We start from the raw sequence: 56,847 nt of genomic DNA on the forward strand, positions 1-56,847 counted from the left end.
CGCGGGATGGAGCAGCCCGGTAGCTCGTCAGGCTCATAACCTGAAGGTCGTAGGTTCAAATCCTACTCCCGCAACCAAAAATACTATAATAAATCAATACGTTACACACCGCCTAAGAGCGATGTTTTGCGTTGTCGCGATGGCGATGGAAGCACTACGGAAGCATCAGGACGGATGCGGAAAATCCCTGTGGTGAATGCGCAACCCGAGGCAGGAGCAGAAAAATCTTGCAAAAGACTTTTTGAGTTAAACTTGTGCATATTTTCAATTAATTTGGTTTTTGAAGACTCAAACTCAAAACCCGTGCTAGGTTCACCTTTGAAGTAGGGGGACTTCAGAGGGGCGACATGTCTCAGGACCTGAGCAAGTGGCTAAGCGCAATAGGATTGTCTGACTACGCGCAAGCCTTCTTAGACAACAAGATCGATTTTTCCATTCTGCCAGATTTGACGGCTGAAGATCTTATTGAAATCGGAGTAACTGCAGTCGGGGATCGTCGGCGGTTGCTGCGCGCTATTGAAAAACTGGATGTAACGGAAACATCCGAGGCGTCTGAAACCTCTGAACAAATTGAACCCGCGCGACGACAGGTCACTGTGATGTTTGTCGACCTCACGGGGTTTACAAAAATGTCCAGCGAGTTGGATGCCGAGGACTTGCACGCATTGCTCAATCAGTTCTTTGGCAAAGTGGACAACGTGGTTGAGAAATTTGGTGGGCGTATCGACAAACATATTGGCGACGCGGTCATGGCGGTCTTTGGCGCACCAATCTCGCATACCAACGATACAGAACGGGCGGCCAGGGCGGCGGCCGAGATACATGCGGTATTGCCAACACTGACACCTCCACTTTCCTGTCACATCGGTATTGCGTCTGGTCAGGTCATTGCCAGCTCAACCGGAAGCGAAACGCACACGGAATACACCGTCACCGGAGATGGGGTGAATTTGGCCTCGCGCTTGACCGATATCTCCAAGGGCAGTGAAACGCTGGTTTCTCACGATATTCAGCGCGCTTTGGGACCCCTATTCGTGGGGGAGTCAATCGGAGTACAGGCTATCAAGGGTTTGAACGAACCTGTCGAAGTCTGGCGCCTGGACCGTTTGGCCCGGAACATTCGGACAAGACGTCACAAGTTCATCGGGCGCGATCGTGAGATTTCGTTGTTTTCGGCAACGTTTGATCGGTGCAAACGACACGGAGAAGGCGAGGTTCATGTGGTTCTGGGCGAGCCCGGGATCGGCAAGACGCATTTGTCCGAACAGGTGGCTGAACTGGCTAAAAGCTTGTCCTATTCGATCCATAATGGCGTGGTCATGGATTTCGGAGCACGCGAGGGGCACTCTGCCATTCAGTCCTTGGCCCGCAGCATTCTGGGCCTTGACCCATCGGATGGAGCGGAAACAGGTGCAGCCGTGGCGCAAGATGCGATAGCCAACGGGTGGATCAGCCCGTCGAACGCGGCGCATCTTAATGCATTGCTTGAGCTTGAGCAGGATCCTGGCTTGGCTGAGGTCTATGCCGTTATGGACAACAAGACCCGGCTGCGTGGACGCAGGCAGGTCATTGATGAGTTGCTGTTGGCGCGCAGTCAGGACACGCCTCTGCTGATTCAGATTGAAGATATCCACTGGGCGTCACCCGACATTCTCTCGGCCTGCGCACATATGGCAGCGGCAACGCGGCAAATCCCTTGTGTCTTGATGATGACCAGTCGGGTCGAAGGGGACCCGATCGACCGAGACTGGCAAATGGCCACGGATGGCGCGCTTGTGTCCAAGTTGGAATTGGCCCCGATGGGGGAAGACCAGGCGCGGCAATTGGTCGAGGAATTTACGGCCATTGATCCCGAGCTGTTGGACACATGCGTCAAACGTGCGGGCGGTAACCCGTTGTTTCTGGAACAGTTGTTGCGCAACATCGATGTACTCAAGCAGGAAACCGTGCCCGGAAGCATTCAAGGCATAGTTCAGTCGCGTTTGGATGCGCTGGACCGCACCAGTCGGACCGCTATTCAGGCGGCGTCAGTGCTGGGGCAGAGATTCTCGGCCGAGGTTCTGAACTTCCTTCTCGGCGAGGGCCATCTGGACACGACAAATTTGATTCGCTCGGCCCTGATCCGAGAAGCCGGGGCCGACCTGATGTTTGCCCACGCGCTGATCCGGGACGGGTCTTATGCCACTCTGGTCAAATCCGAACGCGCGCGCCTGCATCGCCAGGCGGCCAAATGGTTCGAAGATCGTGATGCAACCCTGCGCGCACAACATTTGGACCGGGCGGGGGCCAACAATGCAGCACAAGCCTATCTGGCTGCGGCCGATAAGCTGATCCACGCGTTTCGGTTTGACGATGCAAGCCCCTTGATCGAACGTGCTCTGGAACTGCCCTCGCCTGCTGGCGTGCGGTTTGACCTGCTTTGCGCACGGGGTGAGACACATCGGTTGCAGGGCTTGTCCAACGCAGCCTTGCAGGAATTCAGGGACGCGGCACACCTTGCAGAAACGGATGAGCAAATCAGCCGGGCACATATTGGCCTTGCGCAGGCTGCGCGGCAGGCCAGCCTGTATCAGGACGCGCTCAAGGCGCTGGATACGGCTGAAGCTGCGGCTGAGCGTGCTGGGTCCGAACGGGATGTGGCCCAGATCAACTATGTACGCGGCAATGTGTATTTCCCCTTGGGCCGTGACAAGGAAGCCTTGAGTGCGAATGAGCGCGCGCTTACTCTGGCCCGCAAACTGGATTCTGTACGCCTCGAAGTGGGTGCGCTCAGCGGGTTTGGTGATGCCAATTTCATGAAGGCCACCATGAGGACTGCGACCGGTTTTTACACGCAAGCTGTTGATCGGGCGCGTGAAAAAGGACTGGTTCGGGATCTGGCGGCCAATTTGCACAACCTGAGTGTTGCGCGCAGTTACACGGGGGATGTCGGGCAAGGGCGCGCAGACGCAACTGAAGCCATCGAAGTTTCGCAGAAGTATTTTGCTTTCGTGCCCGAATGTGTGGCTCAGACCTGCCTGGGTGTGGCCGAAACCTTTCTAGGCGATCTTGATCGGGCGCTTGAGGCGTTCCGGGTTTCGTCCGAGATTGCAGAGCGTGTGGGCGCAAAACGGCTTGAGGCGCAGGCGCTGGAACATCTGGCCCGCACGCAGGTTTATGCCGGGCAAATGGACCAAGCTTTGGAAACGGGTCGTCAGGCAGTTGAGATTGCGTTGGAACATGGGCGGAACTTTGTAGGGCCCAAGGCGTTGTCGGCGCTGGCGATGGCCGAAACCGACCCGGATGAGCAAATGCGCCTGTTGAATTTGGGGGCCGAGATCATCGCGGAAGGGTGTGTCGGCCATAGCCATTTGCATTTTTATACCGATGCCAGTGCAGTCATGTTGGGGCGAGGTGATTGGCAAGCGGCAAATGATTATGCGGATGGGCTGGCGGCATTTACGGCAGGGGAGCCTTTGCCAATGGTCGACCTGTCCATCCGGCAAACGCGTTTTCTGGCTAAATGCGGACAAATGGGTATCGCGCCGACCCAAAGCGAGAGCTTTGCCAACCTTCAAGCCGAGTTTGCCGAAATGGGCATCACCCAGTCCCTGCTGGGACGCGTTGATTTTCTGACCGAACAGGCGGGAGGTTGAATGAGCGTCGAGAAGAAGGTCTGGCTTATCTCTGGCCTGCTGACCTTTGGGCTGGCGGGTCTTTTGCTGAAACTCTGGATCGAATTGAACCATTTCGAGGGCGATCCGACACAATTGCCGGATCAAGCCGCGGTGGACTCATACCTGGGTAAGCTGGATGTGGCCCCGGACTATTTTGTGCGGACCGGAATTTTCTTAAAGTCGTTCAGCTTTCTGGGCGCCAGTGATGTTCAGGTCACGGGCTATATCTGGCAGCACTATGAGACGGGCGTGCATGACAAGATTACCCCGGCCGAGGGTGAGGTTGGATTTCTTTTGCCCGAAGCGGTGGACACTGCAAATGGTCTGTTTGCCGAGGCGTATCGGCTGCCGCAATCTGACGGTGTTTTGATTGGGTGGTATTTCGAACAAACCCTGCGCCAGAGCTTTGATTACACAAGTTACCCTTTTGATCACAAAACGGTCTGGGTGCGGTTCTGGCCGTCCTCATTTGAAGACGCCGTCGCGTTGGTTCCCGATTTCGAGTCATATCCAGCGACCGGGCCAGACGATATTTTTGGGATCGACAATCAAATCGTGATGGGCACCTGGGAACGGGAAAACACCTATTTCGACTATAAGCTGTCAAATCTGGATACGACGCTGGGCATCGGCCAGAATGCGTATCAAACCAACGCGCCCGAGCTGCATTATAACTTCGTCATCAAACGCAATTTTAGCAATGCATTTATCGTGCATATGGTTCCTCTGATCGTTGTGATGATGTTGCTGTTTGGGGCAGTCATGACCGTCACCCGCCGTGAGGGCTTGATCGAGCGGCATGATTTCAGCACGTCCAGTGTGATCGGCACCTGTTCGGTTTTGTTCTTTGTGATCCTGCTGGCGCATGTGCAACTGCGCGAAGGGTTTGCGGGCTCACCCGTGATCTACATGGAGTCGTTCTTTTTCCTGATGTATTTCATGCTGCTGGTGGTATCGATCAACACCTACCTCTTCGCATCCGAAGCGGTGCCGTCGCTTCGGTTCATCCATTACCGGGACAACCTGTTTCCCAAGGCCAGCTTCTGGCCGTTTGTGTTGCTGTGCATGGTGGCGATCACGGCGTATAATCTTAGCCTGAAGGAAAGCCACGAACCGCCACCGATCAGCACACAAGACAGTTAGGCCACGGGTTCAAACCCCGGTTTGGGCTCGCCCTGCGCCATGTCCAACGTGTAGTTGTTGACCATCTCTGACGTGCCATCGCGCAAGTTCTTCAGATATTTTTCCGAATCCGCGATCACATAGGCGTATGCGGGCTTCATCACGCCGTTCACAACAACGTTGATTTTCTTGCGGAAATACACGTTTTCGGTCGAGTTGGGGCCGTGATACCCCTCTAGCTTGTCAAGTTCGCGCAGGCCGGATTGTGTCACCCGATAGACCTCTCCACTCACCTGTTTGCCCATTCCCTGCTGATCCACAAGCGTGGCCATGCGGTGCAAGTATCCACAGTTCGGATTGTCGCAGAACGGCTCTTTCGGGACAATCAGGGGCATCGGTTGCCGGGTGCGCGCCGTTCCTACGAAGTCGTTCAAAACTTTGCTGTGGGCGTCATGATTGGGAAACCCCTGCTTCAGTGATCCGTAGGTGAAGTACAGGTACGTGGGTTCGTTGACAGCCACAAAGCTTTCGTCGCGCCCTTGTTCGGCACCTGTCATATTCAGGTTGTGATCGTGTGCCCAGGTATCCAGCATGGTTCGGATTTCGGGTTCGATCTTCATGCCCTGAACAAATTCGATGCACGAGGTCGCATCCATGCCTTCAGCCCCAAGCAGGATTTCCACCATCTTGGGTGCTTTGTTCATCACCGCCACATGCAACGCCGTGAACCCGTGATCGTTGACAATGTTGACGTCGATATCACGATCGATCAGGTCCTGAGCAGCTTCATAATCCGGCTTGCCCAGATCATGGCCGCTTTCGTTCAGCTCACCTTCACCACCGGCTGCATAGTGCAGCAGGGAATCGCCATGGGCTTCGTCCACGATGTTGACGCCGACGATCTCTTCGTCGATGGCGCGGAACACGCGTTTCCATTCGTTGATGTCATCGGCGGCGGCAGCTTCGCGCGCCCATTTGCAGACGCGATATTTTTGATCGTCCAACTCCTCGAAGGCGTCCGCCAAAGCTTCCATGACCTGGTCCGGAGTTGCCATCATGCCGATACCCATCCGGCCGTTTGACAGGCGACCTTCGCGCGGCCCGATGAAATCAACACCCAGTGTTTTCAGCTTGTCGACATTGTTCTGGGTCGTGATGTTGTTCCACATGTTCGTGTTGCAGGCGGGGCAAAGGATCACCGGTTTCTTCTGATACTGCCACGCCACAAAGACCGAGGTCAGAAGGTTGTCGGCGATACCGTTGGCTACTTTGCCCATCGTGTTGCAGGTGATGGGGGCCACGATGACGCAATCGGCCCAGTCGCACAGCGCCAGATGCGATGCCCGCACCGGCATGTCAAATTTCAGGTAGCGGAAATTCCACTCATCATCGTCGCGATAATAGTCATGATGGGTGATCTTGGCGTCGATCCGCTCGGCCCCGAAATCGCGAAAAAACTTCTCGGCCGAGACGGAGGGGATCAGTTTCACGTTATGCCCTGCATCGACGATGCGTTCGACGAGTTCCGGGATTTTGTCTGCCGCCGACGACCCGCAAGCGCAGAGCAATACGTTTCGCTTGCCGGCGTTGACCTGATTCATAACTCCTTTGGGATAGCCGAACGGGTTCTTTTCAAGGCTTGGGGTCTCATTCAGCTCTGATACAGGCAGCCCTTCCTTGCGCATCTTAGCCTGCAATTCACCGGCCCTGATCATGTCCACAATGTCTTCCAGCTCATCGCTTTTGCTGATGCACCCGCCTTTGAAAAACAAATATGGCGGATCTGGTCTTTCGCCGAGTGTCACCAATTGCCGCCGCATCCTGATCATATTGGGATCGCGTCCACCCACATCGATCTGCTTGACGGTTGTTGCCCCGATATTCGAAAGAACGCTGCGCAGCATGTAGGACCAGGGGTCCTCATCTTCGTAGAACAGAACCATCTTATTGTGCTTGATGATACTGGCAACATCGCTTGGGTCTTCGGGTGGGTCGATCTCTTCGATCATCACCAATGCGGGGTCTTCCAGATCGCGCAGACCGCGGAAAATGTTGCCGCGCGGTGCCTGCCAGACCTGCGATGTCGCGGGGCTCATGTCGACTATGGTGACAACGTCTTTGTCCTCGTCGTAAGCAATGCAGAGACACCAGAACTCTTCCAGCAGTGCAGTTTCCCGATAAACGTTGTCCGGCGGACAGATCGCATCGATCCCGGTGACGCGATTGAAGTCGATATTAATCATCAGGTGACGATCTTTTTTGGCGTTCAGGCTTTTGAGCTGTGCCTTGAACCAATCCTGCGGGGTTTGGATCGATGTATCCTTGCGCGTCGCAAAGCTTTGGAACGTACTGCCAAGATGCACGTTCTCGGACTGGCTGAGGTATTTTTCCGCCATCTCGTGCATGTCTTTTGCGGTGGCGACTCGGCTGACAGCCTCCGTGAACGACGCCTCGGTCGCCCTTAGCAGCTCGTCCTCGTCCACGCGGTTGTCGCCGTGAATGGCCAAGCTTTCTGCCAACACGCCAAGTGAGTTCATGTTGGGCGTGGCCCGGCGGAACAGGTTGCGGCGTTTCTTTGGGTCTTTCGCCAGATAGAGTGTGCTGTCGACGTAGTTGCACCGCTGCTTGAATGTCTTCAGATGGGTTTTGACCGCAGCACGTGCCGAAAACCGCAATATGCCGCGCGACCGCATCGAGGTTCCGTCCCGATCCGACATCGCTTTCCAAAGCCGCTCGACAGTTGTCACCCAAAGCTTGCCGTATTTTTCGGGGTGCACATCCATCATGTGGACCAGACCGGTGCTTGGGTTGCATTTGGCGATGACGGCAAAATGCCCGCCCGGCATGTTTTCTTTGCCATGGGCAACACCAACCTGAAAATTCGCCACCAGAATGTCGTTGTCTCCACCCAGCCGATTGGATTCGTCGATCGCCTCAAGCAAAAGCGGCACACTGGTCGTGTCTCCATCCATGAAATAGGCCTGAACCTGAACTCGGTCTCGAAGCCCTTGCGAGTGAATGTAGGTGCAGGCGACATCAAACAACTCACCCAGCGAGATTCCGTCATTCACCACAAAGGACGAAGGCAGCGCGCATTCGCGGAAGATGTCATTCACCTCGCAACTGAACCCCAGAGCCGACATGCTGAGTGCCGCTGCCGTCACGCTGCAGCAGTTGATTGGCTGTTGGAAGTTCTGCAACTGGACACTGACCAGGTCCCCGAACATCGTGGCGAAACAGGGTTTGCGCACCTCTTCCGGTATCTTCCGCCAATTCTTGCTGGATAGATAGGCCAGACAGGTACCGTCCAGTGCAAGCGCTTCCAGGCTGACGGGGATATCCGAAATCTGAAGATGTTCTTCGTAGAAGTAATCGCCTACATCTGCGCTGGCCAGAGGGTCCCCATCCTGACGCAATTGAACCACGCCGCGCAGCACAACATACATGCCTTTCGCGGGCAACACAGTGTTACCAGTCGCTTCGAAAAACTCGAAATGAGGATTGATGACAGCAGGGTCTGCTACTGCGGCGTCGCCTGGCAAAACCTTGTAAATCAGGCTCCAGTCTGCGTCATTTGGGATGTATGATCTGGCATTGGCAATTTGATCTATGGTCACAACTGTGTCCCCCCGGAGTTGCGTTTCAAATTTCGACCAGAAAAATGACCGTGTTTCCCCAAGCGGGTATTGATCTTCACGATACAAAAATCGCCCGGCTCGGCGCCTTTTCACTGGTCGAGACTGATCTGTTGATCGAAAAAGTATAAACAAATCGGCCTAATTGGCGGCACAATATCCGACTTTTGGGCAAAAATCACGAATACAGTGAGGTCGATCGGTGAGGTGCCAATGATTGGGGCAGAAACGGGTCGAGCCAGAGCGCGTTGCGCATAGCAAAGAGGGTCCATGCGCTGCCGGCATGGCGCCAGTTTCCCGTTTAATCGAGGAACAGGTAATCCAGGCGCATCACGGCGCTGGCCTTTTCCTGACTCACGCCAAGAAATCTGGCGATGACGGCCTCGTTTTCGCTGAGCTGGGCCGTTTCCCTCAGGCGTACGTAGTTCTTAAGCTCCGCAGCCCGGATTTGTTGCGATTCAAAGCTCAGATCATTGCGCAGCGTCGGCACCAGCTGTGCCACGGTTTCCGCCGGGCTGTTTTCCCCGGCCAGCCCAACGCGACGGGCATGGCCAATCAGATATTCGTCCGAGTATTCGCATTCGATTTCCAGCACATGTGTCTTGGCCTGATCGCCGCAAAAGTCCTCGAGGACATCAAGATTGGCGGGGTCGAGACACAGAACCAGCTGATCCGACCCGAAACTGTCAAACAGCAATCGCACGACGGCCCGTCTGTGACGCGAACGTTTGGCCAAACTCGTTTCTATCCCGCCCAGATCGGGCATCCGCGTATCTTCTTCGTTAAACAGGTATTCAACACAAGGGATATCGGTTTCGGCCGCGATCTGATCGACCAGCCGTTTGGCAACGTGCCACTTCTTGCAGACAATGACGAAAAGCTCCTGCTGGGGGCCTAGTGTGCACCCGGCCTCCCAGAACCGTTGCCCGAAGCGGCGGCCAATGCGTCCGCGCCCGGCAAGAAACGCATACAGGTTAGGCCCTTCATTCGAGACCGGAAATTCGATGCCCTCACTGGCATAAAGCGATCCCAGGCGTTCCTTCAACTCATGCGCTTCGGGGCTGATCTTTCGGGCAAACAGGTAATCCTGCCCCAAAAGCATGTCATAGTGATCGTTGTAGAATGTGACCGGCATTCCATAGTCTGAAAACATCAGGAAAGTCGGTGTACGGTTTTCGATCTCATCTTTCGGAATCAGGTGGCGCACCAGTGTCTGAAAAAAGGTTTCATCTGGAATCCATGTGGTTGAGAAAAATCGGACTACATCCCGTCGCTGGCGCAGAAACTCCAGGATCATCTCAACGGTGCGGCGGCGCAGACACCACCATTGGCTGCCGATCATGATCTGCAGATCTTCGGGAATATCCCGCGTCAGGCCAAACCGCCTCTGCATCTCATAGGCGGTGTAAAATAATTTGGGCTGCGTGCGTTCGTTGAAATGGTGGCGATAGATCAGCCGGTCTTCTTTCATACCGGTCTTGATCCAGTTGCTTTCAAAGAAATCGTGGCTTTCTACAAAATCCTTGTCGCGATCATCCAGAAAACGGTGAGTATATTCTGCCGTTTTGATGGCCATGCAGTCACCAGACAGCATGTAGAAATGCGTGGCGCGGGGGAACGCCTCGACCGCGGCATTCAGGGCGTTCAGCGTAGCCTGCACCAGCGACCACTCTCCCCACCCGCATTTGATGCGCTTGTTGGCAAAAACCACGTTGGGATTGTCGCGCAACGCGCTGCGGATCTGGTCATAGGCGTCAGAGTTTGCGCGCGCGTCGAAATGGATCGCCATGCAATCGCCCGCTGCGGTCAGCTGTTCAGCCTGTGCGACGATGGCCTTGGGATCCTTATGGCACAGCAATATGTAGGCAATCTTTGCCATTGAGTTTACGTAATTTCCGTTTCTGCCCGGTTTCAACCGTGATACTGAGGATGCGCGATTGAATAAACAGAATAATTTTGGTTCTTTGTTACCAAACGCTGGCGTATCGGATCGATACCTGATCAGCGAAGGAGGCGCAGCAGATGGGTTTTCCCGGTACCTGGATGACCGAGAGTGAAAGCATGGTGTACCGTGTGGTGCCCAAATGCGCGTGCTCGACCATTGGTCAGATCATGTATTACTCGGATCACGGTCAGTTTTTTGAAGGTGACATCCACGATGCCAAGGATGGAATGCACAAATGGGCTTTTGACCAGAGTCAGGGTCTGATTACCAACAACGTGCGCAGTCATGCCTCGTACTCTTTCACCTGTGTGCGCAATCCCTACACACGCATCCTAAGTTCGTTTTTTGACAAAATCTGCGGCATCCAGCGCAACGGTAAGCGGTATCGGGGTAATCTGGTGCCGACGCTGATCTACAACTATGGAATCGAAGTGGGCGGTGATGACGGCAAAGGAGAGTTTGACCAGATCGCCAGCTTCCGCCGGTTCCTGCTGTTTGCGCGTGACACGATCCGGTGGCGGCGCCCGATGGATCCGGACATTCACTGGTCTGCAATGTCAGGCCATGTGTCTACTTTCATCGTGAACGGCGGTCACTATGATCGGATTTTCTGGACCGAAGCGTTCAATGACGGGATGCAGGATGTTCTGGACAATATCGAACTGAAGCATTCAGTTTCCTTGTCAGAAATCCCACGTTTCAATGAGTCCGAAGGCCATGGACCAAAGCGTGCGCACCCGGTCGCGGATTACTTCGACGATCTGTCAATGCATCTGGTCTATGAGATCTACAAGCAGGATTTCGAGCTGTTCAAATACGATTTCGAAAACCCAGCCAACAAGATGCCGATCGGCGAAATCGATCTGGATGAGATTCACGCCAAACTCGGTGACTGACTGCGGTGCAGGATACTCCCGCCCATCGTCAATATTTTTTGCGAAACATTTCCTCTGGTTGGGCCCGGCGCCGCGCTTTTGCGCAGCGCCGGGCCCAAGGCCAAACGTGACATCGGCGAAGCTGATGGTGCGATTTGGATGCGGAGGCGTCTGTGCGCGGTCGACTTACCGGTCCGCTGCATCAGCAGACCGGTCACGTATCGGGTCAGACTTGGCGTACAGCCCCTTTTGCTGCGCTGGTGGTCAGCTTGGCATAGGCTTTGAGCGCAGTGGACACCTTGCGTTTGCGCGGCGCGGCAGGCACCCAGCCTTTTGCGTCCTGTACTTCGCGCCGGGCGGCAAGCTCTTCATCTGAGACGGCTAGATGTATGGTGCGGCTCGGGATATCGATCTCGATTTTATCGCCGTTCTGTACCAGACCGATCTCACCACCTTCGGCTGCTTCGGGTGAAACGTGGCCAATCGAAAGCCCGGATGTGCCGCCCGAGAACCGACCATCGGTCAGCAGGGCGCAGGCTTTGCCAAGCCCTTTGGACTTCAAATAAGAGGTTGGATACAGCATTTCCTGCATCCCCGGACCGCCACGCGGGCCTTCATAGCGGATCACCACCACGTCACCCTCTTTCACCTTGCCGGTGAGAATGTCGTTGACCGCCTGATCCTGGCTTTCGCACACATAAGCTGAGCCGGTGAATTGCAGGATATTGGCATCCACGCCAGCGGTTTTCACGATACAACCATCACGAGCGATATTGCCAAACAGAACTGCCAGACCGCCATCTTGGCTGAAAGCGTGCTCTTTTGACCGGATTACACCGCCTTCGCGGTCGGTATCCAATTCTTTGAACCGGTTTGACTGGCTGAACGCCTGCGTGGTGCGGACGCCGCCGGGGGCGGCCTTGAACAACTCTTGCGCCTTCGGGTTATTGGCGACCTTGATGTCCCAGTTAGCAATCGCTTCACCCATTGTGGCGGAATGCACCGTACTGCAGTCTTCATGCAACAGACCCGCACGGCTGAGTTCACCCAGGATCGAGAAGATGCCGCCCGCGCGGTGGACATCTTCCATATGCACATTCTCGGTGTTTGGCGCAACTTTACACAGGCAAGGCACGCGACGGCTAAGGTGGTCCATGTCGGACATGGTGAAATCCACTTCGCCCTCATGCGCGATGGCCAGCAGATGAAGCACAGTGTTGGTCGACCCGCCCATGGCGATGTCCAGGCTCATGGCGTTCTGGAACGCGTCGAATGTTGCGATCTCACGCGGCAGGAAGCCTTTTTCGTCCAGATCGTAATGCCGTTTGGTGATCTCTACGATGCGGCGACCCGCTTCCAGGAACAGCTCTTTGCGGTCGGCATGTGTTGCCAGTGTCGAGCCATTGCCCGGCAGTGCCAGACCCAGCGCTTCGGCCAGACAGTTCATCGAGTTGGCAGTGAACATGCCCGAGCATGACCCGCAGGTCGGGCAGGCATTTTCTTCGATGTGTTGAACCTGCTCGTCGGTGAACTTGTCGTCTGCAGCGGCAACCATAGCGTCCACAAGGTCGATCTTCTTGGCATCCAGATCGGCAATATCGATCTTGCCGGCCTCCATCGGTCCACCGGACACAAAGATCGCCGGGATGTTCAGGCGCATGGCAGCCATCAACATCCCCGGGGTGATCTTGTCACAGTTCGAGATACAGACCATCGCATCCGCACAGTGCGCGTTGACCATATATTCAACCGAATCCGCGATCACCTCACGCGAAGGCAGCGAATACAGCATTCCGTCATGGCCCATGGCGATACCGTCATCCACCGCGATGGTGTTGAATTCTTTTGCAACACCACCAGCGGCCTCAACCTCGCGCGCCACCATCTGGCCCAGATCCTTTAGGTGGACATGGCCCGGCACGAATTGCGTGAACGAGTTGACGATGGCAATGATCGGCTTGCCGAAATCGTCATCTCCCATGCCTGTGGCACGCCACAATCCGCGTGCACCGGCCATGTTGCGGCCATGAGTAGAGGTTCTTGATCGGTACAATGGCATGATGCTGTTTCCCTATTGCCTCGGGTTGCATGTCTTGGGGTGTGTACGTTATAGCGCACGTACCACATGTGCGCTATAACGCACAAGAGGATTCGAAAGATGATGATATGGCACCGGATGAAATTACACTGAAACTTCGGGACGTGCGAGCCGCATCGGGGTTGAGTCTGTCCAAGGTGGCCGAGCTGACAGGCGTCAGCAAAGCCATGCTGGGTCAGATTGAGCGGGGCGAATCCAGCCCGACGATTGCAACGCTCTGGAAAATCGCCAAAGGGTTTCAGGTGCCGCTGAGCGCGCTGATCGACACTATGCAAGGCGATCCGTCGGTCTTTCAAACCGTGACCTTCCCCGGAAGTATCGAAGTCAAGATCGTCTTCCCTTTTGACCCTGCACTGGGGGCCGAAACTTTCCACGTCAGCCTTACCCCAAACCAGAGCCATGAGTCGCCGGCACATGCGGCAGGCGTGACAGAAGAGGTTTTTGTTCTCAGTGGTACATTGGAAATCCTTCGCGATGAGGAATGGGTTTCTTTAAAGGCCGGGCAAGGATTGCGGTTTGCTGCGGATATCCCACATGGCTATCGCGCGGGCTCGCAAGGGGCGGCTTTTCTGAACATGCACCACTACGCGCAGCACACTGAGTTTTTTGAGAACGGCAGGGACATTTCATGACCGCGTTTTTCAACAGTTTGACCATCGTGGACGCCATTGGCTCGTTTGGGGCCCTGATCGTGGTTGCCGCGTATTTTGCAACGCAGATGCGGATGATGAATTCTGACGACCTCGCTTTTCCAGTGGTCAACCTGCTGGGCTCGGTCCTTATCGTCTTTTCCCTGCTGCAAAACTTCAATCTGGCCTCGATGCTGATCGAAGGGTTCTGGATCCTGATCAGTATTGTAGGGATCATTCAGCATTTCCGCCTGCGCCGGGCGGGATAAATCCAGCGGTTAACCGACGCTAGCGCTATCCAGTCTTGAACCCCTATGCTGCCGGGTATAGGGAAAAATCAAGCTCGCTTAGGGGAGGCTTTGATGCAGGACGATCCGAAAACCCTCGTATCTACCGAATGGCTGGCCGCGCATATGAAGGACCCGGATCTGCGGATTCTGGACGGGTCTTGGTATTTGCCCGCGCAAAACCGTGATGCCAAGGCCGAATATGACGCCGGGCACATCCCCGGAGCGCGTTTCTTCGATATCGATGAAATATCAGACCACCGCTCGGACCTGCCGCATATGGCGCCACCGGTCGAGAAATTCATGTCGCGCTTGCGGGCCATGGGTGTGGGTGATGGCCATCAAGTGGTCGTCTATGACGGCGCTGGGTTGATGTCGGCAGCACGCGTCTGGTGGCTGTTCCGTCTGATGGGGCAGGAGAATGTCGCCGTTCTGGATGGTGGTTTGCCAAAATGGCAAGCCGAGGAACGTGAAATCGAAGATCTGCCTCCGGTCATCCGCGATCGCCACATGACCGTGCGGGTGCAAAATCAGCTTGTGCGCGACGTCACGCAAGTTTCTGCCGCAGCCAAGCTGGCCGATCATGAAATTATCGACGCCCGTTCGGCTGCGCGTTTCGCCGGGACACAGGCCGAGCCGCGCGAGGGTCTGCGTTCAGGCCATATCCCGGGGTCACGCAACGTGCCGTTCGGGCAGTTGTTAAACGCCAATGGCACCATGAAATCGCCTGAGGACTGTCGCGCGATTTTTGAAGCCGCTGGCGTTGATCTGTCGAAACCGGCGATCACCTCATGCGGGTCTGGTGTGACCGCCGCGATCCTCAGCCTTGCGCTTGAACGCATGGGCAAGAACGACCACTCGCTTTATGACGGCTCCTGGGCTGAATGGGGTGCCTTCCCGACCCTGCCCGTCGCAACCGGAGAGAACTGATGTTCGAGAACCTCAAACCGCAGCCTGCCGACAAAATCCTGGCGCTGATGCAGATGTACCGCGAAGACCCGCGTGATCAGAAGATCGATCTGGGTGTGGGTGTCTACAAGAATGCCGAAGGCGTGACGCCAGTCATGCGTGCCGTCAAAGCCGCCGAACAGCGCATCTGGGAAGAGCAGGAATCCAAGGCCTATACCGGTCTGGCGGGCGATCCTGCGTTTGCGGATGTAATGATCGGTCTGATTCTCGGTACTTCGGTTTCTCGCGGAAACATCGCTGCCGTGGCGACACCGGGCGGCACCGGTGCCTGCCGACAAGCTTTCGAGATGATCCGGATGGCCAACCCTTCGGCGCGCGTGTTCGTGTCGAACCCGACCTGGCCGAACCACTTGTCGATCCTGAACTATCTGGGGATGGAGACGGTTCAGTACCGCTATTTCGACGGTGAGACTCGTGGCGTTGACTTTGACGGCATGATGGCCGACCTGAAGACCGCCAAAGCAGGCGACGTGGTTCTGCTGCATGGCTGTTGCCACAACCCTACCGGCGCCAACCTGAACATGGTGCAATGGCAAGAAGTTGTGAAGGTGATCAATGATCTGGGCCTCGTTGCCATGATCGACATCGCCTATCAGGGGTTTGGCGACGGTCTGGAAGAAGACGCGCAGGCGGCGCGTTTGGTCGCGTCCTCGGTCAAGGAATGCTTGATTGCTGCGTCTTGCTCGAAGAATTTCGGTATCTACCGTGAGCGCACTGGTTTGTTGATGGCGATCAGCGCCGATGCGGGTCAAACCGCTCTGAATCAGGGAACACTGGCGTTCCTGAACCGCCAGAACTACTCCTTCCCGCCGGATCATGGCGCGCGCGTCGTGACGACCATCCTAATGGATGAGGCCCTGCGCGCGGATTGGGCAGCAGAGCTGGAGGAGGTCCGCCTGTCCATGCTGGGTCTGCGCCAGAAATTGGCCGACGAATTGCAGCGTCTGAGCGGCTCGGACCGTTTTGGTTTCATCGCCCAGCACCGCGGTATGTTCTCACGTCTGGGTGCGACACCTGAACTGGTTGAGAAACTGCGCGTCGAACACGGCATCTACATGGTCGGCGACAGCCGCCTGAACATCGCCGGACTGAACGCGACGACAGTGCCGATTCTAGCCAAGGCGATCGTCGACGTCGGGGTTTGAAGCCAAATTATGAAATCCACCGCCCGCAGTTGTGGGCGGTGAGTTCACTGGGCAATTGATGTCTTAGATATCTGGTTTTCTAAATCCGATGTTCTGAGAACTTGTCGCTTCTCGCAGTTCTAAACTGAACGCTTTCTCGACGGCGTCGTAAATTGCATCGAACAACATACTTAAATCCGTTTCTGGGTTGTTCGTAACAACTACTTTTTTGCCAGTGTCCTCAATCTCCACGATTAATTCTGATCCCTGAATCCAAATCGACAACACAGATCTGACCCATGTGGCACCACGATCTTTCAAGTTACCGATCATCAAGCAGAGTCCGAATTTTACGGGCTCTAAAAGGGAAACTTCCTCGTAGTATGTACTCCTGCACATATTTCGGCAGTTTGATTTCGGGTCGAACTCACCAAATGGAGGTACACCCTTTACCTTGGAAGCATCACAACCAAGATACGAAGGCAGTTCAGCGATTACTCTGTAAGATAGCTTTTTGGCGGCATCCAAAAGTACCCCGGTTTGTTCACCGTATTCAAAGGTGAGCTTTTGCAAGTCATCGTATTTTGTCATTTGAATCTCCTTTCGAAGATGGCATCGAATCACCTTCCTGGAGAAATCATATTGATGAGTGTAGTCACTTGAAATTGCTAATTTTTTTAGATCAGGGTAATCTACCCGCTTTTGAGTGTAGGTAGCAATAAAAAACCTCGGGCAGAGTCGCCCGAGGTGAAATTCGCGAGGGCTACACTTAGCCCTTGGAGAACTCGGGGTAGGCTTCCATACCCAACTCACCCATATCCAGGCCATTGATCTCTTCTTCCTCGCCAACCCGCAGGCCAACCGTTGCCTTGAGGATCGAGAAGAGGATGAAGCTGACCGCGAAGACGAAGATACCGATGGCCGCGAAGCCGATGATCTGCGTCACAAAGTTAGCGTCACTGTTGGTCCATGCCACGATGAAGGTACCCCAGAAGCCTGCGATCAGGTGAACCGGGATCGCACCGACGACGTCGTCAATCTTCATGCGGTCCAACATCGGGACGGTGAGGACAACGATAACACCACCGATTGCACCGATGATCAGGGCCTGGAACAGCGACGGGGCCAGTGGTTCAGCGGTGATCGACACCAGACCAGCCAGTGCGCCGTTCAGCACCATGGTCAGGTCGACCTTGCCATACATCACCTGCGTCAGGATCAGCGCTGCAACAGCACCAGCAGCAGCGGCCATGTTGGTGTTGGCGAAGATGCGGCTGATATCGGCCATGTCACCGATGGTACCCATTGCCAGCTGCGAACCGCCGTTGAAACCGAACCAGCCCAGCCACAGGATGAACGTACCCAGGGTTGCCAGTGCCAGGTTCGAACCGGGGATCGGCACAACCTTGCCTTCCTTGTTGTACTTGCCGATCCGCGGGCCCAGTACGATGGCACCGGCCAGCGCTGCGAAACCACCTGCGGCGTGTACCAGAGTCGAGCCAGCGAAATCGCTAAAGCCCATCTCGGACAACCAGCCGCCGCCCCACTGCCAGGACGCTTCAATCGGGTAGATGACGCCGGTCAGGACGATCACGAAAAAGAAGAAGGGCCACAGTTTGACGCGCTCGGCCATGGTGCCCGATACGATGGACGCGGTGGTGGCGCAGAACATCAGCTGGAAAAAGAAGTCCGAGCCGACGGATGCATAGGACAGGTCGGTTTCGACACCGTCCAGGCCGACCGGCTCGAGCGACGTTGGCGAGAACGCACCCAGAATGCCTGTGATGGTCCAGCCATCACCCGGATACATCAGGTTAAAGCCCACCAGCCAGTACATGATGGCCGCAAACGAAAACAGGCCCATATTCTTGACCAGCTGCATGGCCACGTTTTTTGACCGCACCAGGCCGGCCTCGAGCATGGCAAAGCCCGCGGCCATCCAGAACACCAGAAAACCGCCGACCAGAAACAGCAGCGACGTCAGGATATATTGCGTGTGCTGCGCAGTCTCGCCGGTTGCAGCGGCCTCTTGCGCAAGACCCATCTGCGGCAGCGCGACAATCGCGGCGGCAGGGATGAGAGATTTCATCAGGTTCATTTTCAGTCCTCGAATGAGTGTGAGTGGCCGCGCTTACAGCGCTTCCTCGTTGGTTTCCCCGGTTCGCACGCGCAGGGCCTGCTCGACATCGAGGACAAAAATCTTGCCGTCGCCGATCTTGCCGGTCTTGGCTGTTTTGGTGATGGTCTCGACGATCTGGTCGGCCATTGCCGCAGGCACCACGATCTCGAGCTTGATCTTGGGGACGAAGTTCACGGCGTATTCGGCCCCGCGATAGATTTCGGTGTGACCGGATTGCGAGCCGAAGCCCTTGATTTCGGTCACCATCATGCCGCGCACACCAGCTTCGGTCAGTGCCACGCGCACCTCCTCCAGCTTGAACGGCTTGATTGTCGCAATGATCAGTTTCACATCTTTCCCCTCTGATTGTCCGGTGGGACCGGTTTGTTTGCACCTGCAGAAAAAGAGCGTGACAGAGCGTGGTAAGAAACGGTTAGGGGTCGTTATTGCGCACCAAAATGGCGCAATGTTGCACATTTTTTGCACAAATGGTGCGATATGACTAAAAAACAGGCAGACTAATGAGGGGAATTTACGGAAAATCGGACCTCTACATACTCAGGTCGCCGGGGTATGGTGGCGCAAAAGCATAACCGGGCAGAGTTTGAGCATGACTGAGTCCAATCGCCGTAAGCCGAAACTGGTCGCGGACAAAAGATACCCATCGAAAGCGCGCAAACCTGCAGCGTCGAAGCGGGCTGCGAAACCCGCCGGCAAGAAATCGACGGCACGCAAAACCGCCACGCGCAAAACCACACGCAAGACTAAGCGCAAACGTTCGGGCGGGAACGGAGGCGGGATTTTTCGCCGTCTGTTCCGATGGATCTGGGGGCTGATCTGGGGTTTGACCTGGCGTGTGGGGGCTATTGTCGCCGCACTCATCGCGTTGGCAATCGGCGTTGTCTACACCACTTTGCCTGACGTTGATGCGTTGCTGGATGGGCGGGCGCGCGGCTCGGTCACATTGCTGGATCGCGATGGCAAGGTTTTTGCGTGGCGTGGCGATCAGTTCGGAGGGGTGATCACGGCGGATACGGTGTCGCCGCATCTTAGAAACGCGGTCATCGCGACCGAGGATAAACGATTCTATCGACATTTCGGCGTCAGCCCGCGCGGCGTCGCCAGCGCTGTGCGTATCAACCTGAGCGAAGGGCGTGGACCTTTGTCCGGGCATGGTGGGTCAACCATCACGCAGCAGACCGCGAAACTTTTGTGTCTGGGCGAACCTTATGATCCGACCGAGTGGGAATCAGAGGCGGCGTACGAGGCGGATTGCCGTCAGGGCTCACTTTGGCGCAAGGGCAAGGAAGCCGTCTATGCCATGGCGATGGAGGTCAAATACTCCAAGAATGAGGTTCTGACGATCTACCTGAACCGTGCCTTTCTTGGTGCTGGTGCGCGCGGGTTCGAGGCGGCCAGCCAGCGCTATTTTGGAAAGTCCGCAGCCGAAGTCTCTCCGGCCGAGGCCGCGATGCTGGCCGGTCTGCTGGTCGCGCCCACACGCTATGCACCGACAAACAACCTGCAACGCTCTCAGGACCGGGCGCGGCTTGTGATTGGGCTGATGGAGGATCAAGGTTATCTGACCGCTGCACAAGCCAGCGAGGCGCGTGCAAGACCTGCTGAACTTTCAGACGCTGCCGCTGCGCGAGCGGGCGGCTATTTCGCAGATTGGGTCATGGCCAGTGGGCCCGAGTTCTTTACCCGCAATACGACCGAGGATGTGGTTATCCGCACTACTCTGGATCAGCGCATTCAGACCTCTGCCGAAGAAGCGCTAAAGTACATCTTTCAGGAAAAAGTGCGCGAAGGGTCCAAAGCTCAGGCTGCAATCGTTGTGATGTCTGCGGACGGTGCAGTGCGCGGCATGGTTGGCGGGCGCAAGACGCGTGTGTCGGGTGCGTTCAATCGGGCGACGCAGGCCCTGCGCCAGACCGGATCGTCGTTCAAGCCGTTTGTCTACGCCACCGCGCTGGAACTTGGGTATTCTCCGCTGGATACGGTGATGGATGAGCCCTATTGCGTGGACATCCCCGGATCGGGCCAATGGTGCCCCAAGAACTACACCAATAAGTTCTATGGACAGGTGACGCTGGCGGATGCGCTGAAAAACTCTCTGAACATTCCGGCAGTCAAAGTGGCCGAGATCTCGGGTTTGGATAACGTCCGCACCATAGCCAGCGGCTTTGGGATCGCCAGTGATCTGGCGCAGGGACCTGCATTGGCACTGGGTGCATCCGAAAGCACGCTGATTGAGATGACAGGGGCTTACGCGGGTATCCTGAACGGTGGATCGGCGGTTGAGCCCTATGGTCTGACCGAGTTGAAACTGTTGGGCGACGAAACGCCCGTCATGGTCACGACGACCGGTATTGGTGAGCGGGTGATCAATGACTCCGCCGCCAAGCAACTGACCTGGATGATGGAGCGTGTGGTGTCCGAAGGCACCGGCGGGCGCGCCAAGCTGCCGGGTTGGCAGGTGGCGGGCAAAACCGGGACAACTCAGGCCGCGCGGGATGCGTGGTTTATCGGGTTTACGGCAGATTATGTGACCGGCGTCTGGATGGGTTATGACGACAACACGCCATTGTCTGGCGTAACCGGGGGCGGGCTGCCTGCCGAAATCTGGCAAGAGACCATGCTGCGTGTCACCGAAGGGATGACGCCCACACCTTTGCCGATGATGGCTCCTACACCGCCAGTACAGGTCGCGCAGCCGCAACCGCGCCGCAAGCAAGGCGGTTTCGCCAAGGATATCAATAATCTGCTGAAGAATATCTTTGGCGGTAATTGACTAAAAAGGCGGTGCACTGGGCACCGCCTTTTGTCATTCGTTTCTTGCTTAACTTAGACGCTGGAATCCAAAGCCGCCAGGATTGCATCACCCATTTCGGTGGTCGAAACCGGTGTAACGCCTTCATCCGCCAGCAGGTCGGCGGTGCGGACACCATCAGCCAGAACTTTCTCGATCGCGGCTTCCAGGCGGTTTGCCTCTTCGCCTTGATCAAAGCTGTAGCGCAGCGCCATGGCAAAGCTGAGGATACAGGCGATCGGGTTGGCTTTGCCCTGACCCGTGATATCAGGCGCGGAACCGTGGACCGGTTCGTACATCGCCTTGGGTCGGCCATTGGCCATCGGTGCACCCAGCGAAGCCGACGGCAGCATCCCCAGCGAGCCGGTCAGCATCGCGGCGCAGTCGGATAGGATGTCGCCGAACAGGTTGTCGGTCAGGATGACGTCGAATTGCTTAGGTGCCCGCACCAGCTGCATGGCACCGTTATCGGCGTACATATGGCTCAGCTCGACTTCGGGGTAATCGGCAGCAACGCGGTTAACCACCTCGCGCCAAAGGATGCCCGATTCCATAACGTTGGCTTTTTCCATCGAGCACAGTTTTTTGTTCCGGCGCATCGCCAGTTCAAAGGCCGAGCGCGCGGCGCGTTCGATTTCGGATTCGGTGTAACGCTGGGTGTTGATGCCGACGCGTTCGTTGCCTTCTTCAAAGATGCCGCGCGGCTCGCCGAAATAGACGCCCGAGGTCAGCTCGCGCACGATCATGATATCCAGACCGGCGACAATGTCTTTCTTCAGCGACGAGAAATCGGCCAGCGCGTCAAAGCACTGGGCCGGGCGCAGGTTTGAATACAGGTCCATTTCCTTGCGCAGGCGCAGCAGGCCGCGCTCGGGCTTCAGGCTGAAATCCAGATCGTCGTATTTCGGACCGCCAACAGCACCCAGCAGCACCGCGTCAACCTCTTGCGCTTTGGCCATCGTCTCATCGGACAGGGGCTTGCCGTGGGCGTCATAGGCCGCACCGCCGACCAGATCCTCGCTCACGTCAAATTGAAGACCGCGATTAGCGCCGAACCAATCGATGATTCTGCGCACTTCGGCCATAACTTCCGGGCCAATTCCGTCTCCGGGCAGGATGAGGAGCGAGGGGTTGGACATGAAGGGTCTCCTTGCGTTTTGTTGCACAGGGCCTAGCGTCTGCGTTGCATCGGGTCAATGAGACGAACCCGTCAAAACACGAGGAAAATACATGCTGACACCTGGAAATCCGGTTCCTGCGTTGAAAATCGAAACCGTGGCGCATGGCAGCTTCGATCTTGAGGCGGACAAGGGCAAAAACGGGACGCTGGTGTTTCAATATCGCGGGCTGCATTGTCCGATCTGCATCAAACAGATGACCGAGGTCGAAGCGGCGCTGGATGATTTTGCGGCGTTGGGTGTCGAGGTCATCATGATCACGACAGATACCGCCGAACGTGCCGCCGAAACCGCTGAGAAAGCCGGGGCGACCCGACTTCGTGTGGGTCACAGCCTGCCGTTGGCAGAAGCGCGTGAGGATTGGGGGCTGAATATCTCGACCAAGCGCGAAGGCAGTGCAGAACCCGATCTTTTCGCAGAGCCCGGTCATTTCTATATCGCGCCCGACCAAACGCTTTATTACGCGTGGCAGCAGACCACGCCGTTTGGACGCCCGTCCATGTCGGATATTGCCGGTGGCCTGAAGTTCACGCTGGGCAACAACTACCCTGCGCGCGGGACCTATACAGGGCCGCTTTGAGTTTCAAAGACTGGCTTTGAGACCCTCAACCAGAAGATCCCAGACCCTGCGAATGCGCGGGGTCTGGCGCATGGCCTGTGGAGCGGCCAACCAGACCGGTAGAACCGGAATGTCCACATCAAGTGGCAGAATCTCAACCACCGGATCAGTCGCGGCCACCTGTATCTGGCTGAACCCGATGCCGCAACCAGCTCGGATCAGTTCCCAATAGGCGCTTTGCAAATCGCAGCGGGTGGTGAAACTGTCACGGCTGGCGGGCCATCCCTTTTCGCGCATGGCTTTGATGATGTCTTGGTTGGCATCAAAGCCAACCAGGTCATGTGCGAAGAGTTCCTCGGGGGTTTTGGGGCGTCCTTTTCGGTCCAGATAGGATTTGGCCGCACAAAAACACAGGGGCACCTCTCCCAGATGGCGGGAAATGATGTCCATCTGGGCCGGGCGATACATGCGCACGGCAATGTCCGCCTCGCGGTACAGAAGGTTCTCGGTTGTGTCGGTGGCGACCAGCTCAAGCTGAATGGACGGTTCTTTTCTGCGGATGTCCGCAAGGATTGCGGGCAGCAGGTGATGCGACGCAAAGACGGATGCAGTGATCCGGACAGAGCCTTCCAATTGCTGGGATTGCCCGGCAGCGGCCAGGCTGAACGCGGTCATGGCGCTGTGCATTTGTTGCGCCATGGGCAAAAGCTGCGCGCCCGCCGCGCTGAGTTTCAGCCCGCGCGCATGTCGATCGAACAGGGATACGCCCAACGCGTCTTCAAGGCTTTGGACCTGTCGTCCCAATGTGGGCTGGCTGCGATCCAGGTGTCGGGCCGCTGCAGACAGTGAACCTGTTTCGGCTACAGCCAGAAAGCTTTGGATCAGGGACCAGTCCGCATGTGTCAGTGCTTTGTCCATTCATAAATGAATACATATTCTGCGCCCAGCGGCAATTCATTATGTAAAATGAATGGGTAGATTGCCTCTGAACAGGAGGTCGCCATGACACAATCAGCATTGATACTGGGTGCATCGGGCCGTTTCGGGCGCAATGCCAGGCTGGCTTTTCAGGCCGCAGGATGGGAGGTGCGGGTGTTCAGCCGTGGCTCTGACACACTTGCGCAGGCGGCACGTGGGGTGAACGTCATCGTGAACGGGTGGAATCCGGCCTATCCAAACTGGGCCAAAGATGTACCAAGCTTGACGCGACTCGTGATTGATGCCGCGACACGCACGCGGGCAACCGTGCTGCTTCCGGGCAATGTCTATGTGTTCGGAAACGACACTCCAAGCCCGTGGTCAGGTGAAACGCCGCATCTGGCCACCAATCCGCTTGGGCGTATCCGAATTGAGATGGAAGAGGCGTATCGTGCCTCAAGTGTTCGCACCATCATCCTGCGTGCAGGGGATTTCATTGATACAAAGGCGTCAGGCAACTGGTTCGATCAGGTCATTATCAAACGCCTGGCGCGCAACCAGTTGACCTATCCCGGCAACCCCGAGGTACTGCATGCCTGGGCCTACTTGCCCGATCTGGCCCGCGCCGCCGTCGCGCTGGCCGAGATGCGCAGAGAGTTGCCCCGGTTTTGTGATGTTCCGTTTGAAGGGTACACCCTGACCGGAACGCAGATCGCACAATCGCTGTCGCGCGTTATCGGGCGGCCTATTGCCGTGATGCCGATGCAATGGTGGCCGTTGCAATTGGCCCGCCCGTTCTGGTCCATGGCCCCGCATCTGATCGAGATGCGATACCTGTGGCAGATGCCGCATCAATTGGATGGTGCCCATTTGGCAGACCTGCTTGATCCGGTGGTTCAGACCGATTTGGATGATGCCATGCGCACTGCGATCCCAACTGAAACTGTTGCATCTCTGTCTGCGATCGCAAATGCGGGCGATGCTTTAGGGTAACGTGATATCAACCCAGACCAGACGGTGTCTGCTGGCGCGCTGGGCGCTGTCAAACAGCGCACTGCTTTCGTCGGGCCACACAACCCCGGAGCCAAGAACGCGCAGATCCCTGGACGGCAAGACATAATCAACGCGCATCTCTCCTGTAGCTTTCCATTCGACGGTTGCGGAGGAACCTGACGGGTCTGTCGGGCGCGGATCCTGCACATTGGGATGTGAGAGCAGAGCGTGGATGGCCTGCTTGTGCCCCTCACCGCGCGAAGGGTCGAGATTGGCGTCCCCGGCGATAGCGAAAGGCCCTGCGGGCGCTGACCCCAGATCACCGTTCAGAAGGACGGACCAGAACCGGATCTCATCGCTGTTGCGCAGACCATTGCGGTCCTCGGGCCCGTCGAAAACTGGCGGGGCGGCGTGAAAGGTCATCAGGTTGATCCGCCCCCATGGGGTTTCGACCGGCACCACCCAATGCGCGGTCGAGGACAAACGCTGAACTGATTGCGCATCCTTGGACGGAAAGGGTTGCCCATCTACCCGGGGCAGAACAGCCCCCGGAAGATCCTGCCAAAGCAGATCGGAAAAATTCTGAACGTCTTCGCTGACGATTTCATAGCGGGACAGAACCGCCAGCCCGCCTTGGCCCGTGAACTGGCCCCAACCCTGCGCGTCGCCGGGGCCTTGAGTTCGGCCATCTCCGTCCAAATCCAGCGATGTTTCGAGACCCGCATTGGGTTGCGCAGAGAAATGATAGCCATAATCCAAACCTGCGGCGCGCAGTTTGTTGGCCAGATCGTTGAGAGCCGCGCCCTCCATGTCCCAATCGATACCCTGTAGGGCGATAACGTCAGGATGGGTTGCCGCGATAACGTCGATGACGGCCAGAACCTGACTGTCATCGCGCTCAATGTCGCGCAACAACAACGCAGGGCCTTTTCGGCTGAGCTCGGTATTGTAGGTGGCGATTCGTAAGATGTCTGCCTGTGCTGCCAAGGGCAGCAGAAGCAGAACCAATGCGCGGATCATGCAGTCTGCGTCGTCTCGCTTGTTGAATAGGCGCGGCGTTTTTCCACAATCAGCCCCGCAATACGCAGAGTCGCCACGCCACGCATGATCATGCTGGCTGGCAGAAAGGCCCATGCGCACATGGTCCAGATAAGCGTCTGCGGGTTGCTGAGTGAGATCGGAGCAACCATGCTGCTGACGAGTTTGATAACGGCCGGAATAAGGAAGGGCAGCAGAATACCGATGCAGATGTTAAGACGGCCATCCCGTTGCAGGCGTGTCACAACGTCTCCGCCTTTGGTGGGATCAAAGAGTGGCAGATTCGTCCAGACATTGAAGGCCCCGTTCCCGGTGGGCCATCCGCGGACCTTAACCGCATAAGCAAAGCTGGCAACTGTTACCAGAGCAGCTACATAGGCCACACTGGCCGTAATCCGCACCAGTTCGATCAGTGTGTGACCGGCATCCGCAGGCAACATCAACACAACCAAACGAACCGGAGAATAGGGGAAATCTGCCACATTTGCGACGGCCAGACCGACACCATATGCAAATGAGGTCAGATCGGTCGGCGTGTAGCCATTTTTACAGATCAAAGTCAGGAACGTGACCATCGACATCAGACCAACAAACCGAAGGCGATTCACCGGTGGTGCGTCGCGAAATTCGATAAAGCTGGGAAAGGCGGAATTGTATTCCGCAAACGTCAGAAGGAACGCGAGGATCGCGAGAAAGACCAGAATCTCGGTCCCGTTCGTCGATGATACAGGCAGGTACAACGCGGGAGTCAGCACCATCAGTGCTACAAGTACTCCGCGTATCGCCGCCCCTGTTGTGCGTGCAATCACAATCCGAACCCTTTTTCAAACCGAACCAGTCGATCTTTGCCGACTTGAATCCAACTTGTGCCCGTCTCCTCGCGTCTTTGTGACGGATGCCTCTTTAGCGCCAACATGGACGACAAGCGGCATTTCGCTCAAGACAGGGGGCAGAAAACACGTGATTTCGGGCAAAATGATGGCGCAACTGGTGCGAGATTGCATCAATTCGGACGCAAATCCGACGTGTATCTCAATGTGAGACCTACATGTTGTGGTTTTGCAAAAATCAACCCCAAGAACGAGAGCGAGGTCGCCGCAGCGACCCCGTTAGGTTGAGTGTCCACAGATTCGCCCCCAGAATCACACCCAGGGACGGGCCTGACTGGCGTGATCTTCGAAATTGTCGATGTGATGATCTTTTTCCATCGTCAGGCCGATATCGTCCAAACCGTTCAGCAAGCAGTGCTTGCGGTGCGGATCGACGTCGAACTCGATGACAACGCCGTCCGAGGTGGTGATCTGCTGATCTTCCAGATGCACGGTTATACGGGCGTTTTCGCCTTTATGTGCGTCTTCCATCAGAACTGCATGATGTTCTTCCTCGACCACGATGGGCAGGATTCCGTTCTTGAAGCAGTTGTTGAAGAAGATGTCGGCAAAGCTGGTCGAGATCACCACCTTGATACCGAAATCCTTGATTGCCCAAGGCGCGTGCTCGCGCGATGAGCCACAGCCGAAATTGTCGCCAGCAACCAGAATCTCGGCCTCACGATAAGCAGGCTTGTTCAGGATGAACTCTTCGTTCTCCCGCCCGTCATCGTGATAGCGCATCTCATCAAACAGCACGACGCCAAGACCGGATCGCTTGATGGTTTTCAGGTGCACTTTTGGGATGATCATATCGGTGTCGATATTGATCAGCGGCATTGGGGCGGCCACCCCGTGGACTTTGTCAAACTTTTCCATGTTTACACTCCTGCGAGAGAGGGCCGCGCCCGTATCCCGCGTTTAAGCTTCTTTCGTTTCGCCTTTGGGTGCGTTCTTGACGAAGAGCGCCATGAAGACCAATCCGAACCCGTTGAACAACATCTCGATTCCCAGCAGGATTCCCAGCAAACTCAGCAGAGCTGTAGGTTCGCTGCTTGCATAAGACCAGATGATGCCTGCGAGGATGATCGACAAGATGCCCGAGATCATCGTAGGCCAGAAAAACTGCGTTCCTTTCATCTGGAACGACAGGATGACCCGTGCGATGCCGCCTGCCATAAACAGGATCAGCATCACGGTCGCCAAGGTCAGTGTGCCCTGCAGAGGGTGATCCAGAAAGGACCAACCCAGAAACAGCATGACCGCACCCATGATGAGTGACAGAATCTTGTTGCCCGTGCCTTCGACGGTAAATCCGCCGACCACTTGCATCGCCCCTGCAACCAGCAACAACGCGCCGGTCACCACTGTCACGGCAATCGAAGCCGCAATGGCATTGCCCAGGGCAAAGATGCCGAACGCTATGGACAGAAGTCCCAGCAAAAGCCATTTGATCCAGTCACTCATTTCTTCAATCCCTCAAATATCTAGATATGAGGGCACCTTACATCAATTCACGGACGTCTGTCAGCCGTCCTGTGATTGCCGCTGCGGCAGCCATCGCCGGGCTCAGCAAATGGGTCCGTCCGCCGCGGCCTTGACGGCCTTCGAAGTTGCGGTTCGAGGTCGCGGCACAGCGCTCGCCCGGCTGCAACTGGTCAGGGTTCATCGCCAGACACATTGAACAACCGGCCAGACGCCATTCAAAGCCTGCCTCTTTGAAGATTTCCGCCAGACCTTCTTCCTCAGCCTGTGCTCGGACCAGACCGGAACCCGGCACGACCATGGCGCGCATCCCATCCTTGATCTTCTTGCCTTGCAGAATCTCTGCGGCGGCGCGCAGGTCTTCGATGCGGCCATTAGTGCAGGAACCAATGAATACAGTGTCGATTTCCACGTCGCTCAGCTTCTGGCCGGCTTCCAGACCCATGTATTCGATGGACCGTCGGGCCGCGTCGACCTTGCCGCCTTCGAAATCTTCCGGGTGGGGGATGGTCGCTGTGATCGGCAGAACATCCTCGGGGCTGGTGCCCCAGGTCACGACTGGCGCGATGTCTTCACCGCGCAGGGTGATGACTTTGTCGAAATGCGCTCCTTCATCGGTGAACAGGGTCTTCCACCAATCCATCGCAGCTTCCCACTGGGCACCTTTAGGGGCGTGCGGGCGGCCTTTGACATATTCAAAGGTGGTTTCATCCGGTGCGATCAGGCCAGCGCGGGCGCCGCCTTCGATGGCCATGTTGCAGACGGTCATCCGACCTTCCATCGACAGATCACGGATCGCTTCGCCGCAATATTCGATGACATAGCCGGTGCCGCCGGCGGTGCCGGTCTCGCCGATCACGGCCAGAGTGATATCCTTGGCAGTCACACCCGGCTGCAGCTTGCCGGTGATTTCCACCTTCATATTCTTGGATTTCTTCTGGATCAGGGTCTGAGTGGCCAGAACATGTTCCACTTCAGACGTCCCGATACCGTGGGCCAACGCGCCAAACGCGCCGTGAGTCGCCGTGTGGCTGTCGCCGCAGACCACGGTCATGCCGGGCAGGGTCCAGCCTTGCTCGGGGCCGACAATGTGTACGATTCCCTGCCGCACGTCATTCACCGGATAATAGTGAATGCCGAAATCCTTGGCGTTCTTGTCCAACGCTTCGACCTGAATACGCGATTCCGGGTTCTCAATCCCGTTCACGCGGTCAGGTGTGGTCGGAACGTTGTGGTCCGGCACGGCGATGGTCTTTTCCGGAGCGCGCACCTTGCGGCCCGCCATGCGCAGGCCTTCGAACGCCTGCGGGCTGGTGACTTCGTGTACCAGATGGCGGTCGATATACAGCAGGCAAGTTCCATCATCGGCTTCGTGCGCGACATGGGCATCCCAGATCTTGTCATAGAGTGTTTTGGGGGACATTGGTCCACTCCCGTATGTTATGAGAATTGGCTGGCGAGTTGGCTTAGGCCGCGGCTAGGCGGGCCAGAACCGTGCGGGCGGCCCCAAAGAACCGTTCGCGCAGGCGCGTGCGGTCTTGCAGGTCGATATTCGGGGCCGTATGAGGTCTCATAAGCGGTCAGATATAGATACTGGCCGAGTCTATCAAGGTCTTGCGTACCCCTGCAGATGCCGCCAAGGCACATTCCTGCGAGGGGCCGGGGGGCCTTCATTGAAATGTCGTGGGGTGCTTGTTACCTTATTAGTACCCCGGCGCCGGGGTTTCACGGCGCGCAACAAAGGAGGACTATGTCCTGTCTCTACATACACAGGCGGGTTTACCCGCCGATGACGGGGCCAAAATGATGGCCCACTCTCAGTCAATCAGCGACAAGCTGCTTGAGCGTATCCTTTCCTCACTTTCCGATGACAAGGCCGAAGACGTCGTGCAGATCAATCTGCAGGGTAAGTCTTCTGTTGCGGATCACATGGTTATTGCCTCGGGTCGGTCGACCCGTCAGGTCTCGGCCATGGCGGAAAAGCTGACGGATCGCATCAAGCAGGAATTCGGTTTCACCTCGAAGGTCGAAGGCAAGGACGCCGGCGACTGGGTGCTGATCGATACGGGCGACGTGATCGTCCATATCTTCCGCCCCGAAGTGCGTGAATTCTACCAGCTGGAAAAGATGTGGCTGCCTCAGGGCGGTAGCGCCTCGGCGAACTGAGGCGCCATCCCGGCCTGTATTAAGGGGCCGGAGGCGAGAGAGATATGCGTATCAGCATAGTTGCGGTCGGGCGATTGCGTGCCGGACCGGAGAGGTCCCTGCTTGACGACTACATGACCCGATTTGACCGGACCGGCCGTGCGTTGGGCCTTGGTCCCGCGCGTGTAGTCGAAGTCGAAGACAAGAAAAACGCTGGCATGGGGGCAGAGGCTACCCTGCTGCGCAAGGCGGTGCCCAAAGGTGCTGTGATCTGCACCTTGGATGAGCGGGGGCGGGTCATGTCCTCACCCGATTTTGCCAAAAAGCTGGGTGGATGGCGCGATGCTGGGCGGCAAGATCTGGCGATGATCATCGGCGGAGCGGACGGAATAGACCCTAATCTAAGGGCTGAGGCCGATTTTTCCATTTCATTCGGGTCGATGGTCTGGCCCCATATGCTTGTCCGTGTGATGTTGGCCGAGCAACTTTATCGGGCCGCGACCATCCTGTCGGGCGGCCCTTATCACCGGGTCTGACATGGCGCAGCTTCTGATCGTTTACCATTCGCGCACCGGCGGAGCCCGGCAAATGGCCGAAGCATCGGCGGAGGCCGGACGAAACGAGGCAGACGTTGTTCTAAAAACCGCTGATCAGGCCGGGCCTGATGATCTGCTAGAAGCCGACGGCTATCTTTTCTGCGCGCCCGAGAATCTGGCCGCGATTTCGGGTCTGATGAAGGAGTTTTTCGACCGCAGTTACTATCCGGTTCTGGGGAAAATCGAAGGTCGTCCATATGCGCAACTGGTCTGCGCGGGATCAGATGGCGCAAACGCCGCGCGCCAAACCGCCCGCATTGCAACCGGCTGGCGGTTGAAAGAGGTGCAACCACCGCTGATCCTCTGCACCCATGCACAAACGCCCGAGGCGATTCTGGCCGAAAAATCTATTCCCGAAGATCAGCTTGAGAAATGCCGCGAGATTGGAGCCGCGATGGCGGCGGGCTTGAGCCTTGGGGTGTTCTGACGTTCAGTTCAGGTCGACCACTGTTGTTTCTTCGCCCCAGCCACCGACATTGTCACGCGCCTGAATCTGCACTTGCGCTGTGCCTTCGGGTATCTCCACACCGCTCAGCGAGCGGGTGAACGGCTGCTCATCCACATGTGGGTGATGCAGGACACGCATCCCCAACTCGTTTCCATTCATGTCCAAAACTCGCCAGCCATCGGCGTAATCATCCCATCCGATGTCCGGGTGCCGAATCGTGACATCGAAGCGCCATGTATCGCCACTTCGAATGGCCGCAACTTTCTCGATAGCAGGCGGGTCGGCAAGGGCAGGGCTGGCCAGGAAGGCGCTGAGAATCACATATCTCATAGCGCGAATGTACGGGGTATCGCGGTACATCGGGATCACGTCTCTGTGTTAAGATTTTGAGACATCAGGATTGTTCGGGACTGCGAGGCAAACTCGCGCCGATACAAGACCCCGAACGTGGTCACGGTGCCCAACATCAGCGCGATTGGCCCAAGGAACCATGCCAACGAAGCCAGCGCAAAATAAGTGGCGCGGAGACCGCGGTTAAAGCTGCGCGCTGCTGTAACACAAATCTCGGCCGATTGAGCGGCGCGTGGGTACGCTTGCGGGTCTTCAGGGTCGTTTGGGACCGATGCCATCAACACGGCACAATACCCAAACAGGCGATGCGCCCAGACATATTTCAAGAATGCGTTGGCCAACAAGAGAACGACGACTAGTATCTTGATCTCCCACACCATGGCAGGCGCGCTTCCGATGGCGAGGTCACTGGCCACCCCTGCCAGTCGCTCGGTATTGCCCAACAGGGCCAGCCCACCGCCGATCGCAATCATTGTGGTGGACGCGAAGAACGTACTGCCCTGGCGCATTGCGGCCACAACCTGCGCATCGAACATGCGCGGTTGGCGCGTCACCATCTCGCGCATCCAATCGCGGCGGTAGTTGTCCATCATCTGAGAGACAGAACGCTTCTGCGGCGACGGATGTTCGATCTTCCACCCGATCCACAGCCACGCGCCCAGCAGTACGGCGAGGGCGGTGTAGTCCAGAGGGGAAAACAATGCGGCACGTTCGATCCAGGTCATAAGCGTGACACTAAGACCGAACGGAAGAACTTGCCAGATTTTGAAATTGGTAATATTATTTTACCAAAAGGAGGCGCCGCCATGGAAATGCCAAAGCCAAGCCCGCAGGTTCTGAGCCGAAAATCGGAGATTATTGCGCGCCTGTCGCGTGTCCTGCACGAGAGTGCCATCATCGAGGACCCGGTTGAGACCCGAGCCTATGAGTGTGATGCGCTGACAGCGTATAAGTGCCCGCCGATGCTGGCCGTGTTGCCGTTCAATACAAAAGAAGTCTCGGATGTTCTGCGCATCTGCCATGAAGAGGGGGTGCCGGTTGTCCCACGTGGCGCGGGCACCTCGCTGGCGGGCGGGGCCCTGCCCACTGCGGATTGCGTCATTCTGGGCGTGGCGCGGATGAATGAGGTGCTGGAGGTCGATTATGACAACCGCTTCATCAAGGTGCAGACCGGACGGACCAATCTGAGCGTTTCGGGCGCCGTCGAGGAAGAGGACTTCTTTTATGCGCCCGATCCGTCCTCGCAATTGGCTTGCGCCATTGCCGGGAATATCGCGATGAATTCGGGTGGTGCGCATTGTCTGAAATACGGAGTGACCACGAACAACCTGCTGGGTGTGACCATGGTGATGATGGACGGCAGTGTTGTCGAAATCGGCGGTGCGCATCTGGATGCCCCCGGTCTGGACCTGCTGGGCGTCATTTGCGGGTCAGAAGGGCAGTTGGGTGTCGTGACCGAGGCCACGCTGCGTATTCTGCGCAAACCCGAAGGGGCGCGGCCGGTTCTGATGGGCTTCGATGACAATGAGGTCGCGGGCCAATGTGTCTCTGATATTATCAAATCTGGCATTTTACCGGTTGCGATCGAGTTCATGGATACCTTGTGCATCAAAGCCTGTGAGAATTTCGCGAAGGCCGGATACCCCGATTGCCATGCTCTGCTGATCGTCGAAGTTGAAGGATCAGAGGCCGAGATTGATCATCAGCTTTCGAAGATTGTCGAGATCGCCAAGCGTCACAATCCCGTTGAGCTGCGCGAAAGCCAGTCTGCCGAAGAAAGCGCAAAAATCTGGCTGGGCCGGAAATCGGCTTTTGGCGCAATGGGGCAGATGAACGACTATATGTGTCTGGATGGGACGATTCCGGTGTCCTCTTTGCCCGAAGTCTTGCGGCGCATCGGCGAGATGAGTGAAGAATTTAGACTGCCGGTGGGAAATGTGTTTCACGCGGGCGACGGCAACATGCATCCCTTGATATTGTTTGATGCCAACAAACCCGGCGATTTGGAGAAATGCGAGGCGTTTGGGGCCGAGATCCTGAAGCTGTGCGTGGATGTGGGCGGATGTCTGACGGGCGAACATGGTGTCGGCATCGAGAAGCGGGATCTGATGTCACATCAATATGCGCCAGCCGATCTTGAGGCGCAGATGGCGGTCAAGGATGTATTTGATCCCCAGTGGCTGTTGAACCCCGCAAAGGTCTTCCCTCTGGACGTATCCGAGGCGCGGCGCATTGCGGCGGAATAAAGGGGCTGTGCCCCAATCCCGCAGGCGCGATTTCCCCGGAGTATTTTTGAAAAGATGAAGCAAATGAGACCTGAGACGGAAGCCGAGTTGGCGGAACTGGTGGCCGGGTTGAAAGAGCCGGTGCGGATAGCTGGGGGCGGAACACGCGGTGTGACCGGGCCGGACACTGAACTGAACGTGTCGGGGCTGAGCGGTATCACCCTTTATGAGCCCGGAGCCCTGACACTTGTGGCCAAGGCAGGTACCCCGCTTGCTGAGATCGAGGCCGCGCTGGATGCGGAAGGGCAACAACTGGCGTTTGAGCCTATGGATCATCGCGCGTTGCTGGGAACTTCGGGTGATCCGACCATCGGCGGTGTAGTCGCTGCAAATGTTTCAGGGCCGCGCAGGATTCAGGCCGGAGCGTGCCGGGACTTTCTGTTGGGCGTGCGCTTTGTCGATGGGCGCGGTCAGGTGGTCAAGAACGGTGGGCGGGTGATGAAGAACGTCACCGGTTATGATCTGGTGAAATTGATGGCTGGGTCCTGGGGCACGTTGGGAGTATTGACCGAGGTTTCATTGAAAGTGCTGCCCAAACCAGAGGCCGTAGCGACGCTTGTTTGGGAACATCGCGGGTGGACCGCGACGTCCAAGCTGTTTTGTGACGCATTATGCTCGCCGTTCGAAGTCAATGGCGCGGCGCGGTTGCCCGAGTGTGGCGGCAAGCCTTCTCGGACGGTTCTGCGGATCGAAGGGTTTGAGCAATCTGTCGAGTATCGCGTCGGCAAGTTGCTGGAACTTTTCGCAGAATTGAAGCCGGATCAGGTTGTCACCGATCCGGTTGAAAATGCTGCGATTTGGCGTGAAGTGCGCGACATCGAGCCTTTTGCCGACAAGCCGGACAATGTATGGAAAACCTCGGTCAAGCCGACGGACATGGTCCGTGTGGCCAGTGACAATAATCCGAACAGGGTGGTCGATTGGGGTGGCGGTCTGATCTGGACTTTGGCGCCCGAAGGCGAGGATTTGCGAGCCGCTCTCAGTGATGTTCAGGGGCATTCAACGCTGGTGCGGGCGGCCCCGGAAGAAATGCAAGCGCTGGGGCGATTCCAGCCGGAAAACGCCGCTCTTTTGGCTCTAACACGAGGGATAAGGGCGAGGTTTGACCCTCGATCCGTATTCAATCCGGGACTGATGGGGTAGGGCGATGCAAACAACATTCACAGAAAAACAGCTGCAGGACCCGGCAATCCAGCGCTCGAACGAGATTCTGCGCAGTTGTGTGCATTGCGGGTTCTGTACTGCGACATGCCCGACCTATCAGGTGTTGGGGGATGAGTTGGATAGCCCGCGCGGCCGTATCTACCTGATCAAGGACATGCTGGAAAACGAACGCGTACCGGATGAAAAGACGGTCAAGCATATCGATCGCTGCCTGTCCTGTCTGGCCTGCATGACCACCTGTCCATCGGGTGTGCATTACATGCACCTGGTCGATCACGCGCGCGAGTACGTCGAGTCGAACTACAAACGCCCCTTGGCGGACCGTGTACTGCGTTGGGCTCTGGCGCAGATCCTGCCCTATCCGATGCGGTTTCGCTGGGCCCTGATCGGCGCCAAGCTGGGCCGTCCGTTTCGGTTTCTGATGCCTGATGCCCGGTTGCGGGCGATGTTGGATATGGCCCCAAAGCACATCCCGCCGGTCAGCCGCAACGATGACCCGCAGAGTTTTTCGGCCAAGGGAGATCGGAAAAAGCGCGTGGCACTGATGACGGGCTGTGCGCAGAAAGCCCTGAACACAGACATCAATGACGCCACGATCCGATTGCTGACCCGTCTTGGATGCGAAGTTGTGGTGGCCGAAGGCGCTGGGTGTTGCGGAGCTTTGACGCACCATATGGGTAAAAGTCGTGAAAGCCACGCGGCCGCCGCAGCCAATATCAAGGCGTGGACGCGCGAAATGGACGGCGATGGTCTGGATGCCATCGTCATCAATACGTCGGGCTGTGGTACGACAGTCAAAGACTATGGACATATGTTCCGGAACGATCCTCTGGCCAAAGATGCTGAGCGTGTCTCGGGTATTGCCATGGATATCAGTGAGTTGGTCATGCAGCTGGACTTGCCTGATGGTCGCGACCAAAACCTTACGGTTGCCTATCATGCGGCCTGTTCCCTGCAACACGGGCAGAAGATCAAGACCTATCCCAAGGACTTGCTGAAACGGGCCGGGTTCAAAGTTGTCGAGCCTGCCGACAGCCATCTGTGCTGCGGCAGTGCAGGCACGTACAACCTGATGCAGCCCGAGATTTCTGGCCAGCTGAAGCAGCGCAAGGTCAAAACGCTGGAGGCAAAGAAGCCGGACCTCATTGCTGCAGGAAACATTGGATGCATGATGCAGATCGGGTCGGGCACGCAGATCCCGGTTTTGCATACAGTTGAATTGCTGGACTGGGCGACTGGTGGGCCAAAGCCGCCGTCGATGCAACAATCAAGGGACGCTGTACCGATCTTGAAGTAAGTCGCGTTGGTGCCCACGCGCATCACTTGCCTTGGAATTTCTCGCAGCCGCTGATTGCCCTATTTTCGCCCAACGCAACCCGTAGGACAAATAGGCCAGAGTGAATCCTGGAGAACCGCGTGCGTAACTGGATCAAGGCGATTGTGCTCTGTGTCTTGCCGATGGCGGCCACAGCGCAGGATACCGGGCTGAAAAGTCTGGACACTTCGGATTCTGGTCGCGAATGGATGGCCGTGGGTCGGCTGGATATAGCGGGCAAAGGGTTTTGCACCGGAACGCTTGTGTCGCCAACATTGGTGCTCACAGCGGCACATTGCCTGTTCGACAAAGTTTCAGGGCAACTGATCAATCCGGAAGATATCGAGTTTCTGGCAGGTTGGCGTTTGGGGCGTGCCCTGGCCTATCGGACAGCGCGGCAAGCCGTGATCCATCCCGACTATCAATTCAGCTCTGCCTCAACAACCGACAGGGTGAGCGCGGATGTGGCCCTGATCGAGCTGTGGCAACCCATCAGAAACACCGCCGTCATTCCATTCGAGTCAGGGGATCAACCCCGCAGGGGCGCAGAAGTTGGCGTGGTGTCTTATGCGCATGACCGGTCCGAGGCACCATCGCTGCAACAGGTCTGTTCCGTGATGAACCGACAAAGAGGTGTCATGGTCATGTCGTGTGACGTTGATTTCGGCTCGTCCGGGGCGCCGGTTTTTTCCTTTGAGGGCCCGCGCCCTCAGATCGTGTCTGTTGTGGCGGCCAAGGCCAGTCTGGACGGCGAGAATGTAGCAATTGGCACTGCCGTTGAGCACTCTTTGCAATTGCTGCGTGATGAACTGTCTGCGGGGCGTGGATTCGGATTGTCATCGCCCAGCTCAGGGTCTGGGAAAAACGTCGGCGCGAGGTTCATTCGGCCGTGATCAGAGCCTTCCTCAGTCTTATTTTGGGTTTAAGCGTTCTGGCCACCATGTCCCATGCGCAAGCCAACAAGCGCAAGCTGACGGACCGGGATGACCTTTATGGCTGGGAAGCGATCGGGCGGCTGGATATGGGAGACGGGTCGTTTTGTACCGGTACGTTGATTTCGCAAGACATGGTTCTGACAGCGGCGCATTGCGCCGTGGATCAGCGCACCGGAACCGCATTTGCCCCCGAAGACGTTACTTTTCGCGCCGGGCTCAGCAACGGTAATGCCCTGGCCGAGCGTCAAGTTTCACAGATTGCAATTCACCCCAACTACGGCTCTAATCCGCCGCTTTCGCACGATAGTGTTCGGATAGACGTTGCCCTGTTGCGCCTTGGTGAGCCTATTCCCTATTCCATCGCAGACCCCTTTGCGCTGCACAGCGGGCGTGTTCTGGGAAGTGAGGTCAGCATCGCCTCTTATGGTCGTGGGCGGTCCGAGGCGATCACGCGGGAACGCTCGTGCCGAATTGTCGATCGTCAACTGGGGCTGATCCTGTTTGATTGCGATGTTACTTTCGGGTCGTCCGGGTCCGCCGTTCTGGCGAAGAACGGATCGCGCTGGCAGATCCTGTCCGTTGTTTCGGCGGTTGGTACAGATGGCAGCCGGAAAGTCGGCTTTGGCATGGAGCTTGACGGGATCGTCACCGAGCTCAAGGCCATCATGCGGCGTGACGCACCACAACCCAAGGCGTCGATCCGACGGTTGCAAGTCGGTTCCGGCAAGTCTGGATCAGGGGCGAAATTCATCAGCTCTGGCGGGGGTTGAACTCGATCAAATCGCTACCCATGTGATGTGTATCGGATCGCCACAACGGGGTCCGGTACCTGTAATCGCCCGTCCAGTCGGAGGGCACTTATCGTAAATCGCTCAAGGATGAGGATACGACACATGCGTACATTTGACTTTGCACCGCTGCACCGCGCAACTATCGGTTTTGACCAGATCGCTGACATGATGGATCGCGTTCTGACCAACGATGTGGCTCAGCCCAGCTATCCCCCATACAACATCGAAAAAACCGACGCCGACACCTACCGCATCTCGGTCGCTGTCGCCGGTTTTTCGGAAGATGACCTGTCCGTCGAAGTGAAGGAAAACTCGCTTGTCGTGGCCGGCAAAAAAGCCACCGACGACAAGGACCGCAGCTTTCTGCATCGTGGCATTGCCACCCGCGCGTTCGAGCGTCGTTTTGCGCTGGCAGACCACGTCCGCGTCACTGGCGCAAGCCATGAGAACGGTATGCTGAATATCGACTTGAAGCGCGAAGTTCCCGAGGCCCTGAAACCGCGCCGGATCGAGATTTCGTCGTCCAAAGCCATCGAGAAGGATGTGGTGGACGCCAAGGCTGTAAATTAACACGCCTGAGAATCCTGCGACAGTCTCCTCCTCCCAGACTGTCGCAACACACGTCCCGCGTTCCTCCAGACGCGGGGCGTTGTTTTTTGGATTGTGCCTGTCGGCGATAGGAACCCATAGTCTCCGCTTGCTGAATCTCTGCTTCATTTCTTCGGGACCCGTGCTAGCACTTGTGCATGGCAGCGACGTCGACACAGACCAAACCGGCTATTCCTTATGCACTTGCGGTCTTTGGTGTTCTATTTGCATCAATTTGCTTTGGGCTGGTTCCCTATTTTAGCAGGGGACTGACCGAGCAAGGCGTCGCACCCTATGCCGTTGCATTCTATCGCTACGTCGTATCGGCAGTCTTGCTGCTGCCTGTTCTTGTCATTCACCGCAAAGCGTGGCGCGAGATTTGTTGGGGTCTTGCGGTGGGCGTGGTGATGGGGCTTGGGTGGACAGGCTACGTGACCGCGTTGGAAACATTGCCCGCCTCGACGGTCGGCGTCCTATACATGACATATCCGGTTTTCACGTTGGTTATGGCCTGGGTTTTGTTCTCGGATACACCCACTCGGCGTGCATTGTTCGCCTCGGGCCTTATCGTGGTGGCCGCAATCATAGCTGGCTCGCCCGCATCTGTTCCGCTCGAGCACATTCCGACGCTTCTGATTTCGCTGGCAGCCCCACTTGGTTTCGGTTTCGGCATATCTGTTTTGGTGCACAGGCTGTCCCGCATCGCGCCACTTGCACGCATTGCCTCGGTTTCTTTGGGATCGGTACTTGGGCTTTTGCCTTTGATGTTGAGTGCGGACGTTTCCAGTTTGCTCCCGAAAGGGCAGTCCGATTGGATGTTGATCATCGGAATTGGGTTGATCACTGCGCTGGTGCCGCAGCTGATTTACACGATCTGTTCGCCGCTGATCGGTGCATCTCAAACCGCAGTCGTAGGAAGCATTGAATTGCCCACGATGTTTGCCGTCGGGTTCTTTGCGTTTGGAGAGGTTATTACAACATCCCAGGCCGTGGCCTGCGCTTTGGTTTTGGGGGCTATCGCGACCACCAGAAGTCGGACGACGCGCACCGTGACCACTGTAATCTCAGAAGAACCAAAGAAGTAAGCGTGCGCCTATTCGAAGCTGCAAAAGAAAAGACCCCGCGAAGTTTTCCCGCGGGGCCAATAATGCGCTGGGATTGACAATCAGTTCCCAGCCGTGACTGACCCGATCGACCAGAACATCGTCTCGCCCGAGGCATCATCGACGCCGTCATTGTCGGTCATCACAAACGCCTCGCCCGAGGGCAGAATGGCCAGACCTTCGATCTTGTCCAGAACGTAGCCACCGGTTGAGGTCAGGTCGGGCAGCAGGTCGCGAACCTCTTGTTTGCTGACCACAGGCAATTCGCCGCCAAGTGGGGCCGGGGTCATATCGGACAGCGGAATGCGGTAGATCTTTTTGGTCACGGCGCGGTGGTCGTGCTGATTGTCGCGTTCGATGACGTAGACATGGTCACCAAATGCCACGATTTCCGACAGACCAACCCAGCCTTTTTCCGGATCAGCTTTTGGATAGTGCACGGCACCCCATTCCCTGGTGTCCAGATTGTAGGCAACGAGTTTCACGTGGTTGTCCGGATCGTCCTTCCATTCGCGCTGAACTGCCATCCACAGGGTGTCGCCAACCCTGGTGATGCCCTCAAAGCCAAAGCGCTTCTCGACGGCCATCAGTTCCGGCGGCAGGCCGATCTCGCCCTTACGATCCTTGATCTTGCCTTCGGCCGAGACGTGGTAGATCGCGTGCGGGATCACCCGGTCGGTACGACCTTCGGAAGCAACATAGAAACCACCCTCACCGTCCAGTGTGATGCCTTCCAGATCCAACTTCTGCGCCGGGTTGCCGTCCTGACGGTGAATGCGGATCACGTCCACGATGCGAGCCGGGGTCTGACCAGGATCGATCTTGAAGATCGAGGGCTGGAAACCGTAGAAGCTGTCATTGACCGCATAGATCATGCCGTCTTCATCCGCGACCAAGCCGGACAGAGCCCCCCATCCGATCAGCTCATCCGCGCCTGCGGACGTCAGATGCGGATAGTTGGCTGGGGCCTCCTGGTATTCAAAAATCGAAACATGCGCACGCGGGCCGCCATCTTCGATCAGGTCTTTTTCGTTGGCCGACACCAGCAGGTTACGCTCTGGGATCGCAACATAGCCTTCCGGGCCAACGCCCGAAGGCAACAGTTGCTTTAGTACTGGGTTGGCCGGGTCGGTGGCATCATAGACACCAACGACCGAGGCGCGTTCGGCCCCGACAAAGATCATGGGCGTGCCGCTAAAGGTCGCTGCGGTCACGCTTTCGGGCTCAACCCCTTTGCTGTCCGAGCGTTTGTCGGGGTAGTGGCCGATCTGGATTATGGCTTTCTCGAACTCGGTGCCATTTTCGTACACAACGGTGCCGTCCTTGTGGAAGATCGTCCAACCGCGCGAACCACCCTCATAGTCGCCTTCGTTGGCGGTGGCGAAATGATTGTCGTCGATCCACTTCACGGCATCAGGCTCGCGCAGGCGGCCCGGCTGGCTTTCGGTAAAGATCAGCGCGCCGCGCTCGTCGGTGGCGTCGATACCTTCAAGATCAACTGCACCTGCCGGGAAATGGCTGACCACGTTGCCGTCTTTGTCGACCACCGCGATGTGGTTATTTTCCTGCAAGGTGATGACGGTCTCGCCAAGGGCGTTGATGTCAACAAACTCGGGCTCGGGGTCCGTCGGCGCAACCTCGGCCAAACCGGTCAGCGGGGCCATCTTCATGCCCGCGCACTCCAGCGCGCCGTCTTTCAGCGGTACCAACGCCAGGGACCCGGCAGGTAGCTGCGGGATGATGCCGTCGTTCAGGTCTTCGTCGCGCTCGTTTTCGATCGCCACGGCGACAAAGCTGCCGTCGGGGGCGATGGCGACGCTGTCGGGCTGACCGCCCAGATCACAGGCACCGGTTTCCGCTTTGCCCGCGATATCGACCGAGATCAACTTGCCGGACGGAGCGGTATAGCTTTCCGACGTGTTGACGCCCACAAAAGCTGTCGCACCGACGATTCCAACCGAGGTTGGCTCGCCACCCACTTCTATTGCACCCAGCGGGGCCGGGTTTGCGGGGTCGGTGATGTCGACCATGCCGATCACGCCCAGTGGGCTGTCGGTGTAGACCAGCGTCATCCCATCCGCAGTTGCCGCGATGATCTCGGGCGAGGTTTCACGTTCGGTGTCGGCCCCCTCGGCCATGTTCTTGACGACTGGAAAAGACGCAATTCGGTTGAAGTTCATCTCTGCCACGGCCTGACCGGTGGTCAGGGCAAGGGCAGATGTCAGGCAGGCAAAACGCAAAGACATCGTTGGATATCCCCTCTCAATTGGATGAGAGGGGGATGAACGCCGGTCATTGCAGGGATGTGACGGTTTGTTTGCAGTTTTGTGACAAACCAAACGGCCCCGACGCGATGCACCGGGGTCTTGTCAGATTAAACCGACAGGCAGACGTATTTCATTTCCAGATAGTCTTCCATGCCGTGGTGGCTGCCTTCGCGGCCCAGGCCGGATTGCTTGACACCGCCGAACGGGCCAAGCTCGGTCGAGATGATGCCGGTGTTCACACCCACGATGCCATATTCCAACGCCTCGGCCACTTTGTAGACGCGGCTCAGGTCCTTGGCATAAAAATAGGCGGCCAGGCCAAAGATTGTATCGTTGGCCATGGCGATCACATCATCCACATCCTCGAATTTGAACAGCGGGGCCAGCGGGCCAAAGGTTTCTTCCTGCGCGACTTTCATATCCTGCGTGACGCCGGTGACGATGGTCGGCTGGAAGAAAGTGCCGCCCAGATCGTGTGGCAAGCCACCGGTCAGGACTTGACCACCCTTTGCGGTCGCATCCGCAATGTGGTCCTGAACCTTGACAACCGCCTTGTCGTTGATCAACGGGCCGGTCGTGGTGCCGTCTGAAAGGCCATCGCCAACCGACAGCGCCTCGGTCGCGGTTTTCAGCTTTGCTGCGAAGGCGTCATACACACCAGCCTGAACGTAGATACGGTTTGCGCAGACGCAGGTCTGCCCGTTGTTGCGGAACTTGCACATCATCGCGCCTTCGACAGCGGCATCCAGATCGGCGTCGTCGAACACGATGAACGGAGCATTGCCGCCCAGCTCCATCGAGCATTTCATCACCTGATCCGCCGCCTGCCGCAGAAGGATGCGGCCCACCTGAGTCGAGCCGGTGAAGGTCAGCTTTCGCACTCCGGGATTTTCGCAGAATTCTTTGCCGATCTCACTGGCGTTCAGTGAGGGTACAACGTTGAATACCCCCGCAGGAATGCCCGCACGGTCGGCGAGTACAGCCAGCGCAAGTGCGGACAATGGGGTTTCTTCGGACGGGCGGGCCACAAACGCGCACCCGGCGGCCAGTGCAGGGGCTGCTTTGCGAGTGATCATCGCAGTTGGGAAGTTCCACGGGGTGATCGAGGCCGCCACGCCGATCGGCTGTTTCAGCACCATGATCCGTTTGTCGCGTTGATGGCCGGGAATGGTTTCACCGTAAACGCGTTTTGCTTCTTCGCCGAAGAACTCGATAAACGATGCGCCATAGCCGATTTCGCCAATCGCTTCGGCCAGCGGCTTGCCCTGCTCGGCCGTCAGAATCTTGCCCAGATCCTCGGCGTTTTCCATCATCAGATCGAACCAGCGCCGCAGGATCACGGCACGTTCCTTGCCGGTCAGCTTTGCCCATTCCTTTTGCGCGGCCTCAGCTTGCGCGATGGCTCCGGCGACCTGGGCCCGGCTGAGGTCTGCCACTTCGGTCAGAACATCGCCGCGCGCTGGGTTTGTGACGGGGAAACCGCCATTTTCGCCATCGACCCATTGGCCGCCGATATAGGCTTTGGTCGCCAACAACGCAGGGTCTTTCAGCAGCGATTTCAGGTCGGTTGTGGTGTCCAGCATGGGTCAATCTCCGGCAGGAATGGGGTTGGGCGTACTCAATCAGGTGGGATTGTCCTTGTCTATGTCCACTATAGGCACGGGATCAATCCAGATTTGATCAAAAACAGGTGCTGATCCGATCTATCTTTTTTGCATCGAGTTTGCGAAAGTTCGGGTGATTTTCGAGCCCGAAGGGATGTAAATTGTCGTAACATTCCCTATCTTATTGGGTAATAGAAGAAAAAAGGGATAGAGCCGATGTCGAACCAGCAATTTGAGGCGCTGATCAAAGAAACGCAAACCAAGGTGCGCGAAAGCCAGTCGCAGATCGAAGGGCTGACTTCGCGAATTGAGGCCGCCCGCGCCAAGATCGGCACCGCCGAGGCAGACATCGACATCGAAAATGCCACGCTTGAGGATGTGCACGCCCATACCGAGGTGATGAACGCCAACATTGCCGAGCTGATCATGGGTCTGGATGATGTCACCAACGCGTTTTCCAAGGATTTCGACGAGATGCGCTCGAAAACCGGCTGGGAATCGTTCGTCGGCATCTTCTCACGCGGGAAATCGGAATCCATGCGGCAAGAGCGGATGCGCACTGCCAATATCGACGACAAGCTACAGGACCTGATCGCCAAATCCGACGTGATCGTGCAATTGCTGCAAGGGCAACTGTCGGTGCTAGAAGAACAGCGGGTGAAGGTTGAAGATAACTTAACCGTCACGCTAGATGATCGCGAAGCGACCGTGGCCGAATTGGAGGCATTGCGCGCCGAGATTCAGGGCATGGACCCGACGATCATAACGCTGGAAAACAAGATCTCCGTCGAACAGGACGCCGCCGCACGCACCCAGCTGGAGACCGAACTGGCCGAGCTGAACAAGCAATACAACGCCAAGGTTCAGGAAGAGCAGGTCAAGCTGGCCAAATCGCAGACGCTGGAGCGCTATATCGAAAAGGGCAAGACCTGGGTCGATTCACTGCAGAACCAGGCGGCGACGCAGATGGTGCTGATCAACAAGCTGCAGACAGACACGCAACAGCGCGTGGTGCTGTATGACGCCCTGACCAAATCGCTGAAAACCGCGCAGCAGCAGGACGTGGCCCACCGCATCAACGAGATCGGCGTTCAGACGGACCAGGAGGCACAAACCGCGATGGCTGCCATCGGCACCGCGACCAACCAGAAGATGGCCGACATGCTCGAGGCGCATGAGGACCACATGGTCTTTGCCCGCGACGTGCTGGAGAAGAAGGCCAAGGCAGATGAGCGCTTTGCCCGTCGGTTCGCCTCGATTGTCGAGAAGCATGATAAGAATTTGTATGGGGGGTGAGGCGCTTCAGTGACTTTCCGTTCCAAAGGCAAGCCAAAAGGAATACGCGACAGGTTCAGGATAGGGATTCTCTTTGTTGTCTTTGGCGGGTTCCTAACTTTGCTTCTTCTGACAGCTAATTGGATGCCAGACCATTTGGTGATTAAACTTGTGCTGATAGCGGGTGTTCTTTTGGTGACATTCTGCCTCTGCGTTCTGTTCGCCAACGGTCTCATCAAGCTTGAACAGCTTGATGAGAAGTTGTTCGGTCGCCGACAAAGAAAAGAGCGCGTGGATAATGACTAACCCCACCCAAGACCATGTCGGCCTGACCGATACCTTTGCCTCGCGCCGCTATTTCCGCAAATTCGAGGTGATCACCGTCCATCTCCTGCGCGTGGCCGCAACGATGGAGGCTGAGGGCGCGATCTCGAAACAAGAGGTGCGGATCGTGTCGCGCTACCTTTCGGGGCTGCTCTACACTTTCCGCGCGCTGAGCATGAAATACCTGCTGGTCGGGCGCGATACAGGGCGGTTTTTTGGCAGCCTCGCCATGGACAAGCGCGACAGTGGGTTTCCGGTGGCGGCCGAGCTGCTAACCATGGCCAATGATGCGCAGCAGGCGCAGGTTCACCTAGCGAATATACCCTCGGAAGATGACCTGAAGACCGACATGGTGCGAACCATCATTGGTGATCAGGAGATCCCGACCAAACTGCAATTCGCGCTGTCCCAGAGGCTCTATTACGAGGAATTGCTGAAGGGGCAGCTGTTCTGGGCCCGCAATGATCCCGAATGCCACTGGATCGGGAATGAGGGCGAGCGGCGGCAGTTTATGATCCACTGGGCGGTCTATGACAGTCAGATCAACCTACCGGTGATCTACCTGATGCAGCTGGAGGACAGCGGCAAAACCGCACTGCCCAAAGATCAGCGCCGCTGGCCCGAGGTACAGGCGCATCTGATGGCGCAGTCCCTGGGCGGGTTGAAACTGGTGACGATTGCCAAGGGCTTCGATCAGGATTTCGACGACCTGCACCCCAAACATATGCGCCGCATTCATGTGGGGCCGATGTATTCTTCGGCTTTTACTGAGCAATCTGGCCCTTTGCGGCAGGTGTTGGAGGACGCGCAATCTCCGCAAGGTCAGGATTGGGCGCTGGCCTGGACGACCGAAGAACTGCAAAGCGAAGAGGTGCTTGAAGAACGCGCAGGGTGGTTTTCCACCGTCGAGCGCGAGGTTTTCGCACTGGACCCGTTCGGCGGGCAGGGGGCCGAGACCGGGGCCACTCGCACCCAGCGGTCGATCATCCTGCCGCAACGTCCGTTCCAGGTGCTGGCCGAACGCAACCCGCCGGGGTTTGCTGATGTGCGCAAGTTCGTCGTCAGCAAGGCCGGGCAAGTGTTGAGATATTGAGTTTCACGCCTCCGGCGGGAGTATTTTTAAAAAGATGAAGCAAGAGCGGTTTATGAAATGAGTTTGACGTCAGATCAGATGGAATTGCGCGAAGACGATATTCGCAAGCATTATCCGGCAGCGACTGCCCTGCTGAACGGGTTCGAGCATGCGCCACGGATTGCCAAGGCTGTTGAAGCCACCGTTGAACGCTCTCCGGGCGTATCAACCGGGCGACGGTTTCGGTCGACAACGCCGGGTCTGGTGACACGTCGAACCGTACGCGCCGATGGGGTGCATCTGGTCGAACGGATCGAGGCTTCGGATGATGGCGATGCGCTGGTTTCGCCACCGCAGGCCACCACGCAGCAGGCCATTCGGCGCGCGATTGCCATCTCCTTGGCCGTGGCCGAGGCTTATGCGGAACAGACGCCGCTGGCCGATCTGAAGCGCGCCAATCTCGCCGGGGATCTACCCGCCACCCGCAAGACCGAATTCTCGGAACTTCTGATGGCGGAGGCTTTGATCACATCGCACACATTCGGCAATGCGCTGGCCTATCTGATGTCTTCGCATCTGGGCGAAACCACTGTTGATGCTGGCGAAATCGAAGAGGTTCTGACCGACAATGGCCAACTCGCCCTGCACGGCGCTTTGTGGGAGCTGGACCAGACGCTGGCCAAACACGCGCCCGACGACGCGCACCTGATCGCGGCCACCAGTGCCTATGCTGAACAGCTGATGGACAAGGCCACACTGCGAGCCCAATCTGCAGGGCATCTGGCCCCGTTCCAGAACGCCGCCTGGCATATCGAGGCGGATGATCTGACGATCCGGGGGTTCGAACCGGCCTCCAAAGCCAAATCCACCACCCTGACCATGACGTTCAAGAAACCGAACGAGGTGGTCGGCAACCATATTGCCAAGTATCAGGCGATGAAGCTGGCCAAGATGGTGATGGCTTATGACTTCGACCGCCGCCTGAACCCGTTTGCGGAACTCGGCGGGTTCATCTTTACCTTCATGGGGGACGGCAAACCGGGCACCGGCAAGACCACCCTGATCCAGATGATGGCCGGGCTGATCAACGACTATTGCCAGAACGCGGGCTATCCGTTCCGCTATCAGAACCTGAGTACCGACAATATCGACAGCTATCAGGGCAAATCCGGTCAGAACGCCAAGGCCTTTATCAATACGATCATCGACCCCTCGGTCATCGGCTTTGGCACCATCGACGATATCGACCAGCTGGCAGGCAAGCGTGGCGACCGCCAGTCGTCAGCCGGGCAACTGGAAATCACCGCCGTGCTGATGGAGAGCTTTGCAGGCGCCAACACCGTCGTGCGCGGCAACTGCACCTTTGGCATGTTCTCGAACTACCCCGAGAATGTGGACGACGCCCTGCGCCAGCGGGCGGGTGCACGGTTCCTGGTGGACGGGCCGCAGACGCGCGAGGACTACATCGACATCCTGCACCTGCTGATGGGCCACAACCACGATATCCCGCTGGGCGAGCACGAAGCCTATGCCGCGCAGGAGATCAAAAAGGCCGTCGCCGCCAGTTTCGAAAGCCATTCCCGCCCGCATGAGGACGCTCTGCTGCAGGTCTATGACCGGGTGTCCGGCGATATCGGTCAGTTGGATACGATTGCCAAGATGGGCAGCTACCTCAAGGCAATCCAGCAGGCGGATGAGCGCTTTACCGGCCGCGCGATCAAGAACATCACCGACGCGGTTAAGGTCCGCGCGATGGATTTCGAACTGCCCGACGAGTGGATGGAAAACCCCGACCTGTTCCTGTTCCGCGACTACGACACCAAGAAGGCCATGATCGAGGAGCTGCGCCAGCCGATCACGGTGGAAATGGTGATGCAAGAGATCAACCGCTATGCCGACAGCGAGTTCCGCTATGCCGACAAGAGCGACGAGGTCGCCATCGAAAACGCCGTCCGAGAGATGGGCCGGATGGAAGAGGCCAAGCGGCGGTATCTGGAGGGGAAGGGGTGACGGGCGGAAACTACTCTGCGGTACACTTTGAGGAATTGCCTCTAAATGTGGAGGTTCTAAGTCATGTTCCGAAAGATAGTTTGGCTTTCTTTGCAGTTAGTAGCTTTGCAATTACAGAGTTGAATGTCATCGCGCGAGTAGTCCTATCAACTTTCCAAACTTCCAAAAAAGACGAACCAATTAATATTGCTGCTTTTATTCAGCAATGCTGCATCTTGAGGATATGGACTTTAAAACTGTTCGAATTTCATGAATGCATCAAGAAATTGGCTAGCGGAAAGGATTCTGCTGGAAGCGAGGTTAGACGGGTTGCCAAAGACTGCCTGCATAAGTTCAACGACGAACTGCGATTGGATGAGACTTTTTCACTTGCGAGAGATGTAAGAAACGAGGCTGCGGGTCACTATTCGTTCAATGCAGCAAAAAAGAACCTGAACCACGTCAATAACGAGGGCTTCGCCAGCATGTTCGTAAACAAGCAAGCGGGAAATTCGTTTTATCCTTTCGGGGAGGAGGTAATGTTTGCTGGCCGGTTGAACCGACACGGTGCTTCCCCAGCTAGTGCAGCAGCCCGGGATAAACTTATTGGCGAACTGTTCAATTGGAACTTGAAGGCAAACAGCTGGGTGAGAACCTGCCATTTGCAGGTTTTTACACAATTGGTTGCACCGGAACTATCTGGTAAATCTAAAAAAAAGAGCGTGTTCTGGATTGAAGCAGAAAAGGTTGGGGACTTTAGCGATTTTCGCGTTCCACTGTTCGCATCACGAGACTTGGGGAAGGAAGTATGATCCGCCTCATCAAAAAAGGCCTGATGTTCGGCAATCTCGTCCACATCTCCAGCCCGGCCTTAGTCGAGCGGTATAACCGCGCGTTGCAGCATCTGGTGGGCAAGACCACAGCGCTGACGGATTTCCATGTCGATATCTCGGGCTATTCGCCCGAGGTGGGGATTGAGCTGGAGGATGAGCTCTACCTCAACCCCAACGGGATCAACCGGCAGTTCATCCTGCTGACGACCGAGCAGAAACGCGCGCCTCTGCTGAACGTCAAATTCTCAACCTCACGCGATATCCTGCGTGAATTCATCGAGATGAACGAGGCACAGCTGTTCGCCCTGACCGCCACCGATGCGGTGGCCGGAGAGCTGGTGAACTCGGTCATCAAACTCAGCACGCCACGCGACCTGCTGAACCTGCGCAAGATCGAGATCGAGGCCGACACCGCAGGCGGCACCCTGCGCAAGGCACAGCAACTGGCGGGTATGGTCGAACGGTTCAAAACCGAAGAGGACGCGTGGTTCGACGACGTGCTGATCGCCAGGATGATCGAGACGGCCAAGGAAACCGGCGACGTCACCCGCAACCCGGTCCGCCTGCGACATACGGATTTTGAGCAGCGCAATTTCTGGACGGCGCATTTCGGCGGGCTCTATCTGTTCCCGGACATGGATCACCCGGCGGCGATCTGTATGGGCGACAAGCCTGACGACTTGCCGATCAAATACACCTTTGACCCGTTACAGCGGAACCAGATTGCCAAGTTTCTGGGCTATAACGATCTGGTCGAACCCATCGTCAAAGCGCGCGGCGTGGATGCTGCAGCGATCCTGCAGCAGAAGATGGATTTCCTGACTGTTGACGCGGCTGCGGATGCAGATGTCGATCTGACAGGGTTGGATCGCAGTGACATGCGGCGCTTGGCGCGCAATCACTCGGATCGCCTGCCCGAAGCCTATCATGGGCTCGCGCAACTGTTGCGCTGGGCGAGCGACGGGGGGCCGTGGCCGCGTATCACCTCGGACCATCCAGCCTATTTCTATACATTACGCGCCGCCGATACGCCGAACCGCGATCTGGTGAACATGTTGTTGTCTGAATTGGCCCCGCTAGACCCGCGCCAGATGTTTATCTGCCATAAAGAGCTATTCTATCGCACATATTCTGGCTGGCCCGAAAGCAAGAAGGCTTATGTTGCCGACTTCCTTGCACGCGAATATCAGGTGGACAAGCAAGGAGCCCGCGCCGCGCTGTTCGGGCATGAGCCGGATATGAGCGGCGATGACCGGGTCAGCGATGACCTAATCGCTCGGGTCGGTCCATGGGGTTCGGTGAGGAAAGGCTGATATGTTCGGATTGTTGCGCCTGTTGCTAATCATGCTGGTGATCCAGACGATTGCCTATGCGGCGCTTTCCTTCTACTCGCGCGGCATTCGGCGGCGCAAACTGGAGGACTGGTGGGACGAAAAGGGCAAAACGGGCAACAAGGAAGCCTTTGTCGAACGCGGATTGCATGTGTATGACAATTCGTTCCGGCGCAAACTGATCCTGGGTGTCTATATTGTGCCGTGGGTGGCGATTGGCGCGCTGATCTACATTGTGAATTACATGTGAGGATTAAGGCATGGCCTATGTGAAATGGGCGTTCATTATCATTTTCTGGGGCACGATTGCAGCGGTCCTGCAATACTCATTGCCGCAGCATGACATTGTCCGCATCGTCAACACGTATGAAGAACGGCAGGACTTGAACGACTGGACTCGGATTTTCTGGTCCGAGTCTCAGGACCAATCCGCAAGCCTGGCCAACCGGGACGTGCAGTTCATTCAGGCCGTTCGCGACAACGGTAAGCCTATCGTTTATCGAAACGAGGATACCGGCTGGGGCTGGCCGCCCTATTTCAAATTCGATACTGCGAACCTGTATACCGAAGCCAATGATGCCAAGTCGACCAAGGAGAATCCGAAATGGGTGGTCGTCACCCATTACGGCTGGCGCAACGAGTTTCTGTCGATTTTTCCAAACGCCATCTTCATCAAACATGTGGATGGGCCAGATGCGCGAGTTATCCCTTGGTTCAACATCATCTTCCTGACGATATTCGCAGCGGTGGTCTGGGCGATATGGGTGCGTTGGCGCAGGTTCCGGCAAGCTCGGATCGATCCGATGATCGAAAACGTGGAAGACGGATTGTATGCGGCGGGCGACGCAATTGAAGAACGCCGCAACAGGTTTAGGCGCTGGCTGGACAGCTGGAAGTCGAAATAAAGTGCAGGGGGCGTGCAATCAGCACGCCCTTATAGCTTGAACTGCTTGTCACCTGACTATGAACTCTGCGTGCAACGCGCCCGCTGCCTTTATGGTTTTCAAAATGTCGATCATGTCCTGAGGCGACACGCCCAGCGCATTCAAACCTGCAACCACTTCGGACAGTGTTGTGGCCTCGGGGATTTCGGCAAGACCGGTGCCTTCTTCCTCTTCGATTCCAGCGATGGTGCGGGGCACAACCACTGTTTCACCCCTGGCAAACGGGTTGGGTTGCACGGCAATCGGTGCCTCTTGCACTGTCAAAGTCAGATTGCCCTGAGAGACTGCCACACGCGAAATTCGAACCTCTTGACCCATGACAATTGTGCCGGACCGCTGATCGACGACCACACGCGCTTTTGATTCAGGTTCGACCATTATGTTTTCAATGCGCCCTATGGCATGGGCCGTTGAAACCGCCTGTGTTGCGGCGACGTTAAGCTCAACCGTTCCCGAATCCCGCATGATGGCCACTGCCCTGTTGAACTCGGTGTTGATTGCGGTTTCGATCCGTGCAGCTGTGGTGAAATCGGGTTCTCTCAGCGCGAGACGCATTTGGGTCAGGGTCGACAGGTCAAAGTCAATTTCACGCTCGACTCGTGCACCAGAGGGGATGACGCCCGACGTCGGCACGCCTCGCACCACCGAAGCGGCTGCGCCCTCGGCAGAAACGCCACCTGCCAGGATTGTGCCTTGCGCAACTGCATAGATTTGACCGTCGGCTGCGTTCAGAGGGGTCATGATCAGCGTTCCCCCCAATAGGCTGCTGGAATCGCCGATGGCCGAGACTGTCACATCGATCTGACCGCCCACTCTTGCAAAAGGCGGGAGGCTGGCAGTGACCAAAACCGCGGCCACGTTTTTTGGTCGAAAATCTTCGCCGTTCACGTTGACACCCAGGCGCTCCAGAATGTTGGACATGATTTCTTCGGTGAAGGGCGCATTACGCAAACCGTCACCCGTTCCATTCAAACCCACGACTAGGCCCTAACCTACCAGATCGTTGCCTCGTACACCGTCAAAATCCACGAGGTCCTTAAGGCGGATTGCTCCTGCCCAAGCCATGCTGGGAAGGAAGACCAAGAGAAGTATCAGCGCCCTCATCTCAGAAAGTTCACGAGTGAAAGGTTCGCGTTGCGAACGGTTACGGAATACAGGCTTTCCAATTGGAACTGCACTGTATGAAGCTTGGCCGCTGTTTCATAAGGATCAGCGGCGATCAGTTCGTTTCGGCTGAATTCAAGGCTGGTGCGCGCAGCCGAATTACGTGTCGCGGCTTCTTCTATGCGGGCCTCGGCTGTGCCGACTTCGGCCCGAAGTTGGACAGTGGCGTCCTGCGCGTTGGCCAAGTCGACACCCAGTTGCGTGAACATGGCGGTGCGTTGATCGGGGGAAAGTGCCAATGCGCTGTCTGTTGCCAGTGCGGCCACTGCAACATCCCTGAGAGCAGCCTTGAAAGCCGTGTCCGTTGCAGTGATCGGCAAAGTGACGCTTTCGTTTTCCGATACCCCCGCAGAGACGGCAATCTCCCGATGTGCTTCTGCAAACCGCGTCACAGAATCGACCAGAAACAGAACGTTCAGCCCCTGATCGCGCAGGTATTCCGCTGTCGACATGGCCGACCATGCGCAACGTCTGCGCGCCGATGCTGACTGATCAGAGGTAGCGGCCACTACGATGGTCCGTTTCATGGCCTCAGGGCCGATGGCATGGGCGACAAACTCATTTACTTCGCGCCCCCTTTCACCAACCAGAGCGACAACAACCACATCGGCCTGCATGGAGCGCGCCAACGTTGACAGCAACGTGGACTTGCCAACGCCCGATCCGGCAAACAACCCGACCCTTTGACCGCGCACAATCGGCAGCATCGTATTGAGAATGGACAACCCCGTGGCCATTCGCTCTCCCAAGGGTTTTCGCTTTCACGTCGTTCCTTGGCTTGCTGGTGGTCGATGGCCCCGGCGGACATGTCGCTGTGGATGGCAAGCTGTTTGCCCGGCATCCCGTCCAGCGCGAAACGCGCGCCGACCTCAGCCATCCGGGCCGCGCCTTTGGTGATGACCATGAAGTTCACAATCAACAGAACACCAAACACCACAAGGCCCAGAAAAATACTGCCGCCCATGACGAAATTGACGAACCCTTCAATGACATCGCCTGCTGCGTTTGGGCCGGTATGCCCTTGTCCGATGATCAGTTTTGTCGAGGACACGTTCAGCGACAGCCGCAACATAAGAGATGCCAGCAGGATCGTCGGGAAGGACGAGAAATCCAGTGGGCGTTCGATGAACAGGGTTAGTGTGAAAATCAAGATGGCCAGAGCAAAGGAGGTGGCCAGACCCACGTCCAACACCCAGGCGGGCATGGGCAGGATCATCATGACGATGACTGTCATCAGCGCCAGAGCCAGCAGGACAGTTGGCGAAAACAGGGACCGGATGTCGATCTGGGGCACCTAAAGCTCCTAATTGAAGGCGATGAACGCGGTTGCAGCGCCCGCGGTTGGTACCAAAGACCCCAATGCGCCGGTGTGGGGCGAGTTCGTCTGTATTGGGATCAAAGGGGTTCCGGCCCGGGTGAAGGGATCGCGGGGCATGGCCGCAAGCCGGGGCTGGGCGGAGTCTTCAAGCTGTGCCAGTACCGTTTGAAACCGCCCTTTGTAAGCTTCGGCCAAGGACGTGGTGCGGGAATGATAAGCCCCGGCGGCGGCAGGCCACGAGCCAAGCTCGGCATGCAGGTCTTTCAGGAATTGGGCGGCGTAGGTTGCGTTTTCATCCGGATCGAACATCGCGTCGATCGAGCGGAATGCCTTGCCATGCCAGCGATAGTTGATCTGAAAGCAGCCCACATCAAAGCTGCGCGTCCCCGCTTTGAAGATTTTGAACACGTAGGCCTTGGCCGCATCTTCGGACTTGAACCAGTATCCCTGACCTTCGACATTGATGGTCCAGGGCCAGGGCAGAAATTGACCCTTTAGTGTGCGGCCCGTCTCAACGCGCGAAATGGCGCGCAGAACGTCCAGGGGTACCCCTTGGGACAAAGCTGCACGTCGCGCAGCCTGATCGCACAAATCTCCTATGCGGGCATTGGGCGCGGCAAACACTGCCTGAGCCAACGTCACAAGCAGGAACACGAGAAAGAGCGGGATCTTTTGATTTGGCATTCTGCCGGTCCGGGATTCTGAACTGTCCCGGCTAAGCTAGCCATTGATCGGTTTACAGACCGTTATCGCCGCTTCAGTTTCGGTCGATTTTGCGCCCGAAAACAATACTGGTATTTGTACGCAAGACACCGGGGATCTTGGCCAGTTCGTCGACCAGAACATCCAGATCTTCCAGCCGGGGTGCTTCGGCCGAAAGCATCAGGTCGAATTCACCGTTGATAGACAGGCACAGTTTGACCTCGGGGTAGGCCTCAAGCCGCTTGATGATCCGGGTCGTTTCTTTCTGCTGCACTTCGAGCATGACGATCACCTGCACTTTGGTTGTATCTTCCGTTGACCCAAGGCGCACGGTGTAACCCGTGATGACGCCGCGCTGCTCCATTCGGTTGATCCGTTCATGTACCGTTGTGCGGGCCACACCCAGCGCGGCTGCGATCTGAGTGGTCGAGGCGCGCGCGTTGGCTTGCAGGGCGGCGATGATACGACGGTCAAGCTGGTCCATTGGGGCTCCGGTTTGTGGCAAGTCCGGGTTTAGATCAGATTGAAGCCCTTGCTCAAGGCTCACTCGGGATGCGCGGGTGCAGATCGTCGATGATGATCGGATGAGCGTGGATGCCCGATCCGGCCAGGTGCGGGTGATTGGGTGGCAGATCGGGATGTTCGTGGACGACGGGGTCCTGATCGACACGTGGCCACAAGCTGATCGCGCCAATCACACCCACCACGGACAATGTCGCCATGCTGCTGAGCGCGACAGTCGGTCCAAACACCGTCATCAGCCACCCTGCAAGTGGGTAAAGCACCAGCCAGCACCCATGCGACAGGGTAAACTGCGCGGCGAAAACGGCAGGGCGGTCTTCGGGATGGGCTGATCGGGTCAAAAGACGTCCCGAGGGTGTGAGCGTGGTGGAGTACCCGAAACCGGTAAACGCCCAAAACACGGTCAGAAGGCCCAGCGACAGAGGAACGGTTGTGGTCAATATTGCGGCTAAGGCCATGGAACCGGTGGCAAAAACGGCCCCTGCGACCATAACCCGACGGTCTTCGATCCGATCCAGAAGGCGGGGTAAGGTAAACGCCGCCAGCATCGATCCACCTCCGAACCCGGCCAAGGCAATGGCCACGGCGCTTTCCGACAGGCCCAGATTCGCGCGCACGATAACCACTGTGTTGACGATCACCATTGCGCTCAGCGCGGCCGCACTCCAGTTGAGCGCAAGCAACCCGCGCAGCCGGGGTGTTTTCAGATAGATGCGGATACCACGGGTGGTGCGGTCATATATGCCACGGGGTTTGCTTGGCTTGGGTGAAGGTAGTACGACCGAAACCACCAAAAGTGCAGAAGCAACGAATCCCAGTGCCGTGCCCATAAACAGGTTGTTGAAGCTGACCAGCAGCAACAATGCGGCGGCGAACATCGGGCTCAACAGGCTTTCCATGTCGTAAGCCAGACGTGAAAGTGACAAAGCGCGCGTGTATTCGCCCTCATCAGGTAATACATCTGGGATTGTTGCCTGAAACGCGGGTGTGAACCCGGCCGAGGCCGATTGCAGCACGAAGATCAGCACGTAAACCTGCCAGACTTCGGTCACGAAAGGCAGGCACAGGGCCACCACAGCGCGGATCATGTCCAGCACGATCAGCATTTTTCGGCGGTCCAGCCGCTCGGCAAAAGCGGCAGCGAGCGGGGCAACGGTGACGTAAGCCACCATCTTGATCGTCAGTGCTGTGCCCAGAACCAGACCCGCGGCATCCCCGGCCAGATCAAAGGCAAGCAGCCCCAGCGCAACCGTGGCCAGCCCGGTTCCGGTCAGGGCGACGATCTGGGCGGCGAACAGGTGGCGGTAGGTTCGGTTTTTCAGAATGCTCAGCATGGCTCAGAGATACTTTGTAATCGCTTTGAAATCTTCAATTCCGCTGCCATCACCGTCGGCGGACAGGCAATGGTCGATGTGATCGTGAATCAGAGCGCGTTTGGCATTCGTGACGGCTTTTTCAACAGCAAACAGC

At 57.0% G+C, this 56,847-nt stretch carries 51 protein-coding genes, 1 tRNA gene and 3 pseudogenes (1 of these 55 only partly in view); 29 read left to right on the forward strand and 26 right to left on the reverse strand.

Annotation, left to right across the window (positions count from 1 at the left end; all coding sequences use genetic code 11):
* The 3 genes from AC2FLD_RS18680 (at position 1) to AC2FLD_RS18690 (ending at position 4,799) form a co-directional block, all read left to right on the forward strand.
* Positions 1–77, forward strand: a tRNA-Met gene (locus tag AC2FLD_RS18680).
* Positions 78–347: 270 nt separating this feature from the next.
* Complete coding sequence (locus AC2FLD_RS18685; protein WP_496672314.1) at positions 348–3,635, forward strand: ATP-binding protein; 3,288 nt, start codon at positions 348–350, stop codon at positions 3,633–3,635.
* A complete protein-coding gene (locus tag AC2FLD_RS18690; protein ID WP_496672316.1) occupies positions 3,636–4,799 on the forward strand; it encodes a hypothetical protein in 1,164 nt (387 codons plus the stop codon). It begins immediately after the preceding gene.
* Here AC2FLD_RS18690 and AC2FLD_RS18695 read toward each other — a convergent pair.
* A complete protein-coding gene (locus AC2FLD_RS18695; RefSeq protein WP_496672319.1) occupies positions 4,796–8,395 on the reverse strand; it encodes a flavoprotein in 3,600 nt (1,199 codons plus the stop codon). The genes AC2FLD_RS18690 and AC2FLD_RS18695 overlap by 4 nt on opposite strands.
* A gap of 319 nt (positions 8,396–8,714) precedes the next feature.
* On the reverse strand, positions 8,715–10,292 hold the full coding sequence (locus AC2FLD_RS18700; RefSeq protein WP_496672322.1) for a DUF5928 domain-containing protein: 1,578 nt from the start codon (positions 10,290–10,292) through the stop codon (positions 8,715–8,717).
* Positions 10,293–10,435: 143 nt separating this feature from the next.
* On the opposite strand from AC2FLD_RS18700, the gene AC2FLD_RS18705 reads away from it, so the two are divergent.
* Positions 10,436–11,254: a sulfotransferase family protein gene (locus AC2FLD_RS18705; RefSeq protein ID WP_496672325.1), complete on the forward strand. Its 819-nt coding sequence runs from the start codon at positions 10,436–10,438 to the stop codon at positions 11,252–11,254.
* Positions 11,255–11,459: 205 nt separating this feature from the next.
* Here the strand turns inward: AC2FLD_RS18705 and ilvD are convergent, their stop codons facing one another.
* Positions 11,460–13,292: a dihydroxy-acid dehydratase gene (ilvD, locus tag AC2FLD_RS18710; protein ID WP_050605621.1), complete on the reverse strand. Its 1,833-nt coding sequence runs from the start codon at positions 13,290–13,292 to the stop codon at positions 11,460–11,462.
* Between the two features lie 107 nt (positions 13,293–13,399).
* Here ilvD and AC2FLD_RS18715 point away from each other — a divergent pair, with 107 nt between their 5' ends.
* The 4 genes from AC2FLD_RS18715 (at position 13,400) to AC2FLD_RS18730 (ending at position 16,361) form a co-directional block, all read left to right on the forward strand.
* Positions 13,400–13,963 (forward strand): helix-turn-helix domain-containing protein, encoded by a 564-nt coding sequence (locus AC2FLD_RS18715; RefSeq protein WP_050605638.1) that lies wholly within the window; start codon positions 13,400–13,402, stop codon positions 13,961–13,963.
* Complete coding sequence (locus AC2FLD_RS18720) at positions 13,960–14,229, forward strand: CBU_0592 family membrane protein (RefSeq protein ID WP_050605620.1); 270 nt, start codon at positions 13,960–13,962, stop codon at positions 14,227–14,229. Before AC2FLD_RS18715 ends, AC2FLD_RS18720 begins: the two co-directional genes overlap by 4 nt.
* A gap of 93 nt (positions 14,230–14,322) precedes the next feature.
* Complete coding sequence (sseA, locus tag AC2FLD_RS18725; protein ID WP_050605619.1) at positions 14,323–15,177, forward strand: 3-mercaptopyruvate sulfurtransferase; 855 nt, start codon at positions 14,323–14,325, stop codon at positions 15,175–15,177.
* The gene (locus AC2FLD_RS18730) at positions 15,177–16,361 is read left to right on the forward strand and encodes an amino acid aminotransferase (protein ID WP_496672328.1); all 1,185 of its coding nucleotides are present in this window, start codon (positions 15,177–15,179) and stop codon (positions 16,359–16,361) included. The genes sseA and AC2FLD_RS18730 overlap by 1 nt, the downstream gene beginning before the upstream one ends.
* Before the next feature lie 63 nt (positions 16,362–16,424).
* Here the strand turns inward: AC2FLD_RS18730 and AC2FLD_RS18735 are convergent, their stop codons facing one another.
* The 3 genes from AC2FLD_RS18735 to AC2FLD_RS18745 form a co-directional block, all read right to left on the reverse strand.
* Positions 16,425–16,931, reverse strand: coding sequence for a hypothetical protein (locus tag AC2FLD_RS18735; protein WP_496672331.1), 507 nt, complete (start codon positions 16,929–16,931; stop codon positions 16,425–16,427).
* Positions 16,932–17,109: 178 nt separating this feature from the next.
* On the reverse strand, positions 17,110–18,438 hold the full coding sequence (locus tag AC2FLD_RS18740; RefSeq protein WP_050605616.1) for an ammonium transporter: 1,329 nt from the start codon (positions 18,436–18,438) through the stop codon (positions 17,110–17,112).
* Between the two features lie 33 nt (positions 18,439–18,471).
* The gene (locus AC2FLD_RS18745; protein ID WP_050605615.1) at positions 18,472–18,810 is read right to left on the reverse strand and encodes a P-II family nitrogen regulator; all 339 of its coding nucleotides are present in this window, start codon (positions 18,808–18,810) and stop codon (positions 18,472–18,474) included.
* A 259-nt stretch (positions 18,811–19,069) separates the two neighbouring features.
* Between AC2FLD_RS18745 and AC2FLD_RS18750 the strand changes: the two genes are divergently transcribed.
* Positions 19,070–21,253 (forward strand): transglycosylase domain-containing protein, encoded by a 2,184-nt coding sequence (locus tag AC2FLD_RS18750; RefSeq protein WP_496672333.1) that lies wholly within the window; start codon positions 19,070–19,072, stop codon positions 21,251–21,253.
* 53 nt (positions 21,254–21,306) lie between these two features.
* On the opposite strand, the gene leuB is transcribed toward AC2FLD_RS18750, so the two are convergent.
* Entirely contained in the window at positions 21,307–22,410 is a 1,104-nt protein-coding gene (gene leuB / locus AC2FLD_RS18755; RefSeq protein WP_496672335.1) for a 3-isopropylmalate dehydrogenase, read from the reverse strand.
* Between the two features lie 91 nt (positions 22,411–22,501).
* Here leuB and AC2FLD_RS18760 point away from each other — a divergent pair, with 91 nt between their 5' ends.
* The gene (locus AC2FLD_RS18760) at positions 22,502–23,029 is read left to right on the forward strand and encodes a redoxin domain-containing protein (RefSeq protein WP_496672338.1); all 528 of its coding nucleotides are present in this window, start codon (positions 22,502–22,504) and stop codon (positions 23,027–23,029) included.
* Between the two features lie 3 nt (positions 23,030–23,032).
* On the opposite strand, the gene AC2FLD_RS18765 is transcribed toward AC2FLD_RS18760, so the two are convergent.
* Positions 23,033–23,926 carry a LysR family transcriptional regulator gene (locus tag AC2FLD_RS18765; protein ID WP_496672341.1) on the reverse strand — a complete coding sequence of 298 codons (894 nt, stop codon included), beginning with the start codon at positions 23,924–23,926 and terminating at the stop codon, positions 23,033–23,035.
* Positions 23,927–24,010: 84 nt separating this feature from the next.
* Between AC2FLD_RS18765 and AC2FLD_RS18770 the strand changes: the two genes are divergently transcribed.
* Entirely contained in the window at positions 24,011–24,919 is a 909-nt protein-coding gene (locus tag AC2FLD_RS18770; RefSeq protein ID WP_496672343.1) for a Rossmann-fold NAD(P)-binding domain-containing protein, read from the forward strand.
* Here the strand turns inward: AC2FLD_RS18770 and AC2FLD_RS18775 are convergent.
* The 6 genes from AC2FLD_RS18775 to AC2FLD_RS18800 all read right to left on the reverse strand — a co-directional run bounded on the left by AC2FLD_RS18775 (position 24,911) and on the right by AC2FLD_RS18800 (position 29,885).
* Positions 24,911–25,939: an endonuclease/exonuclease/phosphatase family protein gene (locus AC2FLD_RS18775; RefSeq protein WP_496672346.1), complete on the reverse strand. Its 1,029-nt coding sequence runs from the start codon at positions 25,937–25,939 to the stop codon at positions 24,911–24,913. The genes AC2FLD_RS18770 and AC2FLD_RS18775 overlap by 9 nt on opposite strands.
* A complete protein-coding gene (locus AC2FLD_RS18780) occupies positions 25,936–26,766 on the reverse strand; it encodes a hypothetical protein (RefSeq protein WP_050605608.1) in 831 nt (276 codons plus the stop codon). Before AC2FLD_RS18780 ends, AC2FLD_RS18775 begins: the two co-directional genes overlap by 4 nt.
* Positions 26,767–27,099: 333 nt before the next feature.
* Complete coding sequence (leuD, locus tag AC2FLD_RS18785) at positions 27,100–27,705, reverse strand: 3-isopropylmalate dehydratase small subunit (protein WP_496672348.1); 606 nt, start codon at positions 27,703–27,705, stop codon at positions 27,100–27,102.
* A 42-nt stretch (positions 27,706–27,747) separates the two neighbouring features.
* Positions 27,748–28,293, reverse strand: coding sequence for an HdeD family acid-resistance protein (locus AC2FLD_RS18790; RefSeq protein WP_050605606.1), 546 nt, complete (start codon positions 28,291–28,293; stop codon positions 27,748–27,750).
* Positions 28,294–28,330: 37 nt separating this feature from the next.
* Positions 28,331–29,734, reverse strand: a complete 1,404-nt coding sequence (gene leuC, locus AC2FLD_RS18795; RefSeq protein WP_496672351.1) for a 3-isopropylmalate dehydratase large subunit — start codon at positions 29,732–29,734, stop codon at positions 28,331–28,333.
* A 43-nt stretch (positions 29,735–29,777) separates the two neighbouring features.
* Positions 29,778–29,885: an isopropylmalate isomerase gene (locus AC2FLD_RS18800; RefSeq protein ID WP_157054256.1), complete on the reverse strand. Its 108-nt coding sequence runs from the start codon at positions 29,883–29,885 to the stop codon at positions 29,778–29,780.
* Between the two features lie 229 nt (positions 29,886–30,114).
* Between AC2FLD_RS18800 and rsfS the strand changes: the two genes are divergently transcribed.
* From rsfS to AC2FLD_RS18815, 3 genes are read left to right on the forward strand one after another with little or no spacing between them, the layout of a single operon-like run.
* Positions 30,115–30,477 (forward strand): ribosome silencing factor, encoded by a 363-nt coding sequence (gene rsfS / locus AC2FLD_RS18805; RefSeq protein ID WP_050605604.1) that lies wholly within the window; start codon positions 30,115–30,117, stop codon positions 30,475–30,477.
* A 44-nt stretch (positions 30,478–30,521) separates the two neighbouring features.
* Positions 30,522–30,992 carry a 23S rRNA (pseudouridine(1915)-N(3))-methyltransferase RlmH gene (rlmH, locus tag AC2FLD_RS18810; protein WP_496672354.1) on the forward strand — a complete coding sequence of 157 codons (471 nt, stop codon included), beginning with the start codon at positions 30,522–30,524 and terminating at the stop codon, positions 30,990–30,992.
* A gap of 1 nt (position 30,993) precedes the next feature.
* The gene (locus AC2FLD_RS18815; RefSeq protein ID WP_496672357.1) at positions 30,994–31,479 is read left to right on the forward strand and encodes a flavodoxin family protein; all 486 of its coding nucleotides are present in this window, start codon (positions 30,994–30,996) and stop codon (positions 31,477–31,479) included.
* 3 nt (positions 31,480–31,482) lie between these two features.
* On the opposite strand, the gene AC2FLD_RS18820 is transcribed toward AC2FLD_RS18815, so the two are convergent.
* Positions 31,483–31,830, reverse strand: coding sequence for a hypothetical protein (locus tag AC2FLD_RS18820; protein WP_496672359.1), 348 nt, complete (start codon positions 31,828–31,830; stop codon positions 31,483–31,485).
* Positions 31,831–31,865: 35 nt separating this feature from the next.
* A complete protein-coding gene (locus tag AC2FLD_RS18825; RefSeq protein WP_496672362.1) occupies positions 31,866–32,576 on the reverse strand; it encodes a DUF599 domain-containing protein in 711 nt (236 codons plus the stop codon).
* Between the two features lie 81 nt (positions 32,577–32,657).
* Here AC2FLD_RS18825 and AC2FLD_RS18830 point away from each other — a divergent pair, with 81 nt between their 5' ends.
* The 7 genes from AC2FLD_RS18830 to AC2FLD_RS18860 all read left to right on the forward strand — a co-directional run bounded on the left by AC2FLD_RS18830 (position 32,658) and on the right by AC2FLD_RS18860 (position 40,014).
* Complete coding sequence (locus AC2FLD_RS18830; RefSeq protein WP_496672364.1) at positions 32,658–34,097, forward strand: FAD-linked oxidase C-terminal domain-containing protein; 1,440 nt, start codon at positions 32,658–32,660, stop codon at positions 34,095–34,097.
* A 63-nt stretch (positions 34,098–34,160) separates the two neighbouring features.
* Positions 34,161–35,279: an FAD-binding protein gene (locus tag AC2FLD_RS18835; RefSeq protein WP_496672367.1), complete on the forward strand. Its 1,119-nt coding sequence runs from the start codon at positions 34,161–34,163 to the stop codon at positions 35,277–35,279.
* Positions 35,280–35,283: 4 nt separating this feature from the next.
* Positions 35,284–36,597 carry a glycolate oxidase subunit GlcF gene (gene glcF, locus AC2FLD_RS18840; RefSeq protein ID WP_496672369.1) on the forward strand — a complete coding sequence of 438 codons (1,314 nt, stop codon included), beginning with the start codon at positions 35,284–35,286 and terminating at the stop codon, positions 36,595–36,597.
* Positions 36,598–36,716: 119 nt separating this feature from the next.
* Positions 36,717–37,508, forward strand: coding sequence for a trypsin-like serine peptidase (locus tag AC2FLD_RS18845; RefSeq protein WP_496672371.1), 792 nt, complete (start codon positions 36,717–36,719; stop codon positions 37,506–37,508).
* Entirely contained in the window at positions 37,505–38,320 is an 816-nt protein-coding gene (locus AC2FLD_RS18850; RefSeq protein ID WP_496672374.1) for a trypsin-like serine peptidase, read from the forward strand. Before AC2FLD_RS18845 ends, AC2FLD_RS18850 begins: the two co-directional genes overlap by 4 nt.
* 123 nt (positions 38,321–38,443) lie before the next feature.
* Positions 38,444–38,911 (forward strand): Hsp20 family protein, encoded by a 468-nt coding sequence (locus AC2FLD_RS18855; RefSeq protein WP_496672377.1) that lies wholly within the window; start codon positions 38,444–38,446, stop codon positions 38,909–38,911.
* Between the two features lie 176 nt (positions 38,912–39,087).
* Positions 39,088–40,014 (forward strand): DMT family transporter, encoded by a 927-nt coding sequence (locus tag AC2FLD_RS18860; protein ID WP_496672380.1) that lies wholly within the window; start codon positions 39,088–39,090, stop codon positions 40,012–40,014.
* Positions 40,015–40,094: 80 nt separating this feature from the next.
* Here the strand turns inward: AC2FLD_RS18860 and AC2FLD_RS18865 are convergent, their stop codons facing one another.
* Positions 40,095–42,278: an esterase-like activity of phytase family protein gene (locus AC2FLD_RS18865; protein WP_496672383.1), complete on the reverse strand. Its 2,184-nt coding sequence runs from the start codon at positions 42,276–42,278 to the stop codon at positions 40,095–40,097.
* 128 nt (positions 42,279–42,406) lie between these two features.
* Positions 42,407–43,882, reverse strand: a complete 1,476-nt coding sequence (locus tag AC2FLD_RS18870; RefSeq protein ID WP_496672385.1) for an NAD-dependent succinate-semialdehyde dehydrogenase — start codon at positions 43,880–43,882, stop codon at positions 42,407–42,409.
* A gap of 237 nt (positions 43,883–44,119) precedes the next feature.
* On the opposite strand from AC2FLD_RS18870, the gene AC2FLD_RS18875 reads away from it, so the two are divergent.
* The 8 genes from AC2FLD_RS18875 to AC2FLD_RS18910 are packed head-to-tail and all read left to right on the forward strand — an operon-like array spanning position 44,120 to position 51,632.
* On the forward strand, positions 44,120–45,199 hold the full coding sequence (locus AC2FLD_RS18875) for a hypothetical protein (RefSeq protein WP_496672388.1): 1,080 nt from the start codon (positions 44,120–44,122) through the stop codon (positions 45,197–45,199).
* Positions 45,200–45,208: 9 nt separating this feature from the next.
* The gene (locus AC2FLD_RS18880) at positions 45,209–45,484 is read left to right on the forward strand and encodes a hypothetical protein (RefSeq protein ID WP_496672390.1); all 276 of its coding nucleotides are present in this window, start codon (positions 45,209–45,211) and stop codon (positions 45,482–45,484) included.
* The gene (locus AC2FLD_RS18885) at positions 45,477–46,595 is read left to right on the forward strand and encodes a hypothetical protein (protein ID WP_496672392.1); all 1,119 of its coding nucleotides are present in this window, start codon (positions 45,477–45,479) and stop codon (positions 46,593–46,595) included. The genes AC2FLD_RS18880 and AC2FLD_RS18885 overlap by 8 nt, the downstream gene beginning before the upstream one ends.
* 57 nt (positions 46,596–46,652) lie before the next feature.
* Positions 46,653–48,584: an AAA family ATPase gene (locus AC2FLD_RS18890; protein ID WP_496672393.1), complete on the forward strand. Its 1,932-nt coding sequence runs from the start codon at positions 46,653–46,655 to the stop codon at positions 48,582–48,584.
* Positions 48,581–49,375, forward strand: a complete 795-nt coding sequence (locus AC2FLD_RS18895; RefSeq protein ID WP_496672395.1) for a hypothetical protein — start codon at positions 48,581–48,583, stop codon at positions 49,373–49,375. The genes AC2FLD_RS18890 and AC2FLD_RS18895 overlap by 4 nt, the downstream gene beginning before the upstream one ends.
* Positions 49,372–50,709, forward strand: a complete 1,338-nt coding sequence (locus tag AC2FLD_RS18900; RefSeq protein ID WP_496672397.1) for a DUF6638 family protein — start codon at positions 49,372–49,374, stop codon at positions 50,707–50,709. Before AC2FLD_RS18895 ends, AC2FLD_RS18900 begins: the two co-directional genes overlap by 4 nt.
* Before the next feature lies 1 nt (position 50,710).
* Entirely contained in the window at positions 50,711–50,977 is a 267-nt protein-coding gene (locus tag AC2FLD_RS18905) for a hypothetical protein (protein ID WP_050605588.1), read from the forward strand.
* Positions 50,978–50,987: 10 nt separating this feature from the next.
* The gene (locus AC2FLD_RS18910) at positions 50,988–51,632 is read left to right on the forward strand and encodes a DUF1523 family protein (protein ID WP_050605587.1); all 645 of its coding nucleotides are present in this window, start codon (positions 50,988–50,990) and stop codon (positions 51,630–51,632) included.
* Between the two features lie 48 nt (positions 51,633–51,680).
* Here AC2FLD_RS18910 and AC2FLD_RS18915 read toward each other — a convergent pair.
* The 8 genes and pseudogenes from AC2FLD_RS18915 to AC2FLD_RS18950 form a co-directional block, all read right to left on the reverse strand.
* Positions 51,681–52,775, reverse strand: a pseudogene (locus AC2FLD_RS18915) (flagellar basal body P-ring protein FlgI).
* Complete coding sequence (locus tag AC2FLD_RS18920; RefSeq protein ID WP_496672477.1) at positions 52,772–53,044, reverse strand: flagellin; 273 nt, start codon at positions 53,042–53,044, stop codon at positions 52,772–52,774. The pseudogene AC2FLD_RS18915 and the gene AC2FLD_RS18920 overlap by 4 nt, the downstream one beginning before the upstream one ends.
* A 135-nt stretch (positions 53,045–53,179) precedes the next feature.
* Positions 53,180–53,593 (reverse strand): annotated as a pseudogene (fliI, locus tag AC2FLD_RS18925) (flagellum-specific ATP synthase FliI); the annotation flags it as partial.
* Positions 53,590–54,129, reverse strand: a pseudogene (locus AC2FLD_RS18930) (FHIPEP family type III secretion protein); the annotation flags it as partial. The pseudogenes fliI and AC2FLD_RS18930, both read right to left, overlap by 4 nt.
* 9 nt (positions 54,130–54,138) lie before the next feature.
* Positions 54,139–54,837 (reverse strand): transglycosylase SLT domain-containing protein, encoded by a 699-nt coding sequence (locus AC2FLD_RS18935; protein WP_496672398.1) that lies wholly within the window; start codon positions 54,835–54,837, stop codon positions 54,139–54,141.
* Positions 54,838–54,910: 73 nt separating this feature from the next.
* Complete coding sequence (locus AC2FLD_RS18940; protein WP_496672399.1) at positions 54,911–55,339, reverse strand: Lrp/AsnC family transcriptional regulator; 429 nt, start codon at positions 55,337–55,339, stop codon at positions 54,911–54,913.
* Between the two features lie 52 nt (positions 55,340–55,391).
* Entirely contained in the window at positions 55,392–56,711 is a 1,320-nt protein-coding gene (locus tag AC2FLD_RS18945; protein WP_496672401.1) for an MFS transporter, read from the reverse strand.
* 3 nt (positions 56,712–56,714) lie between these two features.
* A protein-coding gene (locus AC2FLD_RS18950) for a metal-sensing transcriptional repressor (protein WP_496672402.1) crosses the window boundary here: on the reverse strand, positions 56,715–56,847 show its 3' portion. 125 nt of this gene lie beyond the right edge of the window; the window shows 133 of its 258 coding nt (coding positions 126–258); its start codon lies off the right edge, out of view — the gene reads right to left on this strand; it ends in the stop codon at positions 56,715–56,717.

Source organism: Ruegeria sp. CDSA021 (assembly GCF_059612325.1).

Excerpts from the sequence above, each read along its gene's own strand:
- AC2FLD_RS18830 (WP_496672364.1), top strand. The coding sequence starts at position 32,658 with ATGGAAATGCCAAAGCCAAGCCCGCAGGTTCTGAGCCGAAAATCGGAG.
- AC2FLD_RS18875 (WP_496672388.1), top strand. The coding sequence starts at position 44,120 with ATGTCGAACCAGCAATTTGAGGCGCTGATCAAAGAAACGCAAACCAAG.
- AC2FLD_RS18790 (WP_050605606.1), bottom strand. The coding sequence starts at position 28,293 with ATGAGTGACTGGATCAAATGGCTTTTGCTGGGACTTCTGTCCATAGCG.
- AC2FLD_RS18715 (WP_050605638.1), top strand. The coding sequence starts at position 13,400 with ATGGCACCGGATGAAATTACACTGAAACTTCGGGACGTGCGAGCCGCA.
- AC2FLD_RS18720 (WP_050605620.1), top strand. The coding sequence starts at position 13,960 with ATGACCGCGTTTTTCAACAGTTTGACCATCGTGGACGCCATTGGCTCG.
- AC2FLD_RS18855 (WP_496672377.1), top strand. The coding sequence starts at position 38,444 with ATGCGTACATTTGACTTTGCACCGCTGCACCGCGCAACTATCGGTTTT.
- AC2FLD_RS18825 (WP_496672362.1), bottom strand. The coding sequence starts at position 32,576 with ATGACCTGGATCGAACGTGCCGCATTGTTTTCCCCTCTGGACTACACC.
- AC2FLD_RS18815 (WP_496672357.1), top strand. The coding sequence starts at position 30,994 with ATGGCGCAGCTTCTGATCGTTTACCATTCGCGCACCGGCGGAGCCCGG.
- ilvD (WP_050605621.1), bottom strand. The coding sequence starts at position 13,292 with ATGCCATTGTACCGATCAAGAACCTCTACTCATGGCCGCAACATGGCC.
- AC2FLD_RS18905 (WP_050605588.1), top strand. The coding sequence starts at position 50,711 with ATGTTCGGATTGTTGCGCCTGTTGCTAATCATGCTGGTGATCCAGACG.
- AC2FLD_RS18770 (WP_496672343.1), top strand. The coding sequence starts at position 24,011 with ATGACACAATCAGCATTGATACTGGGTGCATCGGGCCGTTTCGGGCGC.
- AC2FLD_RS18685 (WP_496672314.1), top strand. The coding sequence starts at position 348 with ATGTCTCAGGACCTGAGCAAGTGGCTAAGCGCAATAGGATTGTCTGAC.
- AC2FLD_RS18690 (WP_496672316.1), top strand. The coding sequence starts at position 3,636 with ATGAGCGTCGAGAAGAAGGTCTGGCTTATCTCTGGCCTGCTGACCTTT.
- AC2FLD_RS18885 (WP_496672392.1), top strand. The coding sequence starts at position 45,477 with ATGACTAACCCCACCCAAGACCATGTCGGCCTGACCGATACCTTTGCC.
- leuB (WP_496672335.1), bottom strand. The coding sequence starts at position 22,410 with ATGTCCAACCCCTCGCTCCTCATCCTGCCCGGAGACGGAATTGGCCCG.
- AC2FLD_RS18890 (WP_496672393.1), top strand. The coding sequence starts at position 46,653 with ATGAGTTTGACGTCAGATCAGATGGAATTGCGCGAAGACGATATTCGC.
- rsfS (WP_050605604.1), top strand. The coding sequence starts at position 30,115 with ATGATGGCCCACTCTCAGTCAATCAGCGACAAGCTGCTTGAGCGTATC.
- AC2FLD_RS18740 (WP_050605616.1), bottom strand. The coding sequence starts at position 18,438 with ATGAACCTGATGAAATCTCTCATCCCTGCCGCCGCGATTGTCGCGCTG.
- AC2FLD_RS18900 (WP_496672397.1), top strand. The coding sequence starts at position 49,372 with ATGATCCGCCTCATCAAAAAAGGCCTGATGTTCGGCAATCTCGTCCAC.
- AC2FLD_RS18910 (WP_050605587.1), top strand. The coding sequence starts at position 50,988 with ATGGCCTATGTGAAATGGGCGTTCATTATCATTTTCTGGGGCACGATT.
- AC2FLD_RS18870 (WP_496672385.1), bottom strand. The coding sequence starts at position 43,882 with ATGCTGGACACCACAACCGACCTGAAATCGCTGCTGAAAGACCCTGCG.
- AC2FLD_RS18920 (WP_496672477.1), bottom strand. The coding sequence starts at position 53,044 with ATGTTCACGCAACTGGGTGTCGACTTGGCCAACGCGCAGGACGCCACT.
- AC2FLD_RS18730 (WP_496672328.1), top strand. The coding sequence starts at position 15,177 with ATGTTCGAGAACCTCAAACCGCAGCCTGCCGACAAAATCCTGGCGCTG.
- leuD (WP_496672348.1), bottom strand. The coding sequence starts at position 27,705 with ATGGAAAAGTTTGACAAAGTCCACGGGGTGGCCGCCCCAATGCCGCTG.
- leuC (WP_496672351.1), bottom strand. The coding sequence starts at position 29,734 with ATGTCCCCCAAAACACTCTATGACAAGATCTGGGATGCCCATGTCGCG.
- glcF (WP_496672369.1), top strand. The coding sequence starts at position 35,284 with ATGCAAACAACATTCACAGAAAAACAGCTGCAGGACCCGGCAATCCAG.
- AC2FLD_RS18860 (WP_496672380.1), top strand. The coding sequence starts at position 39,088 with ATGGCAGCGACGTCGACACAGACCAAACCGGCTATTCCTTATGCACTT.
- sseA (WP_050605619.1), top strand. The coding sequence starts at position 14,323 with ATGCAGGACGATCCGAAAACCCTCGTATCTACCGAATGGCTGGCCGCG.
- AC2FLD_RS18945 (WP_496672401.1), bottom strand. The coding sequence starts at position 56,711 with ATGCTGAGCATTCTGAAAAACCGAACCTACCGCCACCTGTTCGCCGCC.
- AC2FLD_RS18865 (WP_496672383.1), bottom strand. The coding sequence starts at position 42,278 with ATGTCTTTGCGTTTTGCCTGCCTGACATCTGCCCTTGCCCTGACCACC.
- AC2FLD_RS18935 (WP_496672398.1), bottom strand. The coding sequence starts at position 54,837 with ATGCCAAATCAAAAGATCCCGCTCTTTCTCGTGTTCCTGCTTGTGACG.
- AC2FLD_RS18820 (WP_496672359.1), bottom strand. The coding sequence starts at position 31,830 with ATGAGATATGTGATTCTCAGCGCCTTCCTGGCCAGCCCTGCCCTTGCC.
- AC2FLD_RS18940 (WP_496672399.1), bottom strand. The coding sequence starts at position 55,339 with ATGGACCAGCTTGACCGTCGTATCATCGCCGCCCTGCAAGCCAACGCG.
- AC2FLD_RS18765 (WP_496672341.1), bottom strand. The coding sequence starts at position 23,926 with ATGGACAAAGCACTGACACATGCGGACTGGTCCCTGATCCAAAGCTTT.
- rlmH (WP_496672354.1), top strand. The coding sequence starts at position 30,522 with ATGCGTATCAGCATAGTTGCGGTCGGGCGATTGCGTGCCGGACCGGAG.
- AC2FLD_RS18800 (WP_157054256.1), bottom strand. The coding sequence starts at position 29,885 with ATGAGACCTCATACGGCCCCGAATATCGACCTGCAAGACCGCACGCGC.
- AC2FLD_RS18735 (WP_496672331.1), bottom strand. The coding sequence starts at position 16,931 with ATGACAAAATACGATGACTTGCAAAAGCTCACCTTTGAATACGGTGAA.
- AC2FLD_RS18705 (WP_496672325.1), top strand. The coding sequence starts at position 10,436 with ATGGGTTTTCCCGGTACCTGGATGACCGAGAGTGAAAGCATGGTGTAC.
- AC2FLD_RS18760 (WP_496672338.1), top strand. The coding sequence starts at position 22,502 with ATGCTGACACCTGGAAATCCGGTTCCTGCGTTGAAAATCGAAACCGTG.
- AC2FLD_RS18775 (WP_496672346.1), bottom strand. The coding sequence starts at position 25,939 with ATGATCCGCGCATTGGTTCTGCTTCTGCTGCCCTTGGCAGCACAGGCA.
- AC2FLD_RS18750 (WP_496672333.1), top strand. The coding sequence starts at position 19,070 with ATGACTGAGTCCAATCGCCGTAAGCCGAAACTGGTCGCGGACAAAAGA.
- AC2FLD_RS18835 (WP_496672367.1), top strand. The coding sequence starts at position 34,161 with ATGAGACCTGAGACGGAAGCCGAGTTGGCGGAACTGGTGGCCGGGTTG.
- AC2FLD_RS18700 (WP_496672322.1), bottom strand. The coding sequence starts at position 10,292 with ATGGCAAAGATTGCCTACATATTGCTGTGCCATAAGGATCCCAAGGCC.